The organism is Massilia sp. CCM 8734, assembly GCF_011682155.1.
GTDB lineage: Bacteria > Pseudomonadota > Gammaproteobacteria > Burkholderiales > Burkholderiaceae_D > Telluria_A > Telluria_A rubra.
Window position 1 is genome coordinate 57,076 of sequence record NZ_WHJI01000008.1, and the last position, 57,671, is coordinate 114,746.

Annotated in this window: 44 protein-coding genes (2 of these 44 only partly in view); 9 read left to right on the forward strand and 35 right to left on the reverse strand. The window is 64.1% G+C overall.

Annotated elements, in window-relative coordinates:
• Nucleotides 1-2,021, forward strand: the 3' portion of a protein-coding gene (cphA, locus tag F2P46_RS09735; protein WP_166888180.1) for a cyanophycin synthetase. It extends 577 nt beyond the left edge of the window; only the last 2,021 of its 2,598 coding nucleotides appear in the window; its start codon lies off the left edge, out of view; it ends in the stop codon at nucleotides 2,019-2,021.
• Here the strand turns inward: cphA and F2P46_RS09740 are convergent.
• Nucleotides 1,989-3,101, reverse strand: a complete 1,113-nt coding sequence (locus F2P46_RS09740; RefSeq protein WP_368737902.1) for an ABC transporter substrate-binding protein — start codon at nucleotides 3,099-3,101, stop codon at nucleotides 1,989-1,991. The genes cphA and F2P46_RS09740 overlap by 33 nt on opposite strands.
• Nucleotides 3,102-3,408: 307 nt before the next feature.
• On the opposite strand from F2P46_RS09740, the gene F2P46_RS09745 reads away from it, so the two are divergent.
• Together F2P46_RS09745 and F2P46_RS09750 are read left to right on the forward strand one after the other, a co-directional pair.
• Complete coding sequence (locus tag F2P46_RS09745) at nucleotides 3,409-4,749, forward strand: RtcB family protein (RefSeq protein WP_368737903.1); 1,341 nt, start codon at nucleotides 3,409-3,411, stop codon at nucleotides 4,747-4,749.
• Between the two features lie 55 nt (nucleotides 4,750-4,804).
• On the forward strand, nucleotides 4,805-5,191 hold the full coding sequence (locus tag F2P46_RS09750) for a hypothetical protein (RefSeq protein WP_166888183.1): 387 nt from the start codon (nucleotides 4,805-4,807) through the stop codon (nucleotides 5,189-5,191).
• Between the two features lie 108 nt (nucleotides 5,192-5,299).
• On the opposite strand, the gene F2P46_RS09755 is transcribed toward F2P46_RS09750, so the two are convergent.
• The 4 genes from F2P46_RS09755 to F2P46_RS09770 all read right to left on the reverse strand — a co-directional run bounded on the left by F2P46_RS09755 (nucleotide 5,300) and on the right by F2P46_RS09770 (nucleotide 9,520).
• On the reverse strand, nucleotides 5,300-7,513 hold the full coding sequence (locus tag F2P46_RS09755) for a xanthine dehydrogenase family protein molybdopterin-binding subunit (RefSeq protein ID WP_208296574.1): 2,214 nt from the start codon (nucleotides 7,511-7,513) through the stop codon (nucleotides 5,300-5,302).
• 65 nt (nucleotides 7,514-7,578) lie between these two features.
• Nucleotides 7,579-8,607, reverse strand: coding sequence for a xanthine dehydrogenase family protein subunit M (locus F2P46_RS09760; RefSeq protein WP_166888188.1), 1,029 nt, complete (start codon nucleotides 8,605-8,607; stop codon nucleotides 7,579-7,581).
• Nucleotides 8,604-9,158, reverse strand: coding sequence for a (2Fe-2S)-binding protein (locus F2P46_RS09765; protein ID WP_166888191.1), 555 nt, complete (start codon nucleotides 9,156-9,158; stop codon nucleotides 8,604-8,606). The genes F2P46_RS09760 and F2P46_RS09765 overlap by 4 nt, the downstream gene beginning before the upstream one ends.
• A gap of 131 nt (nucleotides 9,159-9,289) precedes the next feature.
• Nucleotides 9,290-9,520, reverse strand: coding sequence for a hypothetical protein (locus F2P46_RS09770; RefSeq protein ID WP_166888194.1), 231 nt, complete (start codon nucleotides 9,518-9,520; stop codon nucleotides 9,290-9,292).
• A 223-nt stretch (nucleotides 9,521-9,743) separates the two neighbouring features.
• On the opposite strand from F2P46_RS09770, the gene F2P46_RS09775 reads away from it, so the two are divergent.
• Nucleotides 9,744-10,109, forward strand: a complete 366-nt coding sequence (locus tag F2P46_RS09775) for a hypothetical protein (protein ID WP_166888197.1) — start codon at nucleotides 9,744-9,746, stop codon at nucleotides 10,107-10,109.
• Nucleotides 10,110-10,132: 23 nt separating this feature from the next.
• Here F2P46_RS09775 and F2P46_RS09780 read toward each other — a convergent pair whose 3' ends face one another.
• Nucleotides 10,133-13,420, reverse strand: a complete 3,288-nt coding sequence (locus tag F2P46_RS09780) for an amidohydrolase family protein (protein WP_166888200.1) — start codon at nucleotides 13,418-13,420, stop codon at nucleotides 10,133-10,135.
• A gap of 335 nt (nucleotides 13,421-13,755) precedes the next feature.
• On the opposite strand from F2P46_RS09780, the gene F2P46_RS09785 reads away from it, so the two are divergent.
• The gene (locus F2P46_RS09785) at nucleotides 13,756-14,589 is read left to right on the forward strand and encodes a PEP-CTERM sorting domain-containing protein (protein ID WP_166888203.1); all 834 of its coding nucleotides are present in this window, start codon (nucleotides 13,756-13,758) and stop codon (nucleotides 14,587-14,589) included.
• Between the two features lie 115 nt (nucleotides 14,590-14,704).
• On the opposite strand, the gene F2P46_RS09790 is transcribed toward F2P46_RS09785, so the two are convergent.
• From F2P46_RS09790 to F2P46_RS09815, 6 genes are all read right to left on the reverse strand, one after another.
• On the reverse strand, nucleotides 14,705-15,136 hold the full coding sequence (locus tag F2P46_RS09790; protein ID WP_166888207.1) for a hypothetical protein: 432 nt from the start codon (nucleotides 15,134-15,136) through the stop codon (nucleotides 14,705-14,707).
• Nucleotides 15,137-15,204: 68 nt separating this feature from the next.
• On the reverse strand, nucleotides 15,205-15,714 hold the full coding sequence (locus F2P46_RS09795) for an SMI1/KNR4 family protein (protein ID WP_166888209.1): 510 nt from the start codon (nucleotides 15,712-15,714) through the stop codon (nucleotides 15,205-15,207).
• Between the two features lie 6 nt (nucleotides 15,715-15,720).
• Nucleotides 15,721-17,859: a TonB-dependent siderophore receptor gene (locus tag F2P46_RS09800; RefSeq protein ID WP_166888212.1), complete on the reverse strand. Its 2,139-nt coding sequence runs from the start codon at nucleotides 17,857-17,859 to the stop codon at nucleotides 15,721-15,723.
• On the reverse strand, nucleotides 17,859-19,511 hold the full coding sequence (locus tag F2P46_RS09805; RefSeq protein ID WP_166888214.1) for a PepSY-associated TM helix domain-containing protein: 1,653 nt from the start codon (nucleotides 19,509-19,511) through the stop codon (nucleotides 17,859-17,861). The genes F2P46_RS09800 and F2P46_RS09805 overlap by 1 nt, the downstream gene beginning before the upstream one ends.
• Nucleotides 19,508-19,813, reverse strand: a complete 306-nt coding sequence (locus F2P46_RS09810; RefSeq protein WP_166888217.1) for a hypothetical protein — start codon at nucleotides 19,811-19,813, stop codon at nucleotides 19,508-19,510. Before F2P46_RS09810 ends, F2P46_RS09805 begins: the two co-directional genes overlap by 4 nt.
• Entirely contained in the window at nucleotides 19,806-20,072 is a 267-nt protein-coding gene (locus F2P46_RS09815; protein WP_166888220.1) for a hypothetical protein, read from the reverse strand. Before F2P46_RS09815 ends, F2P46_RS09810 begins: the two co-directional genes overlap by 8 nt.
• A gap of 281 nt (nucleotides 20,073-20,353) precedes the next feature.
• On the opposite strand from F2P46_RS09815, the gene F2P46_RS09820 reads away from it, so the two are divergent.
• The gene (locus F2P46_RS09820) at nucleotides 20,354-23,026 is read left to right on the forward strand and encodes a PAS domain S-box protein (protein WP_166888223.1); all 2,673 of its coding nucleotides are present in this window, start codon (nucleotides 20,354-20,356) and stop codon (nucleotides 23,024-23,026) included.
• On the opposite strand, the gene F2P46_RS09825 is transcribed toward F2P46_RS09820, so the two are convergent.
• The 5 genes from F2P46_RS09825 to F2P46_RS09845 form a co-directional block, all read right to left on the reverse strand.
• Nucleotides 22,996-23,370: a hypothetical protein gene (locus F2P46_RS09825; RefSeq protein WP_166888227.1), complete on the reverse strand. Its 375-nt coding sequence runs from the start codon at nucleotides 23,368-23,370 to the stop codon at nucleotides 22,996-22,998. The genes F2P46_RS09820 and F2P46_RS09825 overlap by 31 nt on opposite strands.
• A 34-nt stretch (nucleotides 23,371-23,404) precedes the next feature.
• A complete protein-coding gene (locus tag F2P46_RS09830) occupies nucleotides 23,405-23,776 on the reverse strand; it encodes a hypothetical protein (protein WP_166888230.1) in 372 nt (123 codons plus the stop codon).
• A 201-nt stretch (nucleotides 23,777-23,977) separates the two neighbouring features.
• Nucleotides 23,978-25,414, reverse strand: a complete 1,437-nt coding sequence (gene adeC, locus F2P46_RS09835; protein ID WP_166888456.1) for an AdeC/AdeK/OprM family multidrug efflux complex outer membrane factor — start codon at nucleotides 25,412-25,414, stop codon at nucleotides 23,978-23,980.
• Nucleotides 25,415-25,439: 25 nt separating this feature from the next.
• Complete coding sequence (locus F2P46_RS09840; protein ID WP_166888233.1) at nucleotides 25,440-28,586, reverse strand: efflux RND transporter permease subunit; 3,147 nt, start codon at nucleotides 28,584-28,586, stop codon at nucleotides 25,440-25,442.
• 2 nt (nucleotides 28,587-28,588) lie between these two features.
• On the reverse strand, nucleotides 28,589-29,806 hold the full coding sequence (locus tag F2P46_RS09845) for an efflux RND transporter periplasmic adaptor subunit (RefSeq protein ID WP_166888236.1): 1,218 nt from the start codon (nucleotides 29,804-29,806) through the stop codon (nucleotides 28,589-28,591).
• A 266-nt stretch (nucleotides 29,807-30,072) separates the two neighbouring features.
• Between F2P46_RS09845 and F2P46_RS38230 the strand changes: the two genes are divergently transcribed.
• Both F2P46_RS38230 and F2P46_RS09855 read left to right on the forward strand, forming a co-directional pair.
• Complete coding sequence (locus F2P46_RS38230) at nucleotides 30,073-30,714, forward strand: CerR family C-terminal domain-containing protein (RefSeq protein ID WP_267875848.1); 642 nt, start codon at nucleotides 30,073-30,075, stop codon at nucleotides 30,712-30,714.
• 46 nt (nucleotides 30,715-30,760) lie between these two features.
• Nucleotides 30,761-30,907, forward strand: coding sequence for a hypothetical protein (locus tag F2P46_RS09855; RefSeq protein ID WP_166888241.1), 147 nt, complete (start codon nucleotides 30,761-30,763; stop codon nucleotides 30,905-30,907).
• Between the two features lie 283 nt (nucleotides 30,908-31,190).
• On the opposite strand, the gene F2P46_RS09860 is transcribed toward F2P46_RS09855, so the two are convergent.
• From F2P46_RS09860 to nosZ, 9 genes are all read right to left on the reverse strand, one after another.
• Entirely contained in the window at nucleotides 31,191-31,613 is a 423-nt protein-coding gene (locus tag F2P46_RS09860; protein ID WP_166888244.1) for a hypothetical protein, read from the reverse strand.
• Nucleotides 31,614-31,727: 114 nt separating this feature from the next.
• Nucleotides 31,728-32,768, reverse strand: coding sequence for an FAD:protein FMN transferase (locus tag F2P46_RS09865; protein WP_229509197.1), 1,041 nt, complete (start codon nucleotides 32,766-32,768; stop codon nucleotides 31,728-31,730).
• A gap of 7 nt (nucleotides 32,769-32,775) precedes the next feature.
• Entirely contained in the window at nucleotides 32,776-33,216 is a 441-nt protein-coding gene (locus F2P46_RS09870; RefSeq protein ID WP_166888247.1) for a cytochrome c5 family protein, read from the reverse strand.
• A gap of 32 nt (nucleotides 33,217-33,248) precedes the next feature.
• On the reverse strand, nucleotides 33,249-33,758 hold the full coding sequence (locus tag F2P46_RS09875) for a nitrous oxide reductase accessory protein NosL (RefSeq protein ID WP_166888250.1): 510 nt from the start codon (nucleotides 33,756-33,758) through the stop codon (nucleotides 33,249-33,251).
• Nucleotides 33,743-34,579, reverse strand: a complete 837-nt coding sequence (locus F2P46_RS09880) for an ABC transporter permease subunit (protein WP_208296564.1) — start codon at nucleotides 34,577-34,579, stop codon at nucleotides 33,743-33,745. The genes F2P46_RS09875 and F2P46_RS09880 overlap by 16 nt, the downstream gene beginning before the upstream one ends.
• The gene (locus F2P46_RS09885; RefSeq protein ID WP_208296565.1) at nucleotides 34,563-35,474 is read right to left on the reverse strand and encodes an ABC transporter ATP-binding protein; all 912 of its coding nucleotides are present in this window, start codon (nucleotides 35,472-35,474) and stop codon (nucleotides 34,563-34,565) included. Before F2P46_RS09885 ends, F2P46_RS09880 begins: the two co-directional genes overlap by 17 nt.
• Nucleotides 35,464-36,699 carry a nitrous oxide reductase family maturation protein NosD gene (locus F2P46_RS09890; protein WP_166888462.1) on the reverse strand — a complete coding sequence of 412 codons (1,236 nt, stop codon included), beginning with the start codon at nucleotides 36,697-36,699 and terminating at the stop codon, nucleotides 35,464-35,466. Before F2P46_RS09890 ends, F2P46_RS09885 begins: the two co-directional genes overlap by 11 nt.
• A gap of 32 nt (nucleotides 36,700-36,731) precedes the next feature.
• Entirely contained in the window at nucleotides 36,732-38,927 is a 2,196-nt protein-coding gene (locus tag F2P46_RS09895) for a 4Fe-4S binding protein (RefSeq protein WP_166888468.1), read from the reverse strand.
• Nucleotides 38,928-38,939: 12 nt separating this feature from the next.
• Complete coding sequence (nosZ, locus tag F2P46_RS09900; RefSeq protein WP_166888255.1) at nucleotides 38,940-40,862, reverse strand: TAT-dependent nitrous-oxide reductase; 1,923 nt, start codon at nucleotides 40,860-40,862, stop codon at nucleotides 38,940-38,942.
• A 389-nt stretch (nucleotides 40,863-41,251) separates the two neighbouring features.
• Here nosZ and F2P46_RS09905 point away from each other — a divergent pair, with 389 nt between their 5' ends.
• Complete coding sequence (locus F2P46_RS09905; protein WP_368737904.1) at nucleotides 41,252-41,677, forward strand: DUF3592 domain-containing protein; 426 nt, start codon at nucleotides 41,252-41,254, stop codon at nucleotides 41,675-41,677.
• Nucleotides 41,678-41,825: 148 nt separating this feature from the next.
• Here F2P46_RS09905 and F2P46_RS09910 read toward each other — a convergent pair whose 3' ends face one another.
• The 9 genes from F2P46_RS09910 to F2P46_RS09950 form a co-directional block, all read right to left on the reverse strand.
• On the reverse strand, nucleotides 41,826-44,702 hold the full coding sequence (locus F2P46_RS09910) for a TIM-barrel domain-containing protein (RefSeq protein ID WP_166888260.1): 2,877 nt from the start codon (nucleotides 44,700-44,702) through the stop codon (nucleotides 41,826-41,828).
• Nucleotides 44,703-44,722: 20 nt separating this feature from the next.
• Complete coding sequence (locus F2P46_RS09915; RefSeq protein ID WP_166888262.1) at nucleotides 44,723-46,363, reverse strand: DUF5597 domain-containing protein; 1,641 nt, start codon at nucleotides 46,361-46,363, stop codon at nucleotides 44,723-44,725.
• Nucleotides 46,363-49,398, reverse strand: coding sequence for a TonB-dependent receptor (locus F2P46_RS09920; RefSeq protein ID WP_166888264.1), 3,036 nt, complete (start codon nucleotides 49,396-49,398; stop codon nucleotides 46,363-46,365). Before F2P46_RS09920 ends, F2P46_RS09915 begins: the two co-directional genes overlap by 1 nt.
• Before the next feature lie 367 nt (nucleotides 49,399-49,765).
• Nucleotides 49,766-52,072 (reverse strand): glycoside hydrolase N-terminal domain-containing protein, encoded by a 2,307-nt coding sequence (locus tag F2P46_RS09925; protein ID WP_166888267.1) that lies wholly within the window; start codon nucleotides 52,070-52,072, stop codon nucleotides 49,766-49,768.
• Nucleotides 52,069-53,397, reverse strand: a complete 1,329-nt coding sequence (locus F2P46_RS37595; protein WP_166888269.1) for a GDSL-type esterase/lipase family protein — start codon at nucleotides 53,395-53,397, stop codon at nucleotides 52,069-52,071. Before F2P46_RS37595 ends, F2P46_RS09925 begins: the two co-directional genes overlap by 4 nt.
• 17 nt (nucleotides 53,398-53,414) lie before the next feature.
• Nucleotides 53,415-54,557, reverse strand: a complete 1,143-nt coding sequence (locus F2P46_RS09935) for a sugar ABC transporter permease (protein ID WP_166888271.1) — start codon at nucleotides 54,555-54,557, stop codon at nucleotides 53,415-53,417.
• A gap of 26 nt (nucleotides 54,558-54,583) precedes the next feature.
• Nucleotides 54,584-56,113: a D-xylose ABC transporter ATP-binding protein gene (xylG, locus tag F2P46_RS09940; protein ID WP_166888273.1), complete on the reverse strand. Its 1,530-nt coding sequence runs from the start codon at nucleotides 56,111-56,113 to the stop codon at nucleotides 54,584-54,586.
• Between the two features lie 140 nt (nucleotides 56,114-56,253).
• Nucleotides 56,254-57,258, reverse strand: coding sequence for a D-xylose ABC transporter substrate-binding protein (xylF, locus tag F2P46_RS09945; protein WP_166888275.1), 1,005 nt, complete (start codon nucleotides 57,256-57,258; stop codon nucleotides 56,254-56,256).
• Nucleotides 57,259-57,364: 106 nt separating this feature from the next.
• Nucleotides 57,365-57,671, reverse strand: the final stretch of a protein-coding gene (locus tag F2P46_RS09950; RefSeq protein WP_166888277.1) for an IlvD/Edd family dehydratase. 1,478 nt of this gene lie beyond the right edge of the window; the window shows 307 of its 1,785 coding nt (coding positions 1,479-1,785); its start codon lies beyond the right edge, outside the window — the gene reads right to left on this strand; it ends in the stop codon at nucleotides 57,365-57,367.

Here is a 57,671-nt window from a genome sequence, read left to right on the forward strand (position 1 = left end):
TCGCCAGCAACAAGCAGTTGACCAAGACCTTGCTGGACCAAGGCGGCATCCCGGTTCCCAAAGGCGGCGTGGCCGCCAGCGCCGATGAAGCGGTGGCGCTGGCGGCGCGCCTGCGCTTTCCGGTCACCGTCAAGCCGCTCGACGGCAACCAGGGCAAGGGCGTCACCACCGAATGCGGCGACGCCGACAGCGTGCGCGTCGCCTTCGATTTCGCGCGCCAGTACGGCCGCCGCGTCATCGTCGAGCGCTTCATCGCGGGGCGCGACTACCGCCTGCTGGTCACCGGCGGCAAACTAGCCGCCGCCTCGCTGCGCCGCCCGCCCGCCATCAGCGGCGATGGCGCGGCCACCGTGCAAGAACTGGTCGATCTCGAAAACCGCAATCCGGCCCGTGGCGAGGGCCACGCCAACATCCTCACGCGCCTGCGGCTCGACGAACTGGCGCTCGCGCTGCTGGCGGAACAGGGGTACACGCCGGACTCCGTGGTTCCCGCCGGTGTCGAGGTGCAACTGCGCGGGAACGCCAACCTGTCCACCGGCGGCACCGCCGAAGACGTGACCGATCTGGTGCACCCATCGACGCGCGAGATGTGCATCCGCGCGGCGCGGATCATCGGCCTGGATGTGGCGGGCATCGATGTCATCTGCGGCGATATTTCGCTGTGCCTGCGCGAGCAGCGCGGCGCCCTGATCGAAGTCAATGCGGCGCCCGGCATCCGCATGCACGAGTATCCGAGCCGGGGCCTGGCCCGCAACGCCGGCGAGGCCATCGTGCAGGCCATGTTCGGCGAGGGCGACGGGCGCATTCCCGTCATTGCGGTCACTGGCACCAACGGCAAGACCACAACGTCGCTGATGATCGCGCACGCGGCACGCCTGGCGGGCCTGTGCACGGGCGTGACCACCACCGAAGGCGTCTTCATTGACGGCCACCGGATCATCGAGGGCGACTGCGCCGGCTACCATTCGGCACGCACCCTCTTGACCACGCCGACGGTCGATCTGGCGGTGCTGGAAACGGCGCGTGGCGGCATCCTCAAGCGCGGCCTGGCGTTCGATCGCTGCGCGGTGGCGGTGGTGCTGAACGTGTCGGCCGACCACCTGGGGCTGGACGGCGTGGACAGCGTGGCCGAACTGGCAAGCGTGAAGGCGGTGGTGGCCAACGCCGCCTCGCGCGCGGTGGTGCTCAACGCCGACGACCGCCTGTGCGTGGCGATGAGCGCGCAGGTCCCGACCGACGTGGAGCGCATCTTCTTTTCGATGGAGCCGGAAAACCCGGTCCTGCTGCGCCACCTCGATAACGGCGGGCGCGCCGCCTACTACCAGGACAATGCGCTGATCCTGGCCGACGGCTCGCGCAGGGCCGGGTTGCTGCACGCCGGGCGCATGCCATCGAGCATGCAGGGCCACGCGCGCTACAACATCGCCAACGCCCTGGCCGCGGCGGCCGCGCTGATGGGGGCCGATTTTACCCATGCGCAGATCGCGCTGGCCTTGTCGACCTTTGTATCGGACCGCGACAACAACCCGCTGCGCTCGAACATCTACAGCGCGCAAGGCGTCACCATCGTGGTCGACTACGCGCACAACCCGGCCGCTTACGCGGCCATGGCGTCGATGGCGCAGTCGCTCTCGGGCGGACGGCGCATCGCGCTGCTCACCTGCCCCGGCGACCGGCGCGAAGCCGACCTGCTCGACATCGGGCAGACCTGCGCCGAAGGTTTCGATGAACTGTTCGTGTACGAAGCCGACCCGCGCGGACGCGCCAGCGGCGAGACGGCGCAAACAATCCTCGACGGCGCACGCCGCGCCGGCAAGGAAGAACATCTGCTGCACGCGATCGTGCCGGTCAGCGACGCTTTTACGGCGGCGATGGCATGCTGCCGGCCGGGCGACGTGCTGGTGTTTGCCTGCGGATCCGCCGCCACCGCCCTGCGCGAAACGGCGCGCTACGTCGACCCGGTACAAGCCGCGCCGGCGCTGGCGGCATCAGTACATCAGGCGACCGTCCCGCTTGAATAAGGCGATATCGACGAATTCGGACATGGTGCTCTTGCGGTCGGACGACTGGATCGTCATGCCGCCGATGTCGATCGGGGTGCGGCTGGCGGCGACAGTTTGCAAGCCGCCTTTTCCGGCCACCTCCATCTGGATCACCTTGACCAGCGTCTTGGCGACCGCGAAACCTTCGAGCGTGATGGACGATACCGGCTCGTCGCGGAATTTCTTCATCATGTCGATATGCTCGGACTGCAGTACCGAGGCGGTGCTGCCGGGATTGGGCACGACCTGCGAAAACACAGTCCACTCGGTGGCGCGCGCGCCGGCGATTTCGCTCAGCGTCGCCAGGTTGATCAGCGAGGTGCCGGCCACGAAGGTGCTGGCGTCATGCTTGCGGAAGGCCTTGAGGAACTGCGAGGCGCCAATGGTATCGGCGATCATCAGCACCACCTTGGCGCCCGAGGCGCTTAACTGCCTGGCGTCGGCGTCGATATTGGGCGACACGCGCACCGTGCCGGCCAAAGTCATGCCGCGCTTGCGCAATTCGTCGGTCACCATCTTGTACGTCTTCTGGTTCTGCGGCGTGTCCTGCAACACGATGCCGACTTTTTTCAGCCCCAGCTTGTCGAAGTAAGCGAGGATGAACTGACACTCGTGCTCCATGCTCGGTCGCCAGAAAATCACGCGCCCGCGCGGCGCCGCGAAGGCGTCCGTCAGCGGCGCAAACAGCACGTGGCGCGAGTCGGCGAAGGCCGGCGCGGCCAGGATGGCCTGGGTCGACTCCGGGCCGATGGCGCCCAACAGGTAGCCGACCCGGTCCTGCTGGATCAAGGACGTGGCCAGCCTGGCCGAATCGGCCGCCACGCCGCGGTCGTCGCGCACGGTGTAGACGATCTTCTTGCCATTGATGCCGCCCTTGACGTTGACGCTGTCGAAATAGGTGGTGATGCCGGCCACGTAATCGCGGCCGATGGCGCCGTTCGGGCCGGACAGGTCGATGGCGTGGCCGACCACGATTTGCGCGGAGGCGGTCGCGCTGGTGGCCAGCAGGGTTACACAAATGCGCATTGCCAGCCACAGGGCACGGATACAGGACTTCACGGTCAACTCTCGGGGATGAAAACCGCGATGGTACGCAACAGGTATGACAGGGTGATGACGCGGTGCAACATTGATTCCATTTTCATCTCAACAATATCGAAAATGCCACATCGCCGTGTTTGGCTGATATAATCCGCGTTCTTCGTTGTATTGGCTGCTGCCTCTGAAGAAACCGCCTTTTCGAAGGTGCGTTTTTCTTCGTCTACAGAAAGCAGCCAAAAATGAGCACTACCGTATCGGCCAAACGACTGGCCAAAGCCTCGCCTCCCACAACATCTTCGCCGAACGCGAAGGCAATATCCTGCGTGTGCAATCGACCTTGCGCGCCGACGTGCGCGCCGAAATCCTGCTGCCCCAGAGCCTGCCGCTCGAAGCGAAAGCGGTCAGCCAGTTGCTGGCGTTCGCCGGCATGCGCCACCCGCTCGGCGGGCACGTGTGCCGCGCCTGCGCCACGCCCGACTTCCATCCCGGCGCGCCGGTACCGGTCGGCAGCATCCTGGTCACCAACCACGACTTCGTGGTGCCCGAATCGATCGGGCGCGACATCAACTGCGGCATGCGCCTGCACGTGATCGACGTGCCGCTCGAGCGTTTTTTGGCGCACAAGGAACGCCTGGTGGCGCTGCTCAAGGGCGACCTGCTGGAAGCGGCCCGCAATGTACCGACCACGCCAGGCGCCATGACAGCGCTGTTTGCCGACGGCCTGGGCGCCTTCTGGCGCGCCATGCGCAACACGCGCGAAGGCTTGTTCGAGAAAATCGACTTCGCCCAGGTCGAAGCGGAAACGGCGCGGCTGTTTTACGCCTCGCACGTCAAGGGCAATCCCGCCTACGCGCCCGAAGCGCTGCAAGATACCCGGCGCGGCCTGCTGCGCGATCCGGGCCTGGCCACCCTCGGCGCGGGCAACCACTTCTGCGAGTTTCAGTACGTGGCGCAGGTGGTGGACCGCCACCGCGCTTTTGAGCTGGGCGTGCGCCCGGGCCAACTGGCGCTGATGGTGCATACCGGCTCGCGCGACGTGGGCTCGTACATCGGCACGCGCTGGATGGACCGCGCAAAAGCCGAATGGCCGGCCGGCGTCAAGCATCCCGAGTCCGGCCTGTATGGCCTGTGCGGGCCGCTGGCCACCGAGTACCTGACGGCGATGCACGCCGCTGCCCACTACGCCGACGCCAACCGGGCGCTGATCGTGGAACTGGTGCGCCAGCGCATTCGCCAGGTGTTCGGCGACCAGGCGATGCCGCTGGTGTGCGACGTGCCGCACAATATCGTGCTCAGTGAAGCGGGCGGCAATGTGCATCGCAAGGGCGCCACGCCCGCGCATGCCGGGCAACCCCTGCTCATTCCGGGCTCGATGGGCGACGACTCGTACCTGCTCGATGGACTCGGGCACGAACGCTGGGCCAGTTCGGCCAGCCATGGCGCCGGACGGGCCGTCTCGCGCATGGAGATGGCCTGGAAGTCGAAGCACGATGGCCAGGCCGGCGGGCAGCGGCCGTTCGAATGCATCACCTTGCGCGAAGAGCGTCGCATTGAAGAGGCGCCCGGCGCGTACAAGCCGATCGGGCCGGTCATCACCTCCCAGGTCGAGGAAGGCCTGGCGCGCCCGATCGCGCGCTTTTCGCCGCTGCTGACGTTCAAGGCGTAAGGGCACTGCCGGCAGCTGGAGCGGCATGCGGGCGGGCGGATTCCCAGGGCCCGTCATGACCTTGTCGGCCAATTTTCTGAACTGGCACTTTCTATCTTTATCTCGACAATGCCGATTCATGAAAATTGCGCTTTTGTTAGTCCTGGTCGCCGTGATCGTCGGCGCCGTGCTGTTCTCCAGGGAGTACAAGCAGATCCGCCGCGGTATCGATTGCGGCATGCAGGCCAACACCGCCGCCAGCATTGCGCTTCGTCGCGACAAAGGCGCCATGCGCGACGAGGTGCGTGCAGCGATGAGCGGGACGGATTTCAAAATCCGTTCCGCCGCGCAGGTCGAGTCCATGCTCGACGTCGTCTACGTGCGCGCGCAGGGTGCGGCGCACTGCCTTGACCTGCGCGTGCGCTGGATTGATGGCGGCACAGGATACCGGCCCGCGCCATAGGCGAAGCGCATGGCGCGCCCCGCTTCGCGGCTGCCGTTCCAGCCGAGCAGGATGCGCCGGATCGGCCAGGCCAATCGGCGCGGATGCTGTCGCGCGCCGACGGGTTGCTTACGGCGCCATCACCTTATCGGGCGTCATCGGCGTGCTGCGCACGCGGCGGCCGGTGGCGTGGTAAATCGCGTTGCAGACCGCCGCCGCCACGCCCACCTGGCCGATTTCGCCCACGCCCTTGGCGCCGAGGCGGCTGACGATGCGGTCATCCTCCTCCACGAACAGCACATCGATATCGTGGATGTCGGCGTTGACCGACACGTGATATTCGCCCAGGTTGTGGTTCATGAAGCGGCCCAGCCGGTCGTCGGACTGGGTTTCTTCGTGCAGCGCCTGGCCGATGCCCCAGACCACGCCGCCGACGATCTGGCTGCGCGCCGCCTTGGCGTTGATGATGCGCCCGGCCGCAATAGCGCTGACCACGCGCGTCACGCGCACCGTCCCGAACGCTTCATCGACGCGCACCTCCACGAACACCGCCGAGTGGGTGGCGCGCAGGTACTTCTGCTGCTTGAGAATATTCGGCAGCATCATGTATTTTTCTTCCAGCCGCTCGGCGCCGTCGGACGCCAGGATCGCTTGCAAGGGCACGATGTGCGCCGGTTGCGCGCGCAGGCGCAGGCCGCCGGCAACAAAGTCGACGTCCTCGATACTGACCTTGGCGAACGGCGAATCGGGCATCTTGCGCGCCAGCTTGAACAAACTCTTTTTCAACTTGTCGCACACGCCCTGCACCGCCGAACCGACCGTGGCCACGTGCGACGATCCGCCTTCGATCGGCGCGACCGGCAAGGTCGAGTCGCCGAGCTGAAAGCGCACCCGTTCGAGCGGCATGCCCATGGCGTCGGCGGCGATGATGCACATCGCAGTATAGGTGCCGGTGCCGATGTCGGTGGCCGCGCTCGAGACGACCAGGTTGCCGTCGGCGTGCAGCACGGCGCTGGCGCGCGCGAACATTTGCATCGCGTCCCACATGCCGGTGGCCATGCCCCAGCCGATCAACTCGTGGCCTTCGCGCATGGCGCGCGCCTCGAGCGGGCGCTGGTGCCAGCCGAAGCGCTGCGCGCCCTGCTCGTAGCAGGCGCGCAGCTCCTTGGTCGAATACGGCAGGCCGTCGGTGGGATCGATGTCGGCATAGTTTTTCAGGCGCAGCGCCAGCGGGTCCATTTTCAGTTCGTACGACAGTTCATCCATCGCCACTTCGAGCGCGTGCACGCCGTGCGCGGCGCCAGGGGCGCGCATGTCCATGGGACTGAAGCGGTCCAGGGCGACGAGCTTGTAGCCGAGGCGGATATGCTCGCAGGCGTACAGCTGGCCCGACCAGTTGACCACCACTTCCACGTAGTCCTCGTTGCGCGAGGTTTCGGCCAGCGCTTCGTGGATGATGGAGGTCAGGGCGCCGTCCGGACGCGCGCCCAGGCGCACGCGCTGGATGGTTTCGGGACGGTGCCCGAAGCTGAACATCTGCTGGCGCGTGAGCACCACGCGCACCGAGCGTTCCAGCTTGAGGGCGGCCATCACGGCCAGCGCCAGCTGGTATTGCGGGCGCAGGCCGGAACCGAAGGCGCCGCCCACGTACGGGTTGCGCACGGTGACCTTGTCCTTGGACAGGCCGAATACATGCGACACATACCAGCGGCTGTTTTGCGAGCTCTGGGTCTTGTCGTAGATGGTCAGGTGGCCGTCATCGCCGCGCACCACGGTCGAGGCGAACATTTCGAGCGGGTTGTGGTGCTCCACGCCGCTGTAATACTCGCCTTCGATGCGCACCACGGCCTTGTCCCACATCTCGTCGGCAAAGCCTTTCGGTTCGGGCGGCGGCGTGTAGCCGGCCTTCAGGCGGCTCGGCTTGTGGCTGTGCTCCATGTTATGCAGCAGGCTCGTTTGGTGTTCTTCGACTTCGTAGGCAATGTGCACCAGCGAGGCGCCATGGCGCGCCGCTTCGAACGTGTCGGCCACCACCAGCGCGACCGGCTGGCCGCTGCTGTGGATCTTGTCGTCGTAGAGCGGGCGAAATGGCGAGCCGCCGGGGGCGGTCATGTCCTTGTAAAACAGGTCGAAGGAGCGCAGGCGCGGACGGTTTTCGTGGGTGATCACATCGACCACGCCGGGCACGGCGAGCGCGCTGGCGGCGTCGATGGAGGCGATGCGTCCCTTGGTGACGGCGCCGCTGACGACCACGCCGTATAAAAGTCCTTCGGCCGGGTGTTCGGCGGCGTAGCGCGCCTGGCCGGTGACCTTGTCGCGGCCATCGACGCGCGAGACGGCCATGCCGATGGTGACGGGGCCGGTGCCTTCGTCGGCGACCGGCGTGCGCAGTGCTTCAATCAGATCGGTCACAGTGACTCCTTGGTGTCCGGTGCGTGCATGTTGTCGATGGTGCCGGCGGCGGCTTGTTCGAGCGCGCGCACGACCGCGCGGCGCGCCATCGAAATCTTGAAATCGTTTTGGCCCTGGCCACGCGCGCCGGCCAGCAGCAGCGCGGCGCAGGCGTCAAACAGCGCGCTGTCGGCGCGTTGGCCCACCAGCAACGTCTCGGCGGCCGGCACGCGCCATGGTTTGTGGGCCACGCTGCCCAGCGCCACGCGGGCGGCGCGCACGACGCCGTCCGGCCCGATGTCGAGCGCGGCAGCGACCGATACCAGCGCAAAGGCATACGAAGCGCGGTCGCGAAACTTGAGGTAGGCCGAGTGGGCGGCAAACTGCGCGCCGGGCGGCAGTTCGATGGCGGTGATCAGCTCACCGGGCAGCAAGGTGTTGTCGCACTCCGGACTGGCGCCCGGCAGGCGGTGGAAGTCGGCAAAGTCGATGCGCCGTTCGCCCTGCGCGGAGCTGGCATGGACCACCGCGCCGAGCGCCGCCAGCGCCACGCACATGTCGGACGGGTGGGTGGCGATGCAATGCTCGCTGGCGCCGAGAATGGCGTGCTGGCGCGTCAGGCCGCCGATGGCCGAACACCCGCTGCCCGGCTCGCGCTTGTTGCAGGCGACGGCGGTATCGTAGAAATAGTGGCAGCGCGTGCGTTGCAGCAGGTTGCCGCCGTCGGTGGCCATGTTGCGGATCTGGGGCGAGGCGCCGGCCAGGATCGCCGCCGACAGCAGCGGGTAGCGCGTGCGCACCAGCGGGTGGTAGGCGGTATCGGCATTGCGCGCGGTGGCGCCGAGCAGCAGGCCGCCTTGCGCCGTGGGCGCGATGGCGTCCAGCGGCAGGCTGTTGATGTCGACCAGGGTCGTGGGGCGCATCACGCCCTCTTTCATCAGGTCGACCAGGTTGGTGCCGCCGGCAATGACGGCGGCGCCGGCGTGGGCGAGGTGGCGCAGCGCGTCGGCAGTCGCTTGCGGCGCGTGGAAGGTCATCGGGTTCATGCGGGCACCGTGCCGGGAATGTAAGGGCGGTCGGGATTGTCCTTGTGTTCGGCCAGGCCCATCACCTCGGTGACGGCGGCCACGATCTGCGGATAGGCGCCGCAGCGGCAGACATTGCCGCTCATCAGCTCGCGCACCTCGGCCACCGTGCGCGCTTCGCCTTCGCGCATCAGGCCGATGGCCGAACACAGCTGGCCGGGCGTGCAGTAGCCGCACTGGAAGGCGTCGTGGTCGATGAACGCTTGCTGGAGCGGATGCAATTTGGCACCATCGGCCAGGCCTTCGACCGTGACGATCTCCTTACCGTTCTGCATCACCGCCAGGGTCAGGCAGGAATTGATGCGCTTGCCGCCGACCAGCACCGTGCAGGCGCCGCACTGGCCGTGATCGCAGCCCTTCTTGGTGCCGGTCAGGCCGGCGCGCTCGCGCAGCAGGTCGAGCAAGGTGACCCAGGCTTCGACCTCGACCTGGTGCTGCTGGCCGTTGATGCGCAGGTTGATGGGATACGTAGGGGCGGCCGGCGCGTGCGCGGCCTTGAGATGGGCGTCCATGGAGTGTCGACTCGGCTTGTGTGGGAGTTAACTTTATCCAGAATGCACGCTTTAATCTGTTAGCGAACGAACGTTCGTAACCATTGGTAATGTATTTGTGTGTCGCGCAAGTCACAAGCCAGAAAGACCGCTCAGCCGCAACTTCCCTTGCCGTTGTTGTTTAGATGGAACTGCTCCCAATCGGTCAGGCGCCGGGTCGACGCGCCCTGCAGCACGCGCTCGACCACGGCGGGCGGAATGTCGGACGCGCGGAAGTACGCCAGCGCCACCTGGCGGCTCAGGGTACGGTCGTAGGTGACACCAAGATCGACCAGGAGGGACAAGCCGCTGTTGTCGCATTGGCGACGATCGGGAGCATTCAATTGGTGAGCCTTTCTGGTCGGAGCCATCTACCCGTTTTTACAATAGCCGAGATTAATCAAGTCCACCAATAGCGCTTTGCTATGGATGATTTTCCGTTAGGAAATTTACACCCATTTTCATGACACCAAGCGTTTGCTTGCTCACACAACTGTTGCGTAACGGTGTTGGCGGAGTTCATGCAGCGGTGATAAATTGGCCACTTTTGGTAACTGAGGAGGCGGAATGGAACGCTATGAACGCCACTTCGTGTCTCAGCGAATTGGCAGGGCCATTGGCGCGGTGGAGTTTGACGGGGATGGGATGGGCGTAGTGGAAATCACGGCGCCGGACGGGCCGGCACGCATGGTGTTTTCGTTCACACTAAGCGGCGGGCCGGGCGAGCATGCGCCGACACCGGCGCTGGCTGAAGTGCTGCTGCGAACGGCGATCTCGCAGGTGCACAAGGAAATATTGAAGCCACCGCTGGGGGGCGCCGACGACAGCCGGCGCCTGTCGAACGCGTGCCCGCCCTGGATTGGCGACCTGGACGTGACGCCGTATGGCGGCGCCACCTCCGGCTACGCATCCCAGGCGAACCGGGAGCCGTAGCCGGCAAAACGGCCGCACAGGCCTCAGTGGCGGCCGTCGCCGTGGCTGTGGCTGACCGTTTCCACCGGCGCGCTGGCCCCGTTCACGCCTTCGAAGAAGAACGGCTTGCGCGCTTTCGGCGTGGCGCCGACCTCGTTCATGGTCGCGGTCTCGTACACGCGCCCGCCGATCATCACATGCGTCAGGCGGTCCGAGGTGCGGATATCCTTGACCACGTCGCCGTCGATGATCGACAGGTCGGCCAGCTTGCCAACTTCGAGCGAGCCGACATCCTTGTCCAGGCCCAGATAGCGCGCGCCGTTGAGCGTGGCCGAACGGATCGCTTCGAGCGGCGTCATGCCGCCCTGGACGAGCGACCACATCTCCCAATGCGCGCCCAGCCCTTCGCGCTGGCCGTGCGCGCCGATATTGACCGGCACGCCCACCCGCTGCAAGGCCGTGGCGGTGCGCGCCACCCGGTGCACGTTGAAGTCTTCTTCCGGCGCGGTCTCGCGGCGGATCGAGCGCGGCTCGAGCACCGCGCGCGGCACATAGCGCGACAGGATCGGATGGCGCCAGACATCGCTGCGCGCGTACCAGTAATGCTCGCCATCGAGGCCGCCGTACGACACCACCAGGGTCGGGGTGTAGCCGACCTTGGTCTGCGACCAGAGCTGCTTGACGTCGTCGTAGGCGTCTTCCACCGGAATCGAATGCTCGACGCCGGTGTGACCGTCCACCACCATCGTCATATTGTGCTGGAACAGCGAGCCGCCTTCGGGCACCACCATCATGCCGCTCTGGCGCGCCGCTTCCAGGATTTGCTGGCGCTGCTCGCGGCGCGGCTGGTTGTAGCTCTTGACGCTGATCGCCCCGCCCTCTTTCAAGCGCCGCACGTGCGTGAGCGCATCGTCCAGGCTCTCGACCGGGGCGGCGAAGTTGCCCTTGGCGCCGTACAGGATGGTGCCGGTCGAATAGATGCGCGGCCCGACCACCTGGCCGGTGCGCTGCAGCTCGCTGTGGGTGAAGATGGTGCCGGTATCGTTGGACGGATCGTGCACCGTGGTCACGCCAAAGGCCAGGCCGGCGTAATCGACCCAGCTTTGCTGCGGCACGATGCCGTCTTCGCCCATCGTACCGTGCCAGTGCGCGTCGACCAGCCCCGGGATGATGCTTTTTCCCCTGGCGTCGATGCGCGTTGCGCCGCTTGGGACGGCAACGTCGGCCGCCGTGCCGATGGCGGCGATGCGCTTGTCCTGGATGACGATGCGCCCGTTCTCGATCACTTCATCGCCTTTCATCGTCACAATGCGCGCGCCGTCGATCACCACGGTGGCGCGCGGCGAGCCCGACTGGGCGCGAAAGCCGATTTTCACGCCCGGCTGGGCCGCCAGCGCGCTCAATCGCAGCTTTTCCTTTTTGGGGTCCGGGTCGCCCGGTGCGAAGGCGTTTTTAAGCTCGCGCGTGAACAGCTGGTCGCCCAGCGAATAGTGCAGCGCGCTGCTGTCGCCCGACCAGTGCAGGTAGTCGCCGGCGTCGGCGTCGAGCTGGCGCACCGGCAAGGCTTCGGTCTTTTCGCCGATGGTGATGACCTTGCCGGCCATCGGCAGCGGCGCCACCCAGGTATGGAAGCGCTCGCCGTAGGCCAGCCAGGCGCCATCCGGCGAGAGGCTGAAATTGGTAACGAACTCGCCTTTTACGATCGCGTGCTCCTCGTTCTTGTCGAGGCGGATGCGCACCAGCGCGGTGGTCGTATCGACTTCGTTGGCGGTCACCGAGCGCGTGACGTATACATGGTTGCTGTCGCCGGCGTACTGCGGCGCGCGGCCATCGTCGGTGACCAGCACCGGCTTGCCCTTGCCATCGCTGGCGACCTTGTAGACACCCGTGTCGAGCCCGTGCCATGGACTGAGCAGGAAGCGTCCCTGGCCCTTGACGTAGACCACGTCCTTGCCGTCGGGCGAGAAGGCCGGCTCGATGTACTTGCCCGGCGTGCTGGTGAGGGTGGTTTCCTTGCCGCTGTCAAGGTCGATGGTGCGGATCGAACCGAGTTTTTCGTCATCCCAGGTGGCGAACACGATGCGCCGGCCGTCGCGCGAAAACTTGGGGAAGTATTCGAAATGGTCGCCCTGGCGCGTCAGGCGGCGCGGCTCGCCGTTGGGCAGGTCGCGCAGGTACAGGTGGCCGAGCGCCGAGTAGACCACCTTGTTGCCTTGCGGCGCCACGTTGACCCAGCGCAACTGGCGCACGTCGAACTGGTCGGGTGCCACGGCGTGCGGGAAACGCAGCGCTTCGCGCACCTCGCGCGTGTCCTTGACGTGGAAGGGGATCTCCCTGGCCGACCTGGCGAAAGGATCGACGCGCCAGATCTTGCCCTTGGCCCAGACCACGATTTCTTTGCTTCCCGGCATCCAGCTGAACGCGGGATACACACCGTGGATGGCCCAGGCTTCCTGCAGGTCGCGTTCCAGTCCGCTCCAGGCCGGCGTTTCGATGCCGGTGGACAGGTCTTTGAGGAACAAGGTCGACTGGTTGCGCACGCGCCGCACAAAGGCCAGGTATTTGCCGTCCGGCGACGGGGTCGGCCGCACCGCGCCGCCCGGGCCGCTCACGAAGGGCTTGGTCTTTTCTTCTTTCAGGTCGCGCCGGAAGATCTGGTAAATCTGCGCGTTGGAATTTTTGTTGTACTCGAATACCGTGCCGCCGGTGGTGTCCTGCGAGTAGTAGACGTAGCGTCCGTCCGGCGAAAACGCCGGCTCGCCCAGGTCCTTCTGCCAGTTCGGCTTTTCGTTGAGCTGCACCCCGCCGCCCTGGGTGTGGAACATCCAGATTTCGCCGGAACCGAGCGAGCGGGTACCGGAATAATGCTTGCGCGCGGCGATGAACTTGCCGTTCGGATGCCATACCGGGTTATTCAGCAGGCGGAACTTTTCCTTGCTTACTTCGCGCGCGCCGCTGCCATCCACATTCATGATCCAGATGTTGTCGCCGCCGGCCGCGTCCGACATATAGGCCAGTTGCTTGCCGTCGGGCGAAAAACGCGCCTGCATTTCCCAGGCCATCGAGTGGGTCAGCGCTTTGGCTTCACCGCCGGCGATGGGCAGCAGATACAGGTCGCCCAGCAGGTCGAACACGATCTGCTTGCCGTCCGGGCTGACGTCGACGCTCATCCAGGTGCCGGTGGCGGTGTCGATATTGACGGTGCCGGCCGGGCCGGGGGGATGGTTGACATCCCACTTTTTCTTCTCGGTGGCGGGGTCGTCGGCGGCGCCGGCGCTGGAGGCGAAGGAAGCCAGGATGGCGGCCAGGACGGTGACGCGGAGTGGGTGCATGAGTCTCTGTAGAATAAGTTGACGGTTGCGGCGGCGCGGTCGTGCGCGGTCGCAGGGCAAGCGATTCTACGATGGAGATGACGTGACGGGCAAATGCTTGCACATGCCGGCGCCCTGGTAAAGACGCACGAATGCGACAGAGGGCATGGGCCGGGTCAGACGCGCATAGTCAATCGATCTGGCATCCATATGTTGCAATTGTTGGGACTAGCTTTGAATAGAGCTTGCGTGTATTTTTTGCATGAATTACGCTGAACGGCGAATCAAGAAAGTGATCGGCTTGCCACGGCATCGTGTTGCCACTGTCCCACGTAACGACTTCGTGAAGGAACGCCATGAAGCACATCCATGCCCTGCTCGCCCTGTCGCTCATCCCGCTGGCGGTTTTTCCCCTGGCAAACGCCCAGGTCAGCGCCCGTGCGTCAGTGTCGCATATCGGGATCAGCCTGATCGACCTGGCGCCCGACGACGGCATTGCGCCGTCATATAGCTACACCCAAGCCTATTCGGATTACCAGCAGGCGACCACGCGCATCAGTTACGGTCCTCAGCGTGGGCAGCCTTCCGCAAGCATGAGTGACTCTGGGTTGATGCCGTGGACCAATCACCATCTGGACTTCGATTCGACCGCGCTGCCTGAGCATCAGGGCGCGCATCTGGCAGGGACCACCCGCAGGACGGGTACGTCACTGGAGACGCTCGATCTGTCCGTTGCCAGCAGCGCACGGGGGACGGGCAGCAACTGGGTCGAGAGCACTCTGTCCAGCTACGTCCACGGCATGGCGCTGTCGCCGCACACGGCCTTGAGGCTGACGTTTGACGTCGATGTGCAGTCGACGGTCGATCCGAAGCAATCGGTGTGGGACAACGGCTGGGCATCGTCGTTCGTTCTGATCGAGTTCGTGGCATCGCTCGGCACAGGCGATTTTGTGGATTCGCACCTGATCAGGCACACGATCGATGGCCCCAACGTCTGGGGAGGCGCCGGGCCTCGGACAGTCGCGGTCGATTTCACCAATACCCGCGATACGGTGATCTGGACGCATCTGAAACTCTGGGGCAATGCGAACAGTGCCGCGCCGGCCGCCCCGATCCCCGAGCCATCGCGCTATGCGATGCTTGCTGTCGGACTGGGTCTGATCGGCCTGCTGCGCCTGCGCCGCATCTGACGCATCAGGACTTGGTCTTCCGCCGGTTGCCGCCACCTCCGAGGCCCGGCTTCGTCAGGCTGAACATGCAGTTTCCTTTTCCTGATCGCCGGCATTTTCATGCTACGCGAAGGTGTTACAAGGACGTCCAGACAAACATCGCAAGATCATTCTTCCTGGCCTGGCACGCAAGATCGACGAGGCCGACAACAACCGCGCTGGCGTCCTCCACCGACCAGCCCCCCATCTGCAAGCCTTCGGAGGCGGCCCAGGCCGCCGCCACCTGTTCGATCGCGCCTGGGGCAATAGCAGCGATCGCGCTCAGTATGTCATCGTTAAACCGGAACACCCACGGACCGTCGTCCTTGTCGCCGGCGACGAAAGGCAGGAACTGCTCAAGATCGCCATCGCATGCTGTGCCGGTAATGACGGCGTACAGCGTCCCGAAGTCTTCATAGAGAATGCCTTTCATGTCGAGTGTCGTCCATGATTCGGCCGGATAATCCGACAGGCCGATCGCTTCCGCTTCATCCGGCCGCGCAATGACGACGTCGGTCAATATTCCCATACATTTCCTTTTCTCAGATAATCAACATGCGCCCGGCAGCAGCCGAGAAGATGTCACCGGGCACCAGCTTAGCCGTAGCGATGCAGATCGTCGCTGTCTTGCGCCACGCACGCCACGAAGTCGTTGAAGTTGCTTGCCACCATACCCAAGCGCGTGGCGCCGACCGCATCGACACGACCGTAATGCGCCGATGCCGGATCGAGGTCGATCACGTAATGCACGCATTCCATCAGATGATCGGCGCAGATGAACAGATCCCCGAAAAAGCAATCGGCCACCTCGCAGCCGCGATATTGCTCGCTGGCGCGACGCCATTCGTCGAGCGCCCAGAACCGGATGCGCGACGGCCACTCGTCCGCACATTCGGGGGCGCCATTCATGATCGCATAGTTCAGCCTGACCTGAAGCGGAAGGCGCACCCGGTGCGCCGATTCGAAGGCGTCGAACTGCGCCGTCGAGGCGGGCTTGCCCACCGCTTTGCCTTCCTTGACAAGTTGACTGCGTACCGCCTGAAAATCGTGCATCGCACCGGTCCACCTATAAAAAAGGCCCGCTGAAAAGCGGGCCCGGTCAACCATCAGCGCTTAGAAATCAAACGCCGCCGACAGCCTGATCGCGCGCGGCGCGCCCAGGTTCAGGCGCCCTGCTCCCCACGCGCTCTCGAAATACTCCTTGTCGGCCACGTTGGTGACAAACGCGCGCAGCACCACCGGCATGGCGCCGAAACGGGTCGCGTATTTGGCTCCCAGGTCGAGCGTGGTCCACGAATCGAGCTTCAGGCTGTTATCCGCCGCCAGCCACTGCGAACCGGTGTAATTGATGCGCGAGCTCAGTTCCAGCCCCGGCACCGCCGCCAGCGCGTAATCGAGGCCGACATTGGCCGTCAGGCGCGGCACGCCGAGCTGCGCCTTGCCCTGGTTGAGGCCCTTGTTGGTCTTGGTCTGCTCGGCCTTGGTGTACGCCACGCCACCGAGCAAGGTGATGTCGTTACCGGCCTTGCCGAACACATTCCACTCCACGCCGCGGTTGCGCTGCTCGCCGTCAAGCGACATGCGGTTGTTCGATTCGATCAGCGCCGGTTTGCTGATCTGGAACACGCTCAGGGTTTGCGTCAGCGTATTCATGTTCCACTTCACGCCGGCCTCGAGCTGCTTCGACTTGTACGGCTTGAAGGTTTCGCCTTCGTTCGCGTACGGCGTCTTGACCGTGGTGCCGGCGCTCAGGCCTTCGACGTAGTTGGCGTACAGCGACACGTTCTCGCCCCACGGCTTATAGACCACGCCGGCCAGCGGCGTGACCGCCGTTTCTTCGTACTTGCTCAGCTTCTGGTTGACTTTCTGGGCGCGCAGGCCGAGCGTCAATTGCAGCTTGCCGTCGGCGAACCAGATCGAATCGACCGCGCTGAGCGCCGTCATCACATCGTCGTTGACCGGATTGTAGGTCGAGGCATCTTTTGCGGCCGGCATGGTGATCGGGGTCGGGTTGTAGAGGTTGCTGGTGATCGCACCCGTACCGTTGGCGCGCCCGCCGCCTTCATAGTTCATCACGTTGGCCGCCACCGTCACCTTGTGCGCGATGGCGCCGGTGTTGAACTGGCCGCGCACGCCCATCTCGGCGGTGGTGGTTTCGTACTCGCCCCACGAGTTGTAGGCGGTACCGGTGGCCTTGCCGCTGCTGCCGCCCGAGACCGGCAATACCGGACGCGTGCCGAAGATGAAGCCGTCGTACGAGTGCTTGGCCGTGCCGGCCGAGGCGAACGCACTCCAGCCGGCGCCCAGTTCCACCTGGCCGCGCACGATCAGGCCCTGGGTTTCGGTGTTGCTGTACACATCTTCGCCGTAGAAGAAGTTGGTCGAGCCGTGCGGTGCCTTCGGCACGCTGGTCCAGCCGGTGATGATCGGCTGCATCGGCGCGCCCTTGCGTACCTTGTTGGTCAGCGAGTAGGCGTCCATCTCGACGTTCCAGCCCTTGCCCTGGTAGTCCACGGCCACATGGCCGATTTCGCGGCGGCGGGTTTGGTGGTCCAGCCAGGTTTTGCCGCCCGACAGCACGCCGTTGACGCGCACGCCCAGCGCCTGGTCGTCGCCGAAGCGGCGCGCCACGTCGGCATGCACGCCCACGTTCGACTTGCTCGATACCGAGGTGGTCACGCGCGTGAGCGGGGTGGCGCCGGCGCGTTTCGGCACCAGATTGATGGCGCCGCCCACGTCGCCCGCCGCCGGCAGGCCCATCATCATCGCGCCGGGACCCTTGAGCACTTCGACGCGCTCGAACATTTCGGTCGGGGTGTTTTGTTCCGGGGCCAGGCCGTAGGCGCCATTGATCGCCATCGAGCCGGAGCCGACGCCGAAGCCGCGAATATTGAAGTTCTCGACGACGTGGCCTTCGTTGGTGGTGGTGCGCACCGACGGATCGTTCTTGAGCACGGCGCCGATGGTCTGGGCTTGCTGGTCGGCGATGGTTTGCGCGGTGTAGCCGGTGATGTTGAACGGCGTATCCATCACGCTCACGTTGCCGAGCACGCCCAGGCGGGCGCCCTTGGCCACTTTGCCGCCGGGCGCGGCTGCGGGCAGGCTGCCGGCCGTTTCGGCGGCGGCCTTGACGGTGATTTCTTTCATCGTCTCGACAGGCGCCTGGGCCATGGCCGGCAGGGCCAGGGTGGCGATCATGGTCATGCAGGCCAGGGGAATGATACGGAAAGCACACACAGGGACGACTCGCATTACATTTGCTCCATTTGGTTAGATGCTATTTGATGAGAAGATGTTTGATCCGAATTCGTTGGCGGGGACGGCATGGCCGCGCCCAGCTCGCGCCAGACGCTTTGCTGTTCGCCCGAGCGCGCGCGCCGGCGCACCCGCGCCGCCATCCACAGCAGCAGCGCGCCGCCGAGCAGCGACAGGCCGTCGATCCACAGGTAATCGCTCACATACGGTTTGCCGACCGGCAGGGCGGGGAATACACAGGCGAGCACGCTGGTCAGCGGCACCAGCAGGGTCGCCAGGGCGGCGGCGGCGGTCAGCCGGTAACCGGCCCAGGCCGCGCCCTTCCCCAGCGCCGCCAGCAGCCCGATTGCGAGCGCGGCGTTGAAGATGGCCAGGCCGATGCCCGGCATGGCCAGCCCCAGCGCCGCCTGCCAGCGCAGCGCCACCAGGCCCAGGGGCAGGCCGATGACGGCGCCCAGGCACAGGCCGACCGTCAGGGCCGCCACCGCCCGCACATGGCGCGGCTGCGGCAGCGGCGCGGCCAGCTGGCGGTTCTTGCGCAGGCGCGATTCGATCCACAGCAGGTTGCCGGTGTAGAACAGGATCGCGCCCAGTAAACCCATCACCACGTAGGCCAGGCGCACCGGCACGCCGCCGAAGCTGCCGAAGTGCAGCGCGAAGATGGCGGACAGGCTCGCTTCCCAATTGTTTTGCTGGTGCGGCAGCAGGCTGATGCCTTTGTTGAGCTGGCCGCTGACGGGATTGAAGTTCATGAAGCCGGCGCGCGGGGCGCGCATGTGGCCGCTCCAGTCCTCGCCGCCCATGTTCACTTGCGGTTTGGGGCTGTTCAGGCCACGGTAAGTCAGTTCGGTGGGCGTAAAGGTGCTCGACTGCACGCGCGCGCTGGCCAGCAGGCGCGACGGCGCAACCCAGTTCGCGCTGGTATCCGGCCCGGGCTTGCCCTTGGCGCGCGGTTCCGCCGCGGCCGGCTTGCCGATGGCGTGGATGGTGGCGTCCTGCGTGTCGTAGACCCAGTCGTGCAGGCAAAACCCGGCCGTGGTCAGGGCAATGGCCAGGTGGAACGGCAGGCTGGTGATGCCGATCAGGTTATGGGCGTCGAGCCAGAAGCGCTTGACGTTGGCGCCGATGCGCAGCAGCAGCAAGTCCTTGATCAGCGAGGGCAGCAAGATCACCACGCCGGAAATGAGCGCCAGCGCATACAGCAGCGCCACAAAGCCGATGATCGGCTCGGCCACGGCGCCGGCCAGCGGCAAGCCGCCGTTGCGGTGCACCTGGTCGGCAAAGTGGCCGGCCGGGCCGGTCTGCGCGGCGCTCGTTTGCAGGCGGCCGGCCGCGTCCAGCGTGACCTGCCAGGTCGCGCCCTGCTTATCAAAGTAGCGCATGCGGCCGTATCCGGGCCGTTCACGGTCGAGCACCAGCACGGCGCTGCCGATGGCCGGGTCGCGCGCGGTGAAAAAGGCGCTGGCCAGCGGGTCGAGCGGCGAACTGGCGCCCTGCTGCGCATTCGGCTGCGCTTCGGCCCAGCGCCCGATTTCGGGCTTGAACATCGTAAAGGCGCCGGCGTAAAACGCGATGAACAGCATCACGCCACTGAGGATGCCGACCCAGGTATGCACCACTTTGTAAGTGCGCACGATGTCGGCCTTCATGCGGCGCTCCCGCCGGCTTGCATCAAGAGGTAGCAGGCGCCTGCGGCAAGCGCGTTGGCCAGCGCCAGCCAGATCCAGCCGGCACGCTTGCTGGGCAACAGGAACACCAGCGCGATGACCGCGATCCAGAGCGGATACACCACCCACATCGTCAATTGCCCGACCACCGGGCCGGCGCCGAGAAAGCGCATCAGCTGGTGCAGCGCGCCGCTGGCGGCGATCGCCAGCGGATAGCCGAGCACCAGGGCCAGCAGGCCGTTGTGCAGCAAAACCCGGTCGCGCCGGATGGTGTCCTTAGCCATGCGCGCTCCCCGCGCGCGCTTGACGCAGGGCGCGCAGCACGCCGACCAGCGGCAAGGCGATCATCCATACCGTCAGCACGGTCAGGATGGCGGTAAACGTGCTCATGCGGGCGGCCAGCGCCAGCACGGCCAGCACCAGCGGCGCCACGCACAGCACCGACCCCGCCAAGGCCGGCAGGCGTGGTTCGGCCCTGGCCGTGCTGAAATTGCAGCACGCGGCGGACAGCAGCGTCAGGATCAAGGCTAGGGCAAGCAACATACTGGCTTTCAACTCGCCCGTGGGACTGGGGAGACGGCCGCATCTTACTCCAAATGGAAATGATTCTCAATACGATGGTTGAGTAAAATATATCTTTTGGAAGAAAATATTTTCTCCATAGAAATTTTGGTATAGTAGTCGCAGCCCTTGTTGCGGCCGGACCAGGCCCCAGGCGCGCCTTCGCGTCCACCTCGTACCAGCATTTTTCCCGGCCACGCTCCCGCCGGTCCTTTGCACTGTTGCAAAATACCGACGCCTGGCGCCGGCGACCGGAAAGCCTCATGACAATCGCAACACCTCATTTCGACGATACCAGGCGGGTGCGCGCGCTGTGCGCCCTGCGCGTGCTCGACACGCCGCAGGAAGAACGCTTCGACCGCCTTACCCGCCTTGCGGCCGCCACGCTGGCGATGCCGATCGCGCTGGTCTCGCTGGTCGACGCGCAGCGCCAGTGGTTCAAATCGCGGGTTGGCCTGGCGGCGACCGAAACGTCGCGCGCGATCTCGTTTTGCACCCACGCGGTGGAGCGGCGCGACATGCTGGTGGTCGAGGACGCGCTGTGCGATACGCGCTTTGCCGCCAATCCACTGGTCACCGGCGCCCCGGATATCCGCTTCTACGCCGGCCAGCCCGTGTTCTCGCATGATGGCGAGGCGGTCGGCACCCTGTGCGTGATCGATACCGTGCCGCGCAAGTTCGACGAAGCGGCGCGCCAGGTCCTGCGCGATTTCGCCGCCCTGGTCGAGGATGAACTGAACAAGGGAGCGCTGGTGGCCGCACGGGTGCGCGCCGAACAGGCCGTGCAAGCGCTCAACGGCGAGCTGGAACAGCGCATCGAACAGCGCACCCGCTCCCTGCGCGACGCCAACGATACGCTCAAGCGCGAAATCGGCCAGCGCCTCGCCGCCGAAGCGACCCTGCGCACCAGCGAGGAGCGCATCCGCACCATCGTCGGCTCGTCCTTCAGCGCCTTTGTCGGCACCGATGCGAGCGGCGTGGTGGTGGACTGGAATGCGTCGGCCGAGCGCACCTTCGGCTGGAGCCGCGAGGAAGCGCTGGGCCAGGATCTGGCCACCCTGATCATCCCCGAAGCCTACCGCGAGGCGCACCGCGCAGGCATGCAACGCTTCGCCCGCCACGGTATGGGTAAGGTGATCAACACGCGCATCGAAATGCCGGCGCGCACGCGCGAGCACGGCGACATCATGGTCGAGATGACGATCAACGCCTTCCAGGCCGGCGGTGAACTGTTTTTCGGCGCATTTTTGCACGACGTGTCCGAGCGCATCCGCGTCAAGCTCGCCTTGCAGCAGAAGCAAGAATTGCTCGACACGGTGCTTGAGACGCTCGATGTCGGCGTCGTCGCCTGCTCGGCCGACGGCGAACTGACCCTGTTCAACCGCGCCGCGCGCCAGTTCCATGGCCTGCCGCCGGAGGCGCTGCCGAGCGGCGACTGGGCCGCGCATTACAGCCTGTTCTCGGCCGACGGCGCCCATCTGCTGGAAGAGCGCGAGGTGCCCCTGCTGCGCGCACTGGCAGGCGAGACGATCAAGGACAGCGCCATGGTCATCGCACCCAGGGACCGCGCGCGGCGCTACGTGCTTGCCAGCGGACGGCGCATGAGCGGCCCGAACGGCGAAGCCTTGGGCGCGGTGGTGACGATGAAGGACATCACGGAGCTGAACGACTCGCAACGCAAGCTCAAGATCAACGAGCAGCGCCTGCGGGCGATTACCGAAAACCTGCCGGCGCTGATCGGCCAGGTCGACAAGGCCGGTAACTTCACTTACCTCAATACCTTGGCGCTGCGCTTCTACGGACGCGAAAAAGCCCAATTGATCGGCCAGCCGGTGCGCCAGGCCTACAGCGTGCAGGAGTTCGAAAAAGTCGAGCAGTTCATGAAGCTGGCGCTGCAGGGCAAGCGCGTCTCGTTCGAAGATGAACTCACGGTCGAGGGGCGCAGCTCGCATTATCACGCCTCGTACATTCCCGATATCGACGCGGCCGGCTCGGTGAACGGGTTTTATGCGATGGCCTTCGATATCACCGCCAGGAAGCGCAGCGAAATCCGCCAGCGCGACAGCGAAGAGCGCCTGCGCACCGTCACCGACAACCTGCCGGCCCTCATTTCCTATCTCGACGCCGACCTGCGCTACCGCTTCGCCAACGCCATGTACAGGCAGTGGTACGGCGTCGATCCGGCCGCGATGGTCGGCAAGAGCGTCAGCGAAGTGTTCCCCGCGCACTTCTGCGGCCAGCGCGAACAACAGCTGCGGCGCTGCCTGGAAGGCCATACCGTGCAACTCGAACTCGAAGTCGAGCACGGCGGGGAGACCCGTATCCTGCACTCGGTGTACATTCCGCACCTGCGCGACGGCGTGGTGCTGGGCGCCTACCTGCTCTCGACCGACGTGACGGCGGCGCGCCGGCACGAGGCCAACCTGAAGGCGCTGGCCCACACCGACACCCTGACCGGCCTGCCGAACCGGCGCAGCTACGAGGCCGAACTGGAAGCGGCCCTGGGCCGCAGCGTGCGCAACCGCAGCGGCATGGCCTTGATGTTCCTCGATATCGACCGCTTCAAGCAGGTCAACGACACGCTCGGCCACGCCGGCGGCGACGAGGTGCTGCGCGAATTCGCCCGGCGCCTGCTGCGCACCGTGCGCAAGACCGACACGGTATCGCGCCTGGCGGGCGACGAATTCACCGTCATCCTGGAAGGCGTGCGCTCGCCCGAGGAATGCGCCAGGGTTGGCGCCAAGATCGTCGAGGCCATGCGGCCGCTGTTTTCGGTGGGCGAGATGGCGCGCCAGGTTTCGACCAGCATCGGCATCGCCTGGACCAACAGCGCAGCGTCCGATGCGCGCGCCTTGTCGACCCAGGCCGACGCGGCCCTGTATCAGGCCAAGGCGGCCGGACGCAATCAGTTCTGCGTAGGGGCGGGGACGAAGTAAATGCTGATGGTGCGGCCCTTGCGGCCCGGCTTGTGCGGCCCGCATTCGATGAATTCGGGCGTCGGACAAAAACCCTGCGCGATGAACTCGGCCAGCTTGAATGCGGCCAGGTCGATGCTGTCGTCGTCGAGAAGCAAGTCGAGCGCGTTCTTGCGCAGCCCCAGCCGGTCGGTATCGCTTCTGGCGAGCGAGATGGCGATGGCCTCGCCGCTGCCGCCATCGCGCGCGGTAAAGTCGCTGCGTCCATGCTGGCGCAGGTGGGCCACATGCCCGAGCAGCGTGCGCGCGCTGTGCGCATTGAGCCCGAAATGCAGCGCGCCTGCGCTTGTCCTGACGAGGATCACGGTGTTTCAGCCGTCGGTGGCAGTCTTGGCAACACTACAAACGCCATTGATCGGCATCCGGCCTGGAGGTAATCCTGCGCCACGCCTTATCGAGCAGGATAAACCCGCACATCAAACAAGCGGGATATACGACAAATAGATGAAAAATACCCCGACCCATTGCCGAGTTGTCGCGCGCACCGCCCGGCATGATGATGCAGGCCAGGATCGACAGCAGCGTCAGCGTCAGGTGCATCCTGTAGGACGCGTAAAACACCAGCACGGCAATGGAGGGGGCGAAGTAGGAGAGTACGTAAAGTAACTCCCACGCATCGGACAACGGTGGTATGCCGCCAGCCGGCACCCTCATGGCCACCGCCAGCATATTGAGCCCGACGACGGCAAACCGCGGATACGTTACGTTCATGTCATACCAGTGTTGTTAATAGGCCGGCCGGTCCGGCAACCGGAGAATGCGCCAGTCTAACGTAGTATTTACTTGAAAGAACTGCTTGTGGCTACCTGCGCGGCAATGTGCCATGTGCGCTTGCAGGCGACAAAAAAATCCCGCTGCCGGTCATGCGCCGTAGCGGGATTGTCGAGGGTCAAAACAGTTTCTTAAAACGCATCATCCCTGCGCCGGCACCGGCGCGCCATCGCCCGCGCGCCAGCCGCCGCCGAGCACCTTGTACAAGGTCACCCGGCTGGCCTGCTCGGCCAGCCGCACCGAAATGAGGCCCTGCTGCGCCGCGTACAGCGCGCGCTGGGCGATCAGCGCATTCTGGAACGTATCGGCGCCATTCTTGTAGCGCGCCTCGTAGATGCGGTAGCTCTTGTCGGACGCCGCCACCAGTTGCCGCTGGGCGTTCAGGCGCTCGTCCACCGTGCCGCGCTGGGCCAGGGCGTCGGCCACTTCGCGAAACGCCACCTGGATGGTTTTCTCGTACTGCGCCACGCCAATGTCGCGGCTGACCTTGGCCACTTCCAGGTTGGCACGATTGGCGCCGCCATTGAAGATCGGCAGGCTGATCGAGGGCGCAAAACTCCACGCGCCCGAGCCGCTGTCGAACAGGCCCGACAAGCTGGAACTGGCCGTGCCGGCCTGCCCGGTCAGGGTAATGCGCGGGAAAAACGCCGCGCGCGCCGCGCCGATATTGGCGTTGCTCGCTTGCAGGGTGCGTTCGGCGGCAAGCACGTCCGGCCGGCGGTACAGCAAGTCCGACGGCAAGCCGGCCCCGACATCAAGTAGCGCGGTCACGCCCGCCAGGCCGGCCGGCGGCAGCAAGTCGACCGGGACGGCGGCCCCGGCCAGCAGGGTCAGCGCGTTCCGGTCCTGCGCCACCTGGGCCGTGTAGGCGGCGGCGTCGGCGCGCGCCGTTTCCACGGTGGTGCGCGCCTGGTACAGGTCCAACCCGGCCGCCGCACCGGCCTTGACCCGGCTTTCGCTCAGTTCAAGCGAACGCTGCTGGCTCGACAAGGTCTGGCGCGCCAGGGCCAGCCGTTCCTGGTCGGCCATCAGGGTCAGGTAGGCGTTGGCCACTTCGGCCACCAGCGACATCTGCACGCTGGCGCGCGTGTCTTCGATGCCCAGGTAGGTTTGCAGCGCCGCTTCCGACAGGCTGCGCACGCGGCCGAACAGGTCGACTTCCCACGCCGCCACGCCGAGGTTCACGCCATATTGCCGGCTCACGCCGCCCTGCCCGCCCACGCTCAGGTTGTCGGCGCTGCGCTGGGCGTTCTGGCTGGCGAGCGCCGCCACCGACGGCAGCAGCGCCGCGCGTTCGATGCGGTACTGGGCGCGCGCCTTGTCGATATTGAGCGCCGCGACGCGCAGATCGCGGTTGTTGTCCAGTGCTAGGGCGATCAGCTGCTTCAGGCGCTCGTCGGCGAAGTAGTCGCGCCAGGCGACGTCAGCCGCTGGCCTGCCCTGGACGTCCTGCGCCGGGTAGGCCGTGCCGGTAGGCCAAGCCGCAGCGACCGGGCTGACCGGCTGCTGGTACTTGGGCATCATTGTGCAGCCGCTGATCACGGCTGCGAGTAAGGTCAGTTTCAGGGCCGAACCCATCACATTCATCAATTGCTTGTTCATCTCAATGGCCTTCCACGGTAGCGATGGCAGGCGCGCTCGCCCCCTTGTTTTTGCGGACCACGAAGGCGCGGACCACCACGAAGAACACCGGCACGAAGAAGATGCCCAGGAAGGTCGCGCTCAGCATCCCGCCCAGCACGCCGATACCGATGGCGTTCTGGCTGGCCGAGCCGGCCCCGCTGCTGATCGCCAGCGGCAACACGCCGAGGCCGAAGGCAATCGAGGTCATCAGGATCGGACGCAGGCGCAGGTGCACCGCTTCCAGGGTCGCTTTCTTCACGTCCATGCCGCCGTCTTCCAGTTCCTTGGCAAACTCGACAATCAAAATCGCGTTCTTGGCAGCCAGGCCCACCACCGTCAGCAGCGCCACCTGGAAATACACATCGTTCGACAGGCCGAACACCATGGTGCCGAGCACGGTACCGAGTACGCCCAGCGGCACGACCAGCAGCACCGAGAACGGAATCGACCAGCTTTCATACAGCGCGGCCAGGCACAGGAACACGATCAGCAGCGACATGGCGTACAGCATGGTGGTTTGCGAACCGGCGGCGCGCTCCTCGATCGAGACACCGTTCCACTCATAGCCGACGCCCGGCGGCAGCTTGGCGACCAGGGCTTCCATTTCCAGCATGGCATCGCCCGAACTGAAGCCGGGCGCCGCCTCGCCCTGGATGTTGAGCGACGGCGTACCGTTGTAGCGTTCCAGGCGCGGCGATGCGCTGATCCATTTGCCGCTGGCAAAGGTCGAGAACGACACCATCTCGCCCTTGGCGTTGCGGGCATACCACTTGCCGATGTCTTCCGGCGCCATGCGCGCATCCGACGCGCCCTGCATGTACACCTTCTTGACGCGGCCACGGTCGATGAAGTCGTTCACGTAGGCGCCACCCCAGGAGGTGGACAGCACGCTGTTGATATCGGCGATCGACAAACCGAGCGCGCTGGCCTTTTCCTGGTCGACTTCCAGCTTGTACTGGGGTGAATCTTCCAGGCCGTTGGGACGGACCTGCGTGACGATCTTGCTTTGCGCAGCCATGCCAAGCAACTGGTTACGCGCTGCCATCAAGGCGTCGTGGCCGAGGCCGCCTTCGTCCTTGAGCATCAGGTCGAAGCCATTCGCGTTGCCCAGTTCCATCACCGCCGGCGGGGCGATAGCGAACACCATCGCATCCTTGATCTGCGAGAAGCGGCCCATGGCCTTGCCGACCACGGCGGGCGCGCGCAGGCTGTCCTTGCCGCGCTCGTCGAAATCCTTGAGCTTGACGAACGCCATGGCCGCGTTCTGGCCGTTACCGGCGAAGCTGAAGCCAGCCACCGAAAACACCGATTCCACCGCGTCTTTCTGCTCGTTCAGATAATGCTGCTCGACTTGCTCGACCACCTTGAGCGTGCGCTCCTGGGTGGCGCCGACCGGCAACTGCACCAGGGTGTACAGGATGCCTTGGTCTTCCGCCGGCAGGAACGAGGTTGGCAGGCGCAGGAAGGCAAGGGCCATCACCAGCGCCAGGATGGCGTACACGACCAGGGTGCGGCCGGTGCGCGCGATCAGGGTACCGACCCAGCCCTGGTAACGGCGGCTGCCCTTGTCGAAACCGCGGTTGAACCAGCCGAAGAAACCGGTGGACGCCGCCTTGTGGCCCTTTTCGACGGGCTGCAACAAGGTGGCGCACAGCGCCGGGGTGAACACCATGGCGACGACCACCGACAGCACCATGGCCGAGACGATCGTGATCGAGAACTGGCGATAGATCACGCCGGTCGAACCGCTGAAAAACGCCATCGGCACGAACACGGCCGACAGCACCAGCGCGATACCGACCAGTGCGCCGGTAATCTGGGTCATCGATTTCTTGGTCGCTTCGACCGGCGACAAGCCTTCTTCGCTCATGATGCGCTCGACGTTCTCGACCACGACGATGGCGTCATCGACCAGCAAGCCGATCGCCAGCACCATGGCGAACATGGTGAGGGTGTTGATCGAGTAGCCGAGCATGCTCAGCACGCCGAAGGTACCGAGCAGCACGACCGGCACGGCCATGGTCGGAATCAGGGTGGCGCGGAAATTTTGCAGGAACAGATACATCACCAGGAACACCAGCACGATCGCTTCGACCAGGGTCTTGACCACTTCCTCGATCGACAGCTTGACGAACGGCGAGGTATCGAACGCCACCACGGCTTTCATCCCGGCCGGGAAGTTCTTTTCCATCTCCGCGATCCTGGCCTTGACCTTGGTCGCGGTATCGAGCGCGTTGCCGCCGGTGGCGAGCTTGATCGCCACGCCGGCCGCCGACTTGCCGTTGAAACGGGCCACGATGTTGTAGCTCTCGCTACCGAGCTCCATGCTGGCCACGTCGCGCAGCCGGACCACGGCGCCGTCGGCGCGGGTCTTGATCAGGATCGCCCCGAACTGCTCCTTCGTTTGCAGGCGGCTTTGCGCCGTCACGGTCGCGTTCAGTTGCTGGCCGCGCCGCGCTGGCGCTCCGCCCAGTTCGCCGGCCGACACTTCCGCGTTCTGGGCGCGGATGGCATTGGCGATGTCGTCAGGAATGAGCTGGTAGCCGAGCAGCTTGGCGGGATCGAGCCAGATCCGCATCGCGTACTGCGAGCCGAACTGGGTCACTTCGCCCACACCTTCGACCCGGCTGAGCGAGTCGACCACGCTGGAAGCGACATAGTCGCCCAGGTCGGCTTCTTCCATCTTGCCGTTTTCCGACACAAAACCGAGCACCATCAGGAAATTCATGGTGGCCTTGCTCACCACCAGGCCCTGCTGGGTGACGGCGGCCGGCAGCAAGGGCGTGGCCAGTTGCAGCTTGTTCTGCACCTGCACCTGGGCGATGTCCGGATCGGTACCGTTCTTGAAGGTCAGGGTAATGCCGATGGAGCCGCTCGAATCGCTGCTCGACGACATGTATTGCAAGCCGTCGATGCCCTTCATCTTTTGCTCGATGATCTGGGTCACGGCGTCTTCCACCGTCTTGGCGGACGCGCCCGGATAATTGCCGCTGATCGAAATCGACGGCGGCGCAATGCTCGGATACTGCGAAATCGGCAAGCCCATGATGGCCAGCACGCCGCCCAGCATGATCACCAGCGCAATCACCCATGCGAAGATCGGTCGGTCGATAAAGAAACGGGCCATGCTTATGCTCCTGCCGGGGTGGCGCGCGAAGCGGCGGACGCGCCTGCCGCCGCCGCTGCGGGTGCGGCGGCAGGCACGGCCACGGCGGGCGCACCTGGCAGCACTTGCTGCAAGCCTTCGACGATCACGCGATCGCCCGGCGCCAGGCCGGCGTTGACCACCCATTTGTCGCCCACCGCCGCGCCCGTGCTCAGCACGCGCTGCTCGACCTTGTTTTCCTTGTTTAATACCAGCGCGGTCGCTTCGCCGCGCTGGTTGCGCGTCACGCCGACCTGCGGCACGGTGATGGCCTTGTCATCCAACCCGCTGTCGAGCACGGCGCGCACATACATGCCGGGCATCAGTTCGCCTTTCGGATTCGGGAACAGCGCGCGCAGAGTCACGTTGCCGGTGCCGGCATCGACGCTGACGTCGGCAAATTGCAGCTTGCCCTGCGCCGCGTACTGGCTGCCGTCGGCCAGCAACAGGCTGACCGAGGCCTGGCCGCCGTCGGCCCGCTTCAGCTTTCCGGATTCGAAACGGCGGCGCAGCGCCAGCAGTTCGGTGCTGGACTGGGTCACATCCACATAGATCGGATCGAGCTGCTGCACGGTGGTCAGCGCATCGGCCTGGCCGGCGGTCACCAAGGCCCCGGCGGTCACGTTCGAGCGGCTGATGTGGCCGCTGATCGGCGCATACACATTGGTGTACTTCAAATTGATGTTCGCCACGTCGAGCGCGGCCTGGGCCGAGTCGACTTCGGCGCGCGCCTGGGCGGCGGCGGCCAGCGCATCTTCAAGATCTTGCTTGCTGACGCCTTCGATGGCCAGCAATTCCTTGTAGCGTTTCGCCTTCGGCTCGGCCGCCAGCGCCTTGGCGCGGGCGCTGGCCAGGGTCGCCTTGGCCGAATTGACGGCTGCGACAAAGCTGGCCGGATCGATCTGGTACAGCGGCGTGCCGGCCTTGACGGTGGAGCCTTCCACGAACAGGCGCTTCAAAATCAAGCCGCCGACCTGGGGCCGCACGTCGGCCATCTGGAAAGCCGAGGTGCGTCCGGCCAGTTCGGTGGTGACCGTCATTGGCTGGGCCGCGACGGTGTGCACCACGACTTGGGCGGGACCGGACGGTGGCGCCCCGGCTGGGGCTTTGTTGCCGCAAGCGGCGACCAGCACGGCAACGCCAAGTGCGAGAGCGAGGCCGGCGGCCGGTTTGGCGGTGCGGATAAAGTGGTTCGATTGCATGGTGACCTTCCTTCGTTGAACGGTGGGCGCCTGTCGCGGCAAGCCTGGACTTGCCTTCGATGGCGCCAAACAAGTGTTTCAAACAAGCGTTTAATACGACTGTATAAAACACCCGTTTAGTTGTCAACCAGAAATTGATAGTTGCGAATGCGGCATTCCCGGCACCTTGGCGGAAACGCATGGACAAGCCTCGACCTGCTATGTACAATTCAAAAATCAGAGATTAAACACATGTTTAATTCGCATAAAACAGGAGTATCTTGAAGATGAAGGCTGACGACAACGATGTCCGCAATCGCATCATCAGCGCGGCCACCGAGTGCTTTGCCGAAAAGGGCTTCCGGGGCACGTCGGTGCGCAAGATCTGCGAACGCGCCGGGGTCAACCTGGCGATGGTCAACTATTATTTTGGAAGCAAGGATGGGCTGTACGTGGCGGTCATCGACCGCGAGGGCGGCGCCGAGGAGATGGACGAGCTGACCGTGCCCGCGCGCGACCAGTCGGTTCCGGCCGCCCGCCGCCTCGGCGACCTGATCGAGCGCCTGATGGTCGACATGATGACCGCCGGCCCCCATTCGCTCATCTCCAGGCTGATCAGCTGGGAACTGGTGGAACCGACCGCCGCCCTGGGCCACATCGTCGACACCCTGATCCTGCCGCTCCAGGTGGTGATGCTCGAACTGGTGCGCGAGATCGCACCGGCGGGCACGAGCGACATGGAGATTCGCAACAACCTGTTCAGCATCCTGGGCCAGTTGCTGTATTACGACCACTCGCGGCCGGTCAATGAACTGCTGGCGCCCGACATGGTGTACGACGAAGCCGGCATCCGCGCCATCGCGCGCCACGTGACCGCGTTTTCGCTGCGCGCGCTGGGCGTGGCCGATGGGGATCAGGGAAGGCGTTGACGCCGTTGGCTACGTCCCCCATGTTTACGCTACCGCAACGGAAATCATGAAACCAGACGCCGACAAATCAATGACTGTCCTTATCCCTGCCGACCTGGCCGGTCATCTCCAGGCCATCAAGGAAGGCATTGCGCAAGCCGATCACGGCCAGTTCGCAAGTGCCAGTGAAGTGAATTCTTTTTTCGCTAAATAGGGCGCTTAAGAGCCTATCTCAGTGGGCCAAATCTGCGTTGGCCGGCCTCGTCGCCATCGTGGAGTACGCATAGAAAATGCGCGGGGGGCGGACGAGGTATCATGACGGCCGCAAGCGGCGCACACGCTGTCGGGCCGCAGTATCGGATTGCCATTGCAGCAGCGCGCCACCATGAGGCGATACGCATCCGATAGTCATGCGTGCTCTCCCGCGTCAAAGACCCACAGACTACCGCCTTGCGCGCAAGCGGCAAAGGCGGTCGGTCACGGCGGGAGAACAGCGATTACTTCAGCAGGATCGCCTTGCGGTACGGGGCCATTGGCGGACGCGGGAACTGCACGCCGTTGTAGGCGCTGCGGAAGCACGCCGCCTTGGCATTCTCGACATCGGTCATGGTCTTGGTGACTTTGCCGTCGGCGTCGAGGATCAGCACGATCGTGACCGGGTATTTCGACTTGCCGTGGCAATCGCCTTTTTGATCGAGTTTGCGATCGTTGTTAAAGGCGATCGATTCGTTTTCGTACTTGGTCGCTTTGGCGTTCGGGAATTGCGCATCGAACTTGGCCATCTCGCCGGCGAAATCCGGATTCTTCGGCGACGGCACTTCGACCGCGTTCGGGTCGGCCTGCTTGGAGCCGGTGGTTTCGCAACCTGCCATCAGCACCGCGGCGCACAGCATTGAAATTTTGATTAAGTGTTTAGGCAAGTTATTCTCCGGTAATGTGAGTGGGATCAACCGCGCCGATACCCAGCCGCATGTTGTCGAATCACTATTCTAGCCGTAAGCAAACTTTCCGATATTTTGATTCCCGCACGGAAACTATTTTGACACCACCCCGCCCTGCCGCGCCGCCGCCAGGCGCGCGCCCATGGCCGCCGTGGCGTGTACCTTGCCTTGGGCGTCGATCAGCATCACTTCGGCCAGGCCCATCTGCGCGGCCATCGCCTCCCATCCGGCCGGGCCGGTGATGAACATCGGTTTCGAGTTGCCGTCCGAGCGCAGTCCGGCATCGCTCCCGCCGGCCGTGATGATCGTCACCGAGGCCACCAGGTCGATCGGATAGCCGCTGCACGGGTCGATGATGTGCGGGTGGCGCTTGCCGTCCTTGAGAAAATAGCGCTGGTAGTCGCCGCTCGTGCCCATCGCTTCGTTGTCGCGCAAGTCCACCTGGGCCAGCGCGCCGTCCGCGCGCGGGTCCTGGATGCCGACCCGCCACGCCCGCCCGCCCGGCTGGCCGATGGCGATCACATTGCCGCCCACGTTGACCAATGCCGCCTCGACCCCGCCCTGGCGCAAGATCAGCGCGGCGCGGTCGAGCGCGTAGCCTTTGGCGTAGCCGCCCAGGTCGATCATGACGGCCTTGTTGGTACTCGAAATCGTGTTGCCGTCATAGCGCAGGTCCGACAGGCGCGGGCGCGCGTCGAGCCAGCGCCGGACATCGGCCGCCGCCGGGGCCTGTGGCGCGATGTCGCTGCTCTGGAAGCCCCACAGGCGGATCAGGCGCCCGATCGCCGGGTTGAACAGGTTGCCGGAGCGGTCCGCCACCACGGTTGCCGATTGCAGCAGGGATACCATCTCGGCGTCGGCGGTAAACGGCTCGCCGCGCGCGATGGCGTCGTTGAGCGAGGTGAGCATGCTCGGCTGCCAGGCATGATATTTGTGATGCAGGCGGTCGAATTCGTTCAGTACCGCGCCGCTGAGCGCGGCCGCGCGTTCGGGCGAACCGCCATAGATGCTGACCTCGACCGCCGTACCGAACACATGGCCGCGGGTGCGATGCACGGCGCCGGGGCGCTGGCACGCGGCCAGTCCCAGCAGGCAAAGCAGCGCCAGGACCAGCATGCGTTGAAAGGGTCGCATCCGGGATTTATTGCGCCTTGCTGACCATGAAATCGACCACCGACTTGATTTCCTCATCCTTGAGGGCGGCGTTGCCACCGCGCGGCGGCATCATCTTCAAGCCATTTATGGCGCTGGCGTACAGCACATCGACGCCTTTGGCAATGCGCGGCGTCCAGGACGGCTTGTCGCCCAGTTTCGGCGCACCCATCACCGCTGCCGCGTGACACGAGGCGCACGAGGCGGTGTAGATTTTTTCGCCGGCGGCCAGCACGGCCGCGCTGGGAGCGGATGGCGCCGGCGCAGGGGCAGCGGCGGGCGGCGGGGCCGGTGCGGGTGCCGGTGCGGGCGTGATTGCGGCGCTCGCCGGGGCGCTCTCAGGCGTGGCGGCGGCGGGAGCCGGCACCTTGTCGCCGCAAGCGGCCAGCGCGGCAAGCATCAGCAGGGAAAGCAAAGTCGTGTTTTTCATGATGTTCTTCCAGTCGTTAAAAATACGGACAATCAATGGCGCATGTCGCCGGCGGCGTGGCCCGTGTCGAGCATGGCCGCCGTGATCTGGCTGTAGGGCAGCACCTTGCCGCCCTCGGCCTTGGCAAAGGCGGCCGCCTGCGCGGGGTCCGAGAAGGAGCCGAAGGTCGGCCCCATCGAGCCCTGCTTCTTACTGCCGACCACATACAGCGCATCCTTCGCGGCGATCCAGTGCCCGCTCGGCTTGTCCCACGCCGTCTTGCCCATGTCCTGCACGAACACGCCGGCGATGCGTCGCTTGTGCTCGGGTGCGAGCATCACCGTGAACAACTCCATCAGGTCGCAGTAGTAATCGGCCTTGCCCTCGGCATACTGGATCTGCGCCTTGGGACCGGCAAAGTCGAGCAGCACCATGCCGTCCAGCGCGCAGGCGGTGTCACTGCCCGGCTCCTGGGCGGTGGCGGTGAGAAGCTGCTCGCCGCACGCGGCCAGCAGGCCGGCGGTGGCCAGCGCCGCCAGCAGGCGGCTCATCTTGAAGGACATTTGAAACTCCAGTTGGCAAGTAAGAAGGGAATCACGACCCAGGCGGCCATGATCGCCAGCAGCGCAGCCGGCTCAAGCAGGCCGCCCGGCATGACGGTGGCCAGCCCGTACAGGCTTTGCGCCTGTTCCGAACTGAAAATGTTAAGCAGACGGAACACATCGGCCGGGTTGAGCATCAACAACGCCGCGAAGGCATTGCTGCTCAAGCGGCCCTGGCTGAGCACCAGCGCACCCATCAGCAGCAAGTCGAAAATCAGCACGAAGAAGAACCACAGGCCGATCGCCACGCCGCTGGCGCGCACGCGGTCAAGCGCCAGCACCGACACCAGCATCGAAATACTCAGGAAAGCCATGCCCATCAAGATGGCGCTGCCCACAAAACCGGCGTAGTGGTAGCCGTCGCGCACGGTCAGCTCGGCCGCCAGCGGCAGCAGGCCGGCGCCGAAACCGAGCACGGTGGAACTGGCCAGCGCGGCCGACAAGCCGCAATATTTACCCAACAAAATCTCGAAGCGGGTGATCGGCATCGACAGCATCAGTTCCAGCGAACCGCGCTCGCGCTCGCCGACGATGGCGTCGTAGCCGAGGATGAGTGCGATCAGCGGCACCAGGTAGATCACCAGGCTGACCAGGCTGGCCACGGTGACGTCGATGCTGCGAAAGCCCACCTCTCCCTGCTGCGAGGCGCCAAAGTAGGCGATCGCCAGCGCGAACAGAGCGAAGATGACGGCCACGGCCACCACCCAGCGGTTGCGGATGCGGTCGCGAAATTCCTTGGCGGCGATCACGCGCACCTGGCCCCATTCAATGCGCGCGTGCATGGTGGCCTCCATAACCGAGGAACAGGTCTTCCAGCGAGGGTTCGCGGATGCTCACATCAAACAGCATCGGGGCCAGCGCGGCCAGCACGGACGCCTTCTGCGCGGCGGCGCAGGCGATGCCGGCATGGTCGCCATCGATAATGATGGTCAAGCCCGCCAGATGCGCCAGCGCCGGGCCGGCCTTGTCGCCGCAGCCGGGCAAAAGCTGCGCCTCGATGTGCGAGGGCAGCACCTGGCGCGCGCGCAACTCGGCCAGGGTGCCGAGCGCGGCCACCTTGCCGGCGTCGAGGATGACCAGGCGGTCGACCCGGTCCTCGATCTCGGCCAGGATGTGCGAGGTGATCACGATGGTGGCGCCGCGACCTTGCGCCTCGCGCAGGATGCTGTAGAAATCGGCGATGCCTTCCGGATCGAGGCCGTTGGTCGGCTCGTCGAGGAAGATCAATGCCGGGTCGCCCAGCAGGACTTGGGCAAAGCCGAGGCGCTGGCGCATGCCTTTCGAATAGGTATTGAGGCGCCGCCCGGAGGCGTCAGCCAGGCCCACCCGGCGCAGCACGCGGCCGCATTCGGCCCGCGCCACCTGCTTCAGGTCGGCGAACAGTTGCAGCACTTCCAGGCCGGAGAGGTTGTCGTAGCTGACAAAACTTTCCGGCAGATAGCCGATGCGGCGCCGCACCTGGCGGAATTGCGCGCTCGAGGTCGCCACGCCGCCAACCTTCACGCTGCCGGCGCTGGCCGGCAACAGGCCGAGCATCAGCTTGAACAGGGTGCTCTTGCCGGCGCCGTTGTGGCCGATCAAGCCGAACATTTCGCCCTGCTTGACGTTCAGGGAGACATTCCGGATCGCCTCGACCGGGCCGAACGATTTGCTCACGGCGTCGAGTTCAATGGACATGTTTGTCATTCCAACGTTGCCAGTCAGGATTATTGGGCCGCATGCGCGGATGCCGGTCCACCACGCTGGGCGCGCGCAGCACGGGGAACTGGCGCGCCACGAAGCGCAAGGTGCTCACCGACGGACTGGAGAGGAGCAGCTTGACCAGCGGGTATTGCCAGTTGAGGCGGTCGACCATGTCGTTTGCCTCGTAGGGCACGTCGCCGGCGCCGTCGCCGCCCTGGTCCCAGCCGTTGTAGCCGCTCCAGTAATTGCCGCGCGTGCGGCCCCAGGCGACGTCGCGCGCGGCCACGAACTTGACCGCCTCTTCGTTGCCGATAAAATCGTTGCCATCGACCGCGTTGTTCGACGATCCGGCCGACAGGTGCACGCCGGTGCGGTTGTTGATGACCAAGTTGTTGCGCAGCACGTTGTACTCGGCGTCGTAGACGAAAAAGCCGCGCCCGTTTGCCGCGACAACATTGTTTTCGATCACAGAATCCTGGATCGTGCGCAGCATGATGCCGTGGTCTTCGTTGCCCCAGGCGATGTTGTTGCGCACCACCAGGTTGCGTACTTCCATCAGCGCCAGTCCGCCGCGGTTTTGGTAGGATTCGTTGTTTTCCCAAGTGCTGTGGTTGGTGTTCATATAGTGGGTGCCGTAGCGCAGGTGGTGGATCTTGTTGCCGCGAAACAGCGCATGGCGCGAGATATCCACATAGATGCCGTCGCGCGCATAGCTGATGTTGTTGTCGATCACTTCCACGTGGGCGCTGTTATAGACCTGGATGCCGTTGCCGCGCGCGGCCGATTGCAGGTCGCGCTTGCCGGTGATGGTGTTGCCGGTCAGGGTGGAATGGTCCGACTTGTCGAGGAAGACGCCGAACAGGGTGTAGCTGAGCACGCAGTTGCGCAGCATCAGGCGGTCGGAACCGGGCAGCACGTGCACGCCGGCGTTTTGGAGGTCGAGGTCGGCGCCGCTGTCGCGCAGGATCAAGCCGTCGATGGTGACATCGCTGCTGCTTACCCGGATCACGTCGCCGCTGTTCTGGGCGCTGATGGTGGGACGGCCCTGGCCGCGCAGGGCCAGCGGCTTGTCGATCAGCAGGCGCTCGTTGTAGAGGCCGCGCGCGATCACAATGGTGTCGCCGGCGCTGGCGGCGCGCACGGCGGCGCCGATCGACTCGCCCGCGCGCACTTGCAGCACGGCGGCGCTGGTGCTGGCGGCGCACAGGGCCAGCAGCATATAGGCGACGGCGGCGAAGGCGGCGCGGGTCGTCACGGCTTGTCCTCGGGCGCAGAAGCCGCCTTGGCCTTGAGCGCGCCGCGCACCGCATCGAGCGAGATAAAGTAGCCGCCCGCATCGATTGGCGTGAGCGCATCGCCATTCTTTTCGCGCAGCTTGCGTTCCTTGACCAGCGGCGGGCAGGCATGGTCGTCGTAGTACAAGATCATGCAGTCGAGGCACAGCATGCATTCCATCTGGTCGATGCGGCCGGCGCTGTCGATCGCATGCGAGCCGCAGCCGGCGGCGCAGGCGTGGCATGTCTGGCACTCGGCCTTGCGCTTGAGCCCGAACAGGCGGAACTTGCCGGGAATGGCGAGGCCGGCGCCGAGCGGGCACAGATACTTGCAATACGGCCGCTCGCTCAGGAACGACCAGCCGAGAATCGCACCGATGAACACCCAGAACGGCCAGGTACGGTTCCACACGCCAACGATGAAAGTGGTCTTGAACGGTTCCACCTCGGCCAGTTGCTCGGCCGTCTCCATGGAATAGAACGACACTCCCAACAGAAGCGCGAAGATTGCGTACTTGATCCACTTGAGCTTGTCGTGCAAGGGTTTCGGCAACAGCTTCTGGAAGCGCCCCAGCCCGACCGCCTTGCCAATGCTCAGCGCCAGTTGCTGCAAGGAGCCGAACGGACACAGCCAGCCGCAAAACACGCCCCTGCCCCACACCAGCACGCTGACGATGATGAACCACCAGAACAGGAAGATGAAGGGGTCGGACAGGAACAATTCCCACTTCCACTGATGCAGCAAGGAATGGAACCAGGTCAGCACCTGGGTGATGCTCGGTTGGGCCTTGAGGTAAAAGCCGAGGAACACCACGCTGACCAGCCACAGCACATGGCGCGGCCGTTCGATCCATGGCTTGTGCTTGCGCCTGGACGCGCGCACCAGCTTGTCGCGCTGCGAATACATGACTGCGGTAAAGGCCAGCACCAGCAGGAACAGCGCGATCTGGACAGTCTTGCCCTTCCAGATGGCGCGCCAGCTGGCCTCGGGCTGGACGATGTGCGGGCGCCCGCCTTCCAGGTAGCGCGCCGGCAACCAGTATGGCGCGTTGAAGTGAACGAAGGTCTTGGCGCCGCTCTGCGGATCGGCCTTGTTGGCCAGGAACGTCAGCTGCCACGGCCAGGCCGGATTGAAGTTGGCCGAGCGCACGATGAACACGGCCGACTCGGTAAACGCCGGCGCGCCGGGCGCCTGCACGCCGTACAGGTTCAAATAATCGGTATCGCGGAAGGTAAAGCTTTGCGGGTCCTGGCGCACCTGGATGCGGTCGTAAATGCCGCCGCGCACGAAGCCCGAGCCCTTGAACGAGGCTTCGCCGTTGGCGATGATGAAAATGGCCTGCTCGTCGGGTTTCAAGTCCGCCATCAGGCGCTTGTAGACCGGCTCGCCCAGCAGGCTGATGCCGACCGAGGGTACGTTCAGGTGGCCGAAATACATGTCGATGTAGGCGGCGTCGCCCGCCAGGCCCACGTCCTCGCGCTGCAAGGGAAAATGCACCACGCTGCCTTCGTCCAGCAATTGCTGCCAGCTCAGGCGCTCGTCGAGCGGCGTGTAGCGCGGCGCGGGCCGTACTTCGCCCTTGAAGATGCCGACCTGGCGCCCGATTTCGTAGGCGCTGCGCGAAATGACCTGGTTTTCGGCGATGACGGTGACGGTGGCGCCGCTGATCGCATCGAGCCCCACTGTGCCGCTGGCTTCATCGCCATGGCCGATTTCGAGCTTGGCGTCGCCGGCCTTGCCGATGTACTGGCCGATAAATTTGAGCAGCGTGGATTCGTCGATCCCCGCCAGCAGAATAGGTTCGGAATGCTTGAGCACGCGCACCCCGGTGATGATGCCGCGCGTATCCATGCCGATCAGGGTAACGATCGGCTTGCCCGAATACGCAGGAATGTCGACCACGTCGGTCGACAGGAATACATAGCCGACCACGCGCTCGGTCTTGTCCGCCGCGACGGCGATGCCTTCGACATAGCTCGGCCGGCCCTTGCGGACCGAAAACTTCTGCGCCTGCGGCATCACATCGCGGCAAGGCGCCTCGGCGCACAGGTCCGGGCCATGCAGCAGTTGCTGCGACAGCTCGGCCGAGTACACCGAGGCGCGCGCCGGCCCCGCCGCCGCCAACAGCAGCAGCAGGCCGAACAGGCGCAAGATGACGTTCACAGCGCGCATCGGTGACAAGGCTTACGCTTCCACCAGCAGGCGGCTGCGCATTTCCAGGTGCAGCGCGTGGCAGAAGTGGGTGCAGTAAATCCAGTAAGCACCGGCCCGGTCGGCCTTGAAGGTCACCGACTTGGTTTCCTGCGGATTGACGATAAAGTTGATGTTGTACGTCGGAATGGCGCAACCGTGGGTCAAGTCTTCCACCTTGTCGTAGTTGGTCAGGGTCAAGGTCACCTCGTCGCCCACCTTGATCTTAATGACCGGCATGCTGAACGCGGGCGCCTGCGACATCAGGCGCACCTGCACCTTGTTGCCCTTGCGCTCGATGCCGGCGGTTTCCGGCGTGACCGCATTCGGGAAGTCGGTCATGGTGTGGATCTGGCGCGTCTTGACCACGTCGCGGCGCACGATGATGCCGTCGTGCGGTTCCGGATACGCCGTATGGTCGGCCATCAGGCTCATCTTGGCGCCGCTGATGTCGATCAGTTGCTCGGTTTCGCAGTGCAGCGGACCGACCGGCAGGAAACGGTCTTTCGAGAACTTGTTGCCCGAGTTGAAATACTTGCCGTCCGCTTCCTTGGTTTCGCCCATCGACGCATAGCCGTGACCCGGCTGGTAGTGCACGTCGATACGGTCGAGCACCACCTTGGCCGCCTTGTCGCCCTTGAACTGGGCAATCGACGCGTCCACGTTCCACTTGACGACGGCGCTGTCGAGGAACAGCGAGGTAAAGGCATTGCCCTTGCCATCGAAGGCGGTATGCAAAGGTCCCAGGCCCAGTTCCGGCTCGGCCACCACGCAGTCGCGCGGCAGCTTGACATCGCCGCCGAACCAGCCGAGCACCTTGTTCACTTCGATCACGGACGCGGTTGGCGACAATTTGCCGGCACACACAAAATACTTGCCATCCGGGCTGGCGTTGACGCCGTGCGGGTTCTTACCGACCGGCACGTAGCAGGTCAGCGCGGTGGCCGGGTTGTCGTTGGCGGCCTTGCGCCCGTCCACCACCGGCACCTTGGAGCTGCCGATGGTGGTGGCCTTGCCATCCTTGATGGCTTGCTCGATGCGGGCCACGTTGAAGAACACGCAGGCGTCGCGTTCGGCCGACATCATGCCGGCCAGGTCGGCGCCGCCCTCGGTGTTGTACTGGGTGGCGGCGGCCAGCTTGCCGTCATAGGACGACGCAACCAGCTCCATGTTGCCGTCGATCCGGCACTGCCAGCGCACTTCCATGCTGGCCGCGTCGACGCAGGTGAACAGGCAGCCCCATTTGGTCGGATCGTCCAGGTCGCGTCCGTCGTTCGGCAGCGGCATGTGGAATTCGGTGCCGCAGAAGACGCGCGTGGTGTAGTTGATGGCGGCGTCGACCGGGTCGCGCTTGTCCGGGAAAATGCCGTGGAAGCCCATCACGTTCGGCAGGCTGGTGATCTTGTCGCACTCCATCGTATCCATGCGGATGCGGGCCAGGCGCGCGTTGATCTTGTCGTTGACGAACAGCCAGCGGCTGTCGTAGGTGCCATCCTTGTAGCTGCCGTGCACGTGGTGGGTGTCGCCGGTGGTGTATTGCAGGCTGCCATCGGGCTTGGTGCCGATGATCGCCTTCGATTCGTTGGTAATGCCCCAGCCGACCATGCAATCGGTATTGAAGACCGGAATGCGTTTCAGGGTGCGGCCCGACGGCAGGCCGAGCACGCGCACTTCGCCGCCATGGCCGGCGCTGATGAAAGCGTAGTAGGTGTCGAGCTGGCCGGGTTTGATGTGTTCGCCGGTGTCGGCGGCCTTGGCGGGCGCGGCGGCCTTGCCTGGCGCGGCCTCTTCCTTGCATCCCGTCAGTCCGATGGTGGCGCCTGCCGTGGCCAGGCCCGCCAGGGCGCTCTTGCCGAGGAAATCGCGGCGGCTGCCGGCTGGGGCGGGGCTGGTCGTTGCTGGGCTGTTCTTCTTCATGTTGTACTCTCCGGTTCTGGGCAAGGGGGAACGCTCCCCCGTATCAATCGCTGATGCGCGTCGACTTGTGGGAAACGTATGCCGACTGGATAAGTGTAAGGACCGGACCCGACAGTGCCTATGGGCACGACGGTTGTGGGCAGACGGGAAAAGACGTATTGGGAGTACGCCTTAATAACTATGGCGTGTGGAGTGCAACAGGTGTATGTACGGACGACAATAGCCCCGTTGACCTTTTTGCACTTTGTCGTGAAGCACTGCCGATAGTTGCCATATTAAAAATATCTTCCAACGAACGGCGTATAATAGTAGAAAGCCATGCGGGAAAAATTGTATTCAAAGCAGCATAAACCATCCAGTTCAACGATCATAAGGGATTAACGATAACTATGCTGTCTGGATTAATACCACCCAATACATCCACCCAGAATCGGATATGGGGAATAGTTTTTTTCTTTGCCTCAATATGCTTGTTCTTATTTGGCTACGAGGGCATACAAAACAGGGCTGAATTCATCAAATCCACCGTTCGTGCGGATGGTGTTGTTATCCGGCAAAGGGCAGGCAAACATCATGTCGACATCCGTTTCACTACGGCAAAAGGCGAGGTGGTTGAATATGGTCAGAATGGCGACATAGCCTACGAGGCCGGCGAGAAGGTGAGCGTTTTGTACTATGTGGATAATCCTCGCAACCATCCCAGCGCCGATGCATTTGGTGCATTATGGGGAGGCTCCCTGACGCTATTTGGAATGGGAGTTTTATCACTATTCTTTTCATGGCTTTCGATATTCAAGCCTGAGTATTCCGATTAACATGTCATCGCAATACAAATTCCACGAAATCTCATCAAATTAAAGAGGCAATGTCATCTATCCGCAACTGGCGGAGCAGGCTTCCCTTCCTGCCCCGAGCCATAAAAAAACCGCCCGGACGCGGGCGGGCCATGCCACAAAGCCATTGCTACATCTTGACAGTGATCGCCTTGCCGTCATAGCCGACTTCTTTGTCGGCCTTGTCGAAACCCTCCGAACTCGATACGCCCGCCTTGATGAAGCGCACCTTGAACTGGCGCTTGGCGACCATGCCCTTGTACTGGCCGGTGCGCGCGCCGATGGTCACGGTCTTGGTGCTGTCGTCGTAACTGAGCGGAATGCGGCTGAACTCTCCCCGCGTGTAGGCATTGGTCACGCCGTCATCCTCGTACAGGCTGAACTTGCCGTCCGCGCCCGTGTAGACGTTGAGCGTGATCGGCGCATCCGGTTTTTCATCCACATACTGCGTCACGGGACCCATCGGCAAAATCGCACCAGCCTTGACCAGTAGCGGCATGCGCGCCGCCGGCGCGGCCATCGTCACCGTCTTGCCGCCCTGATGCAGCGCGCCGGTGTAGAAGTCGTACCAGCTTGCCCCTTTCGGCATGTACACGCTGCGCTCGCGCGCGCCGTACACGTGCACCGGCGCCACCATCAGGTCGCGCCCGAACAGGTACTGGTCCTTGATGTCCTTGACCTGTTCATCCTTCGGAAAATCCATCACCAGAGCGCGCATCACGGTGCCCGAGTGGTAGTAGATATCCGACGCCGTCGCGTAAATGTAGGGCATCAGGCGATAACGAAGCTTCAGGTACCAGACCATCGAGTCCTGCATCTCCGAGCCTTCCGGCGCGATGTTGTAGATCTCGCGCTTGACCACTTCGCCGTGGGAGCGGAACAGCGGCGTAAAAGCGCCGAACTGGAACCAGCGCAGGTTCAGTTCCTGCCATTCCTTCATGTCTTGCGGGTTGACGACGGCGGCGCCCGTGCTGCGATTTTCCTGGGCCGAGCCGACGTCGCCGCTCTGGAAACGCACTTCCTGCGCGTAGCCGCCGATATCGTGGGTCCAGTTCGGAATGCCGGACATCGAAAAATTCACGCCGGCCGAAATCTGGTCGTACAGGTTGTTCCAGCGCCCTACCGTGTCGCCGCTCCATACCGCCACCGCGTTGCGCTGGATGCCGGCGAAGCCCGAGCGCGACGGGATCAGCTGGCGCGTATCCGGCTGGTCGCGCTTGAGCCCTTCGATCAGCGCCTGCGTGTGCGGCATGCTGTAGGTGTTGTAAGTGATCTCGCCGGCGCCATGGACGGTGGGGCCGATCAGCTTCTTGAAGTCTTCCGGACGGGTATTCGACAGCACATCCGGCTCGCTGTTATCCATCCACCACGAATCGAAGCCCAGGCCACCGAGCTTGGTTTTCACCTGGCGATAATAGATATCGCGCGCTTCCTGCGTGTACGGATCGTAGTGGGCGTTCTTGTAGCCCGGGCCGACCCAGTCAAGGTCGCCGTTTTCGACGTTCTTGGTCCACATGTGGCCCTTGGCGGCGAACTCCTTGTAGTTGTCGGTGTCAAGGTAGAACTTGCCCCAGATGGACAGCATCACCCGCACATTGTGCTTGTGGATTTCGTCGACCATGCCTTTCGGGTCGGGGAAGCGGGTCTTGTCGAAATCGTGCGAGCCCCAGCCGTTTTCGGGCCAGTAGAACCAGTCCTGCACGATGTTATCCAACGGCCAGCCACGCTTGCGGTACTCGCGCACGGCGCCCAGAATCTGCTCCTGCGTTTCGTAGCGCTGGCGCGATTGCCAGTAGCCGTAGGCCCATTTCGGCATCATCGGCGCCTGCCCGGTCAGGTGGCGGTAGCCGGCGATCACGCTGTCCATGTTCTCGGCGTTGATGACGTAATAGTTCACCGCTTGCGCGATCTCGGACGAAAACGTCAGCGAATGGCGTTCCGCCGGCGGCAACGGGTCGTTGTGGGTGATAGCGATCATGCCGCCGGTCGGCTTCCATTCCAGGTGCAGCTTCACCGGCTTGTTGGCGGCAAACCTGACCTCGAAGTTGTGGTACCACGGGTTCCAGCCCTGGCGCCAGACGTCCAGTACCTGCTTGCCGTCGAGCGTCAAGGTCGCGTAGTCGGACGAATAGAGCTGCATCTTGTGCACGCCGGCCTTGGCCGAACTCATGCTGCCTTCCCACACCACCTTGACGTCTTTCAGGTCCTTGAGCGGACCGAGTTCCTTGGGCCAGTGTTCGGCCACGTCCTTGAGGTATTTGTAGTCGATGTCGGTCTCAATGCGGGTCAATGCCAGTTTGCCGCCGACGTAATAGCGTGCGGTCAGGCCGCCGGCCTTGCCGCTGGCGTCCACCAGTTTCAGGTCGCGCTTCATCGGGCCGTACGGCTTGGGGTCGCCGAAGCGCGAGATGGCGTTGTTATCCCACAGGACGCCATAGTTTTTATCGGAGATCACGAACGGCACCGCCACGTCCATATTGTGCTGCGCCAGCAGGACGTCTTCGCCGTTCATGTTCATCTGGGCGTTCTGGTGCTGGCCCAGGCCGTAGTACGCGTCTTTCAGGCCCGGATTGAAGCCCTGCTTGATCGCCAAAAACGGCTTGCCGTCGACCTTGATGGGCGTAAGGCTCTCGGACGACTGGGTGAGGAATACTTCGCCTTTGGCGTTATAGAACTTCACCAGCCCGGTCTTCAACGATACCCTGGCCGAGATTTTGCCGGCGTTGAGCGTCACCACGTCCTTGTCGGCATCGCTGACCGTGAACTGGCAGGCGCACGGTTTGGCCACCGTCATCATCGATGGCGTCAGCTCCTTGCCCGGCTCATCAAGCTTGACGACGTGGATGATATTCTCGCTCATCACCTCCAGGCGCACTTCCTTTGCCGCGCCCTGGTCGGGTTTGACGACCACGCCGCTGCCGGTTTTTTCGAACGTGCCCGCCAGGGCGTGGCCAGAGGCCATCAAGGCCAGGCAGGAAGCCGTTCCCACCAGTGATTTAAGACGCATTCTGTGATCTCCCATAGTGATTAGTAGGTGCCGATCCTGATTTTCAGGACGATCGGCTTGGCCGGCAGGTTGATGCCGTAGTCGACCTGGTCGCCATTCCAGTTGCGCTCCATGATCCATTTACCGTTTGCGTCGAAGCTGCCCTCCTCCACCCGCGCCAGCATGGTCGGCTTGCCCTCGTTGCTGCCGGCGCCGTCCAGGCGCAGGCGCACCTGCTGGCCGATGACGATGAATTCGTTCTCCGCGATCTGTGCAATCGACACGCCGCCGCCCGGGTTCTCGGTGTTGGCCGGTTCATCCTTGATCTCCGGATTCCAGTGCTTTTCGCCGAAGCGCCACTGGCGGAACGACACCGTGGCCTTCCAGTTCTTCATGGCGATGGTTTGCTCGGTGCGCTCGTCGCCTTCGGCCACGCCGTAGGTGCGTCCTTCGAAGGCCCATTTGGCCCACTGGCGCTCCATCGGCCGGAACACGGCGAAAATCGATCCGAACGGTTCGACCATCGTTTTGTCGGTCAACTTGGACCCGAGCGGAAAATTGCTGTAGTCGGCGTAGTCGATCCCGAACGGCGCAAACCCCAATGCGCCGCGCCCCAGCACCTGGTAGGTGTAGCGCGCGTAAGTGGCGGCGTTGCCCAGTTCCGGCACCATCAGCGCATTGTCAGGGCGCTGGAAGCGATCCAGCGTGCCCGTGAACTTGGCCGACTGCGGCATGTAGATGTCGGGCGCGGCAAGGTCGATGGCCGGTGCGGCCGCCTTGTAGATGTCGATCACATCGTAGGTCGGCCCGCCGCTGGCGAAGTTGCCCTTCCACGGCGCCAGCGGTTCGAGCGGATCGCGCAGCGCATTGTTCACGTACATCGGCAGGTTGTAGACCGCGCGCCCGGCTTTGGCGATATCGCCGATGTAGCTGGCAATCGCCCAGGCATGAAAATACTGCTCCGCGTAGTCGCCGTACACCTCGGTCCAGGTGCCGCTGGCGGCCAGCCTCACCGGCGACTTCTGGCGCTCCAGCACCGCCTGTGGCACCGGCTGCGCAAACGCCGCCTGCGCCTTCGCGCCGTAGTCGCGCACCAGGCCATACGTGCCAACCTCGTTCTGCACCTGCATCATGATGACCGTGCGATGCGTTTCGTCGATCTTTTTGATGTGGGTCATCAGCGCCACGAATGCCTTCGTGTCGGCCTTACGCGTCTCTTCCCCGAACGGCGACATGCAGTAATTGACCTTGCCGTCCTTGTCGACCATGCGCGGAAAGCGCTGGTTATCGAACTTGACCCACTCCGGGCTGTATTGCGGATTGGTGTTCTTCCAGGTGGCGAACCACAGCAGCACCAGGCGCACCTTGTTCTTGCGCGCCTCGGCCACCAGCGTATCGACATAGCTGAAATCGAACTTGCCCTCGACCGGCTCGATCTGTTCCCACGCAACCGGAATCTCCAGCGTGTTGGCGTGCATGTCGCGGATCGCCGGCCAGACCTTCTTGAGGGCGGCCGGGTAATTGCTCGAGTTGTGCGCCTGCGCGCCGAGCATCACGAACGGCGCGCCATCGACCATGAGCGCATGGCGCCCGTCCTTGTGCACCAGTTGCGGCAGCGGCGGCGCCGCCGCTACTACACTGGACGCGGCCAGGGCCAGCACCGCAACGACATGGCGCGCCATCAGAAGCTGTAGCGCATCTGCGCCGTGTAGCGTGGCCCCGTGACGAACCAGGCGCGCCCCTTGGTGCCGATTTCCTGGTCCATCTCCTGCCTGAATTTCGCATCGTTGATGTTCTGGGCTTCCAGGCCAAACGACAGTTGCTCGGTGATCTTGTAGAAAATCGACGCATCGAGCTGGCCGTACGCCGCCGCCCAGGTAGGCAAGCCGTAGCTCACATTGTGCTGGCCGACGGTCGGGCTGGCCGGATTGGAATCGAGGCCGTCGCCGCCCTTGGTGCCGTTCACGTTCACGCCCTGCAGGCTGCGCGAACGCCAGTTGTAGGCCAGGCGGGCCGACAGCGGCCCTTTGTCGTACATCAGCGCCAGGTTGTACGAACGGCGCGACTGGTTATACAGCGGCAGGTTGCCGAAGGAGCGGCCGTTGGTGTCGCAGCCGTTCATGTTCAGGTTCAGGTTCGACGCGCCATTGCCGGCGCCACCAGTGCAGTATTCCTGGAACACCGACTGGTACATCGTCTTCTTGCCGTCGACGAAGGTGAAATTGGCCTGCACGCCCAGGCCGGACAGCCATTGCGGCAGATTGTCGAAATACTGCTGGTACGCGAGCTCGAAACCGCGCGCCCTGCCTTTTGCGCCGTTGATCGGTGCGGTCACCGTGAAGTTGTTCATCGCGCCGTTCACATCGGGCAGCCGGAAGTTGTAGCTCTGGTCGACGATGATGTTCTTGAGCTGTTTGTTGAACACCGCAAGGGTCAGCGAGCCGGCCGGCGCGAAATACCATTCGGCCGTCAGGTCGACCTGGCGCGACGTGACCGGCTTGAGGGCCGGATTGCCGGAGCCTTCGCCAGTGAGGGTCACGCTGTTCACGCGCACGATGCCGGCAGCATCGTCGGAGGTGGTTTTCACATCCTGCGTCAGCGTCGTATAGCCCTGCAATTGCGAAAAATCCGGGCGCGATACGGCCGAGGAGGCGGCAAAGCGGAATTGCAGTTTATCGCTGGCCTTCATGCGCAGGTTCAGGCTTGGCAGCACGTTGCTATACGAGCCGCTGTAATCCTGAGGGCGCACGAACGCCGGGATGTTCGGAATGGCCGGGCCGGTGGTCTGGTAGCCTGCCGGGATGGTCGGGCGGGTGTAGCTGAACACCGTGTAGCCGCTCGCCTTCATGTCGGTCTTCACGTAGCGCACGCCGATATTGCCGTCGATCGGCATCGGCAAATCGTCGAAGCCGAAGCGCGCCTGCGTGTAGAAGGCGCCGGTTTTTTCGGTCTGCTCGTTCGATCCTGCCGGATCGGTGCCGTAGGACGCCGCTTTCCAGGGCGCGCAGGCGGGCGTGGCGCCGTTGGCGGCGGCGTGTTCGTTACACAGAATATCGTGGTACTTGTGCAGTCCCGCGTAGCTGTCGGGGTAACCCGTGGCCAGCGAGGTATTCGGCACCACCAGCGACGGCACCGAGACTTTACCGCCGAAGAAGTTGTTGAAGTTGTGGACCCGCGTATTGCCGGAAAAGCGCGGGTCGCCCAGCGACGCCAGTTGGCCGATATTCCAGCCCAGCTGCCACGGCTGCGAGATGGCGACCCAGTTGAAGTCCGGGTTGGTTTTTTCGGTGACCGCGTCGCGCTTGGTCAGGCGTACGCCGAAGCGGATATCGCGCATCACCTTGTGATCGAAATCGTACTGGGCGTCGCCCTTCCACGCGGTTCCCTTGGCCTTGCTGCGGTCCGCGTGCTCCTGGGTGAAGGCCCAGTAATAGTTACTCGGATTGGCCAGGTAGGCCAGGTCGGCGCTGTCGAAGATCAGATTCGGCCTGCCGCCGGCCAGGTCCATCTGCTGCTTGGGCATCTGCACGCCAGTGGCAACGGTCGAATCAAGATTGGCTGTCTTGGCGCGGATGCTTTGCAGGTCCGACTTGAAGGTCCAGCTTCTGGTCGGACGCCACACCAGGTTCCACGACACGTCCGTGGTATCGGACTTGCGGTTCGCAATGCGCGTATCGCCGCCGTAGTTGATGCCTTTGTCGGCCGGGTCGGTCAGGGTGCCGCTCACAAAAGCGCCCTTGCCATCGTAGGTGGCGCCGGGGCCGACCAGGATGTTGTAGGGGTTCGATGCGGCAAAGATGGCCTGTTCGTCCCAGTCCATTTTGTAGCGCGACTTGAAGAACGTCAGCGATGTGTTGATGTCGCGGTTAGGGCGCCATTGCAGTGCGCCGTAGGCGCCTTCGCGCTGGCGCTCGAAATTGAGCGTGCGCCAGGACGCGCCCTTCGGAATCCAGACGGTTTTGCCGGGGACGACATCGTCGCGCGGAAAATACGGTTCGACCTGCAAGGCGTCGGTGCGGGTCGCACTTTCGGAATAGGCCAGGTCAACCAGCACGCCAACTTCGCCGATGCCGGTCTTCCAGCGGTTCGAGAACAAGCCCGAGGCCGACGGCGAGCTGCGGCCCTTTTTCAGTTCGGAGTACGTGGTCTGTGCGGACAGCGCCACCTTCATGCCCTTGTAATCGAAGGGCATGGCGGTGTGCAGGTTTACCAGGCCGCTGATGGCGCCTTCGATCTGTTCCGCCGAGGGGTTCTTGTAGATGTCCACGCCGGCCATCAGTTCGGGCGGCACGTCTTCGTAGTTGAGCGAGCGCCCGCCGTTGGCCGAAAACGAATCGCGGCCATTGAGTTCCGAACGCACGTAGTTCAAGCCACGGATCGACACGCCCGAGCCCTCCACCGAAAAGTGTTCCGGGTCCGACTTGCTCATGGTGCGGTCGATCGTCACGCCCACCACCCGTTGCAGCACTTCGGTGACCGAGCGGTCGGGCAGCTTGCCGATATCGTCGGCCACGATCGAGTCGACGATTTCGTCGGAATTCTGTTTGACCTTCTGCGCCGAGTTCAAGGCGGCGCGCTGGCCGCTGACCACCACCACGGCGGGTTCGCCGCTTGCGCCGACCTGGGCTGGCGCGCCCCGAGCCATCGCTGCGCTACCCGACATCAGTGCGATCTGTGCGACTGCCACGGCAATCGCTGTTTTCTTATAGTTGTTCAACTTGTCTCCTCTGTTCCAATCGGATTACTGCTGCTTTCATGTGTGTGCCGGCAGTGCTGCGCAATGTCGTTCATCGATACAGGCAAGCCCTCCCCAACACAGTTGTCGAAAGAAGCGAAGGCAGACGGAGACAGGGCCGCGAGGGCCTGCGGTTGATCATCATGAAGTGCGTCTCGGTTGGATTTTTATCAGCGTCGGCTGGTGCCGCGCTGGTTTATGTATTGATTTTCCGAGCTACGCCAACCCGCCGCAATTACGAAAATGACCAAGGCGTTCAATGATATTAAGGAAACAAGGTTCGTTCGGCGTGCGGCTATATGCACCTGTCGCCATCGCGGCGAAAATGCGTCAACCACGGCATACCGGACTATTTTTTCTTGATGACGAGCGTGGCGCCGAGGCGTATTTCAGCGCTGGGTTGTAGCTTGAGCGCGACGACTTTGTCGCCATAGCGAACCGTCCCGCCGCCCTGCCCCGCCACCGCGCGGATGGTGGCGCCGGTCAGCTTGCCGCCGGCCCAGGCGATATCGACCTCGAAGCCGCCGCGCGCGCGCAAACCCTTTACCGAGCCGTCGGGCCACGACGATGGCAGCGCCGGCAGCAGGTGCAGTTCGCCCGTATGCGATTGCAGCAGCATTTCGCAGATGGCGGCGGTGGCGCCCAGGTTGCCATCGATCTGGAACGGCGGGTGAGCGTCGAACATGTTGGCGTACGTGCCGCCGGCGTTGTTGGTTTCGGTGCCGGGGCCGGCCTGCTGGGCGGCGCGCGCACCGGGCTTGGCGAGCTGCCCGCGCAGCATCTTGTAGGCGTGGTCGCCGTCCAGCAGGCGTGCCCAGAACGCGGTCTTCCAGGCCATCGACCAGCCGGTGCCGGCGTCGCCGCGTCCTTCCAGCGACTTGCGCGCGGCCGCCGCCAGCGCCGGGGTGTTGGCGGGCGATATCTGCCGGCCAGGGAACAATCCGAACAGGTGCGAGACGTGACGGTGCGTGTCGCCGGGGGTATCTAGCACCGGGTGCTTTTTCTCGTCCATCCATTCGAGCAGCTGGCCCCAACTACCGATGCGCGGGGCCGCAAGCCGGTCGCGCATGGCGGCAATGCGGTCGCGGAAGGCGTTGTCGTCACCGAGGACATCCGCCGCTTCCACGGTATTGTTGAACAGGTCCCAGATGATCTGCTGGTCGTAGCTCACGCCATCTTCAATCGGCCCGTGCTCGGGCGACCAGCCGCGCGGCGCCACCAGCCGGCCGTCGGGAAGGCGCTTCAGATGGTCTTCCCAGAACGCGCACACTTCCTTCATCAGCGGATACGCGACCGTGCGCAGGAACGCGCGGTCCTGGGTGAAGGCGTAATGCTCCCAGAAGTGCTGCGCGTACCAGGCGTTGCCGGTCTTGTTCCAGATGTAGGTGGTCGCGCCGAACGGATTCGATTCCGTGCGCACGGTCCAGCCGCGCACCGGCTTGCCTTGCTCGGTCAGGAAGCGTTCTTCACCGGCCTTGGCCGGCTGGGCCGCCGTGTCGAGCAGCAACTTGCGGTACACGGGCGCCACGCCGGTCACGAAATCGAAAAACGGCAGCGCCGCTTCGGACAGATTGGCCGGTTCCGCCGGCCAGTAATTCATCTGGATGTTGATATTGGTGTGGTAGTCGGAATTCCACGGCGGCGTGAGGCTGTTGTTCCACAGTCCTTGCAGGTTGGCCGGGAGCGAATCGCGCGAGCTCGAAATGAGCAGGTAGCGGCCGAACTGGAAGAACTGCGCTTCCAGGCCCGGGTCCTTGCCTTCGGTGGTGTAGGTCTCGATGCGCTGGTCGGTCGGCAAGGCCCGGCGCGCCGCCGACGCCTGGCCGAAATCCACGCTCACGCGCTCGTACAGGCGCTTGAAATCCCGCTGGTGCGCGGCGAGCAGCTGCGTCCACGTCTGCGCCGCCGCCGCGCTGACCTGCGTTGATACGCGCGGCAAGGGATGCGCGCCCTGGAAGCGCCTGGCGGCATCGTTGACGTAGCTGGTGCCGGCGCCAAGCACCAGCACCAGCGCATCGCAATTGGTGAAGACGATGCGCTTGCCGTCCACCGACAAGGTGCCGCCCTCGTTGATCACCTGGACCTGGCTGGCGTAATCCATCACGTTTGATGTTGCCGGCTTCGAGAAGCCGGCCAGCGAGCCGGTGGCGTAAATGCGGTTGCTGGCGATGCTGATGCGCGCATCGTGCATGTCGGTCAGTTCGATCGAACCGCTGTACTTGCCCGGCTGGCTGGCGCTCAGGCGCGCCACGATGGCCTGCGCCGGATGGCTGGCGAACATCTCGCGCTTGAACGTGACGCCGGCGTGCTTGTAGGTCACGCTGTGCAGGCTGTTATGCAGGTCGAGCTTGCGCGCGTAGTCGCTGGCGGCAGTGTGGCCCGGCAGGTTGATGAACACGTCGCCAAAGGGCTGGTAAGCGCCCAGCGTCTTGTCGTCACCGGTCCACAGGGTGATGTCGTTGAACTGGATGCGCTCGCGCGCCACCTGCCCGAAGATCATCGCGCCGATGCGGCCATTGCCGATCGGGAGCGCCTCGCGTTCCCAGCCCTCGGGCGTATCGGGTGCGGGGCGGTCGTAGCGCAGGGTGCGGTCGCCGGCACTGGCGCCATGGACGACGGTGGCCAGCAGCAGCGCGCAGTACAGCGTTGCCTTCATTGCGACAGCAAGCGCTGCAAGGCGGGCTTCATCGCCCTGGCCCACGCCTCATAGCTTTGTTCGTTCAGGTGCAGCAGATCGGGCATGACCTCGCGCGAGAGGGTGCCGTCCGCCGTCAGGAAGGTCTGGTTGATGTTCAGGAAGGCGATGCGCTTGCCATCATCGAAGCTAGAGAGGATTGCGTTGACCTGGTCGTTGATGCGGCGCAGTTGGCTATCGGGCTTTTCGTCGCGCGGGAAAATCGCCAGCAGCAGGATGTTGGCGTTCGGCAGGCGCTGTTGTATTTCGTCGATATTGCGGCGCACGCCGGCCGCCGTGGTTACCGGGTTTTCGAGGCGGTCGCCAGTGTTGTTGGTGCCGACCATCAGCACCAGCACCTTCGGATCGAGGCCGTCGAGCGCGCCGTGCTGCAAGCGCCACAAGACGTTTTCGGTATGGTCGCCGCCAAAGCCCAGGCCCAGCGCATTGTATCTGGCGTAATGGCGCTGCCAGACCGGCGCGCCGGTTTTCTCCCAGCCTTCGGTGATCGAGTCGCCGATGAAAACGATGCGCGTTTTCTCGCCGGCGGCGTTACGGCGCCTGGCTTCCGCCTTTTTGGCCTCGTGGCGGGGTCCCCAGTGATTGATCGACCAGGATTGATTGAGCATCTCGGGCGTGACCGATTGCGTTTTGTAGTCCGGGCAGGATGTATTCGGCGTGCCCGACTTGAGAAAACGCACCTGCGCGATACCGACCCGGCCGGTGCCGCTGCCTTCGAGCGCGAACGGCGTGCTCACAGCCAAAAAATCGTCGCGGTCGCGCATGACGCCGTCGCGCGTGAAGCAACGCATCGAAAACACCAGCGGCTGCCAGCCCTTGCCCGCCATGGCGCGCGCCGGCACCAGGAACGGCACCTGGCGCTCGCACCCCTTGCCGCAACCGACTTTGAAGGACACGCCGCCTTGCGCCATGTCTTCCACATTCAGGTCGAACGCCAGCACGCCGGCCGGCGCATAGGCGCGCAGGTCGAGCGGCATATCGGTTTCGACGCGCAGGTTGGCGTACCAGGCGTCCTTGAAGTGCAAGGTCATCGCCTCGTTGCCTACATCAACCCCGACCCGGCTCGCCGCCACCTTGGGAACGGCCGGTTTCGGCACCAGCACCGATGCGCCATCGACGCGCTGCGATACTTCGAAATCTGCGACGACCACGTGCGAGCCGGCGCGCGGGCCGGCTGTGTAGATACTCAGTTCATCGCCCTGTTTGCCCGGTGTGGTGCAGGCGCCGGTGGCCAGCAGCACGGAAGCGGCGAGCACCAGGCGCGCGAATTGGTTGATGTGTGTCATGACGGGTCCCTGTTCAATCAACGGCGGCCGGAGCGCGTGACCACGTCCACCCACACCGCCAGCGTGAGAATGGCGCCCTTGACGATCATCTGCCAGTAGCTGTCCACATCGAGCATGGACATGCCGTTATCCAGGCTGGCCATGACCAGTGCGCCGATCAGCGCGCCGTACACGGTGCCCGAGCCGCCGCGCATCGACGTGCCGCCGATGAAGCAGGCCGCAATCACATCAAGCTCGCCCGAGGTCCCGGCTGACGGCGAGCCGGCCGCCAGGCGCGCCGTGTTGATCAAGCCCGCCAGTGCGCACATCAATCCCATCAAACCGAAGATCCACAGCTTGACGGCGCGCACGTTCACGCCCGACAGGCGGGTTGCCTCCATATTGCTGCCCACCGCGTAGATGCGGCGCCCGAAAACCGTTTGCGTAGCCACGTAGCTGAACACCGCCAGCAGCACCAGGAGCAGCAGCACCGGCAGCGGAATGCCTTCATAGCTGTGCAGGGTGCGCACCACCGAATACAACACCGCGCCAATGGCCAGCAGGCGCACGCCATCGCGCACCGCGCTCGGCACCGGCAAGCCGTGGTGCGCCAGGCTGGCGCGCTGGCGCCAGGTCAGCACACAGGCCAGCACGAACAGCAGCGCGCCAAGGCCGATGCTCAGGTCGGGCGACAGGTAGCCCTGCCCCAGGTACACCATCTCGGGCGACACCGGCGCCACCGTGGTGCCGTCGGTCACCCCGAGCACGATGCCGCGATAGGCCAGCATGCCCCCCAGCCCCACGATGAACGACGGTATGCCCGCGTAGGCCACCAGATACCCGTTGAAGATACCGAGCACCAGCCCGCACGCCAGCACCAGCGGCACGATCAGCGGCAGCGGCAGGTGGTGGCTTACATCGAGCACCGCCGCGACGCCGCCCAATAGCCCGAGCAGCGAGCCGACCGACAGGTCGATTTCGCCGGCGATGATGACGAACACCATGCCGCAGGCGAGGATGCCGGTAATGGACATCTGGCGCATCAGGTTCGACAAATTGCGCGCCGAGGTGAAGCCGCCGTCGGTTTTCAAGCTGAAGAACAGCCAGATGAGGGCAATCGCGGCCAGCAGGGCCAGGATTTTGTACTGTGTGAATATTTGCTTGAATTTGATGGGGTTCATGTGGTCTGTCGCGAAGGTGGAGTCGTTCAGTGCGCAGCGTGGTCGAGGGCGGCGGCGAGCAGGGTTTCCTGGGTCAGGTTCTGGTTGACGAAGTCGCCCCGCAGTTTGCCCTCGCCCATCACCAGCACGCGGTCGGAAATGCCCAGCACCTCGGCCAGTTCGGATGACACCATGATGATCGACATGCCCTGCGCTGCGAGTTCGAACATCAGCTTGTAAATTTCGTATTTGGCGCCCACGTCGACGCCGCGCGTGGGCTCGTCGAGAATGAGCACTTGCGGCTTCGTGAGCAGCATTTTCGACAGCACCGCCTTTTGCTGGTTACCGCCCGATAGGCTGGTAATCGGCAGGAACGGGTTGGCGGTTTTCAGTCCCAGGCGGTTGATCTGGTCCTGCACGGTTTTCAGTTCGGCTTCGCGGTCGATACGGGTCAGGCGCGAGAACGAATCGAGCACGGACAGGGTGATGTTCTGGCCCACGTCCAGGTCGCGCACGATGCCGTGCTGCTTGCGGTCTTCGGGCACCAGCGCGAAGCCGGCGCGGATCGCCTTGAGCGGGGTGCCGGTATCGACCACGGCGCCATGCAGGCGCACCTCGGCTTCGCTGGCCCCCGGATAAGCCCCGAACAAGGCCGATACCAGCTCGGTGCGCCCCGCTCCCACCAGGCCGGCGATGCCGAGGATTTCGCCTTTGCGCAAGGTGAACGAGACGTTATCGACGCGTTTGCGTTCGGGCTTGTCGATGTCGTAGCAGGTGACGTTGCGCGCTTCGAAAATCACCTCGCCCAGTGCGTGATCCTGCTTGGGATAGAGCTGGTTCATCTCGCGCCCGACCATCTGCGCGATGATGCGGTTGACATCGAGTTCGGCCATCGGCGTGGTGGCGATGTGTTTGCCGTCGCGGATCACGGCGATGGTGTCGCAGATGGCCGCCACTTCATCGAGCTTGTGCGAGATGTAGACGCAAGCGACGCCCTTGGCCTTGAGCTTGCGGATGATCTCGAGCAGGATCTTGATTTCGGAGGCTGTGAGGGAGGCCGACGGTTCGTCCAGGATCAGCAGCTTGGCGTCCTTGTTGAGGGCCTTGGCGATTTCGATCAGTTGCTGGTGGCCGCCGCCATAGTTCATCACCGGCAGCACCACGTTGACGTCCGACAAATTCAGGTCCGCCAGCAGCTGTTCGGCGCGGCGGTTCATGGCGGGGTAGTTCATGCGCCCGCCGAAGCTGGTGATTTCGTTCCCGAGAAAGAGGTTCTCGGTCACCGACAGTTCGGGCACCAGCATCAGTTCCTGGTGGATGATGATGATGCCGGCGGCCTCGGTTTCGCGGATGGAAGCGGCGCGCAGCGGTTGGCCTTCGAAGACGATGTCGCCGTCCCAGGTGCCGTGGGGGTAGACCGCGGAAAGCACCTTCATCAAGGTTGACTTGCCGGCGCCATTTTCGCCGCACAGGCCGATGCACTCGCCGGCGCGGACCTTCAGGTCGATGCCGTCGAGCGCACGGACGCCGTCGAACTGCTTGACGATGCCCTTCATTTCAAGCAAATAGTCGGACATGCTGGTTCTCGTGGTTTAAAACGTTTTCACAATAAGGGCGCACGCCGCCCACCCAACCGTCATTCCCGCCGGCGCGGGAATGACGGTTTGTAGGTTTGTGGCCAAAAAGCCAACTAATTTAACGGCATTCGTGTCAAAATCTATTTCCCCGCGATCTGCGCCTGCGTGTAAAACCCGTCCGTCACCAGCAGATTGATATTTTCCTTGGTCAGCGCGGTCGGCTTGAGCAAAATCGTGCTCACCTTCTTGAAACCGTTGTCATACGCGCCGTTATAAGCAGGCTTTTCATTGCGCACCAGCTGCACCGCGAGCTTGGCCGCTTCCCCCGCCAGCAGCTTGAGCGGCTTGTACACGGTCATCGCCTGCGAGCCGGCGATCACGCGGCGCACCGCCGCGATATCCGAATCCTGGCCCGACACCGGCACCTTGCCATCGAGCTTTTGCGAGGCCAGCGCCTGGATCGCGCCGCCCGCCGTGGCATCGTTCGAGGCCACGATCCCGTCGATCTTGTTGTTGTTGGCCGTGAGCGCATTTTCGACAATCGACAGCGCTTCCGACGGGCTCCAGTCCTTGACCCATTGCTTGCCGACGATCTTGATATCGCCCTTGTCCACCAGCGGTTGCAACACGGCCATCTGGCCTTCGCGCAGCACCTTGGCGTTGTTGTCGGTCGGCGCGCCGCCCAGCAGGTAGTAATTGCCTTTCGGGCGCACCTTCACCACGCCCGCAGCCTGCATCTCGCCCACGGCCTTGTTGTCGAAGGAAATGTAAGCGTCCACATCGGCGTTGAGCACCAGGCGGTCGTACGAAATGACCTTGATGTTGGCCTTCTTCGCTTCCTTAATCGCGTTATTGAGCACGGTGGCGTTGTACGGCACGATGACCAGCGCATCGACCCCGCGCGAAATCAGGTTCTCGATCTGCGCGATCTGCTTTTGCTCGCTGGCGTCGGCCGACTGCACGAATACCTTGGCGCCCAGCTTGTCGGCCGCCGCCACGAAATAGTCGCGGTCGCGCGCCCAGCGTTCCAGGCGCAGGTCGTCGATCGAAAAGCCGATCTTCGGGTTTTTGGCATCCGCGCTGGCGTGGCCGCTGGTGAGAACCATCATGGCCGATACGACCGCAACACTCAGAATCTTTTTCATCTCGTTTGTCTCCATTATTGTTATACGACGTGGATGCTACCCGGCGTGGCGCCGTGTTTTTGGCAACAGAATAGCGGATTTTTACAATTCGTTGCCATCTTTACATTTAATGGTTATGGCGCGGCAGATCGTGTCCCACGCCTCGGTAAGGCAGCGCCATTTCCATGCAACCGCCCTGCTCCAGCTGGCCGACGGTGGAACGGTACAGCTCCTGCCACGGGGTCTGGCTCGCGGGCGTGGGCGGCAGCGGTTCCTTTTTGCGTTCGGCCAGCACCTCGTCCGCCACCAGCATGTCGCAGCGGCCCGTGTTCAGGTCGACGCGGATGATATCGCCGCTGCGCACATACGCCAGCCCGCCGCCGGCCGCGCTTTCGGGCGAGGCGTTCAGGATCGACGGGCTGTCGGAGGTGCCC

What these genes read in the sequence shown, in the direction of transcription:
- F2P46_RS09750 (WP_166888183.1), top strand. Translation starts at nt 4,805, where the DNA reads ATGACCTTGTCGGCCAATTTTCTGAACTGGCACTTTCTATCTTTATCT.
- F2P46_RS09755 (WP_208296574.1), bottom strand. Translation starts at nt 7,513, where the DNA reads ATGGCCGTCTCGCGCGTCGATGGCCGCGACAAGGTCACCGGCCAGGCG.
- F2P46_RS09760 (WP_166888188.1), bottom strand. Translation starts at nt 8,607, where the DNA reads ATGAACCCGATGACCTTCCACGCGCCGCAAGCGACTGCCGACGCGCTG.
- F2P46_RS09765 (WP_166888191.1), bottom strand. Translation starts at nt 9,158, where the DNA reads ATGGACGCCCATCTCAAGGCCGCGCACGCGCCGGCCGCCCCTACGTAT.
- F2P46_RS09775 (WP_166888197.1), top strand. Translation starts at nt 9,744, where the DNA reads ATGGAACGCTATGAACGCCACTTCGTGTCTCAGCGAATTGGCAGGGCC.
- F2P46_RS09780 (WP_166888200.1), bottom strand. Translation starts at nt 13,420, where the DNA reads ATGCACCCACTCCGCGTCACCGTCCTGGCCGCCATCCTGGCTTCCTTC.
- F2P46_RS09785 (WP_166888203.1), top strand. Translation starts at nt 13,756, where the DNA reads ATGAAGCACATCCATGCCCTGCTCGCCCTGTCGCTCATCCCGCTGGCG.
- F2P46_RS09790 (WP_166888207.1), bottom strand. Translation starts at nt 15,136, where the DNA reads ATGGGAATATTGACCGACGTCGTCATTGCGCGGCCGGATGAAGCGGAA.
- F2P46_RS09795 (WP_166888209.1), bottom strand. Translation starts at nt 15,714, where the DNA reads ATGGTTGACCGGGCCCGCTTTTCAGCGGGCCTTTTTTATAGGTGGACC.
- F2P46_RS09800 (WP_166888212.1), bottom strand. Translation starts at nt 17,859, where the DNA reads ATGCGAGTCGTCCCTGTGTGTGCTTTCCGTATCATTCCCCTGGCCTGC.
- F2P46_RS09805 (WP_166888214.1), bottom strand. Translation starts at nt 19,511, where the DNA reads ATGAAGGCCGACATCGTGCGCACTTACAAAGTGGTGCATACCTGGGTC.
- F2P46_RS09810 (WP_166888217.1), bottom strand. Translation starts at nt 19,813, where the DNA reads ATGGCTAAGGACACCATCCGGCGCGACCGGGTTTTGCTGCACAACGGC.
- F2P46_RS09815 (WP_166888220.1), bottom strand. Translation starts at nt 20,072, where the DNA reads ATGTTGCTTGCCCTAGCCTTGATCCTGACGCTGCTGTCCGCCGCGTGC.
- F2P46_RS09820 (WP_166888223.1), top strand. Translation starts at nt 20,354, where the DNA reads ATGACAATCGCAACACCTCATTTCGACGATACCAGGCGGGTGCGCGCG.
- F2P46_RS09830 (WP_166888230.1), bottom strand. Translation starts at nt 23,776, where the DNA reads ATGAACGTAACGTATCCGCGGTTTGCCGTCGTCGGGCTCAATATGCTG.
- adeC (WP_166888456.1), bottom strand. Translation starts at nt 25,414, where the DNA reads ATGGGTTCGGCCCTGAAACTGACCTTACTCGCAGCCGTGATCAGCGGC.
- F2P46_RS09840 (WP_166888233.1), bottom strand. Translation starts at nt 28,586, where the DNA reads ATGGCCCGTTTCTTTATCGACCGACCGATCTTCGCATGGGTGATTGCG.
- F2P46_RS09845 (WP_166888236.1), bottom strand. Translation starts at nt 29,806, where the DNA reads ATGCAATCGAACCACTTTATCCGCACCGCCAAACCGGCCGCCGGCCTC.
- F2P46_RS38230 (WP_267875848.1), top strand. Translation starts at nt 30,073, where the DNA reads ATGAAGGCTGACGACAACGATGTCCGCAATCGCATCATCAGCGCGGCC.
- F2P46_RS09855 (WP_166888241.1), top strand. Translation starts at nt 30,761, where the DNA reads ATGAAACCAGACGCCGACAAATCAATGACTGTCCTTATCCCTGCCGAC.
- F2P46_RS09865 (WP_229509197.1), bottom strand. Translation starts at nt 32,768, where the DNA reads ATGCGACCCTTTCAACGCATGCTGGTCCTGGCGCTGCTTTGCCTGCTG.
- F2P46_RS09870 (WP_166888247.1), bottom strand. Translation starts at nt 33,216, where the DNA reads ATGAAAAACACGACTTTGCTTTCCCTGCTGATGCTTGCCGCGCTGGCC.
- F2P46_RS09875 (WP_166888250.1), bottom strand. Translation starts at nt 33,758, where the DNA reads ATGTCCTTCAAGATGAGCCGCCTGCTGGCGGCGCTGGCCACCGCCGGC.
- F2P46_RS09880 (WP_208296564.1), bottom strand. Translation starts at nt 34,579, where the DNA reads ATGCACGCGCGCATTGAATGGGGCCAGGTGCGCGTGATCGCCGCCAAG.
- F2P46_RS09885 (WP_208296565.1), bottom strand. Translation starts at nt 35,474, where the DNA reads ATGTCCATTGAACTCGACGCCGTGAGCAAATCGTTCGGCCCGGTCGAG.
- F2P46_RS09890 (WP_166888462.1), bottom strand. Translation starts at nt 36,699, where the DNA reads ATGCTGCTGGCCCTGTGCGCCGCCAGCACCAGCGCCGCCGTGCTGCAA.
- F2P46_RS09895 (WP_166888468.1), bottom strand. Translation starts at nt 38,927, where the DNA reads ATGCGCGCTGTGAACGTCATCTTGCGCCTGTTCGGCCTGCTGCTGCTG.
- nosZ (WP_166888255.1), bottom strand. Translation starts at nt 40,862, where the DNA reads ATGAAGAAGAACAGCCCAGCAACGACCAGCCCCGCCCCAGCCGGCAGC.
- F2P46_RS09905 (WP_368737904.1), top strand. Translation starts at nt 41,252, where the DNA reads ATGCTGTCTGGATTAATACCACCCAATACATCCACCCAGAATCGGATA.
- F2P46_RS09910 (WP_166888260.1), bottom strand. Translation starts at nt 44,702, where the DNA reads ATGCGTCTTAAATCACTGGTGGGAACGGCTTCCTGCCTGGCCTTGATG.
- F2P46_RS09915 (WP_166888262.1), bottom strand. Translation starts at nt 46,363, where the DNA reads ATGGCGCGCCATGTCGTTGCGGTGCTGGCCCTGGCCGCGTCCAGTGTA.
- F2P46_RS09925 (WP_166888267.1), bottom strand. Translation starts at nt 52,072, where the DNA reads ATGAAGGCAACGCTGTACTGCGCGCTGCTGCTGGCCACCGTCGTCCAT.
- F2P46_RS37595 (WP_166888269.1), bottom strand. Translation starts at nt 53,397, where the DNA reads ATGACACACATCAACCAATTCGCGCGCCTGGTGCTCGCCGCTTCCGTG.
- F2P46_RS09935 (WP_166888271.1), bottom strand. Translation starts at nt 54,557, where the DNA reads ATGAACCCCATCAAATTCAAGCAAATATTCACACAGTACAAAATCCTG.
- xylG (WP_166888273.1), bottom strand. Translation starts at nt 56,113, where the DNA reads ATGTCCGACTATTTGCTTGAAATGAAGGGCATCGTCAAGCAGTTCGAC.
- xylF (WP_166888275.1), bottom strand. Translation starts at nt 57,258, where the DNA reads ATGAAAAAGATTCTGAGTGTTGCGGTCGTATCGGCCATGATGGTTCTC.